Here is a 57494-nt window from a genome sequence, read left to right as displayed (position 1 = left end):
TCGCCCCACTTTGCACCGGTGGGGTCCTTGGTCACGTTGAATTCGCGAGGTTCGTTGCCCGTGTAGGTGGCGTACGGGTAGTCGTACTCGTCTGCCAGGCCGCCGATCGAGTGGCCCAGCTCGTGGATTGCGATCTGCCCGGCCTGTGCGTTGGAGCCTGAGGCGGTGGCCACCGAGCCGCCTGCGCCGCCGTATTTGGTGGTGTTGCCGAGGGCGATTACCTGGTCTGCCTGGGGGGCCAGGGCGGCGAACTCCTTGGCCTTGGTTTCGTTGACGCAGAGGAGGCGTTCTGTGTTCGCGTCTCGGCCCTGGCACCAGAAGCCCATGTCCAGGGCGGTGTCCTTGAGGAGGCCCTTGGTCGGGTCGTGGTCCACACCGGACTCGGTGGAGATGACGTCGACCTGCCACACGTTGAAGTAGTCCTTGTAGGACGCGAAGGGTTCGACTGCGGAGAGTTCGTCCCACTTGCTCTTCACGTTGGTGGTGTAGGTCGCCAGGTCGTCTGTTGTGTAGCCGTCGCCTACGAAGACCAGGTCGAAGGCGTCTGCTGGGTCGCGGTCGCCGTGGATTTTGGTCACGTCGGCGGTGGCGAGGGTGCGTAGGCCGGTGGTTTGGTCGGCGTTGGGCTTGGGGGTCAGGGTTTGGGTGATGGAGCCGTCTTTGTTGAAGACTTCGCGCCATTCCATCGCCGGGGCTGCGCCGCCGGTCGGTACCTGGGCGAACAGGGTCAGCGCGGTCACCGTCAGCGCTGGGAGGAGCAGCCGGGCACGATGCATGTGTTGACGCTAAGCAACCGTGATGTCACCCACAAGGCGGCGATCGTCGGTACTTATGGCGCAGGCGTTGGGCGTTCTAAGTGACACCGGTCGTGGGGTGATCTGGGCAACTACCTACTCTGAGGTGTGTGAACCCCACACTTCTGGCTACTTCCGGGCCGTTGCTGCTGGCCGTCGGGGTTGCTTTGGTGGCTGGCTTCATCTCGTTCGCTTCGCCCTGTGTGGTGCCGTTGGTGCCCGGGTATCTCGCGTACCTCGCTGGGCTTGTGGGGGCTGAGGCGCCTCGGGTTGACGCTGAGGAGCCTGCTCGGCAGGGGCGGTGGCGGGTTGCTGGGGCCTCGCTGTTGTTCGTGCTCGGGTTCACTGTTGTGTTCGCGTTGGCCACGATGTTCGTGCTCGGGGTGTCGGACGCGCTGTTGCTCAACGCTGATCTGTTCATGCGGATCGGTGGGGTTGTCACGATCCTGATGGGGCTCGTGTTCATCGGGCTGGTTCCCGCGCTGCAGAAGGACGTTCGGTTGCACGCCAAGCCGAATGCCGGGGTGTGGGGGGCGCCGGTGCTTGGTGCCGTGTTCGCGCTCGGGTGGACGCCTTGCATGGGGCCGACGCTGGCCGGGGTGATGGCTGTTGCGCGGAGCACTGAGGTCGGGTCGGTTACGGCTCGTGGGGCTCTGTTGGTGTTGGCGTACTGCTTGGGGCTTGGGTTGCCGTTCGTCGTGTTGGCGCTTGGGGCCCGGTGGGCGTTGGGGGTCACCAAGTGGCTGCGGGTGCACGCGCGGCAGGTTCAGGTTTTTGGTGGCGTGTTGTTGATCCTGGTGGGCGTCGCGTTGGTCACCGGGCTCTGGGGTGAGTTCGTCGGGTGGCTGCGCTACTCGTTCGTCGACGTCGTGGAGTTGCCGCTCTAGTGATCGCCTTCCTGCGCAACACGTGGCGCGGCCTCACGTCGATGAGGACCGCGTTGACTCTGCTGTTCTTGTTGGCGCTCGCGGCCATGCCGGGGGCGTTGCTGCCGCAGTTGTCGTTGAACGCGGCCAAAGTTGACGAGTACGTGGCTCAGCGTGGCTGGTGGGGACAGCTGCTGCTGAAGCTCGGGTTCTTCGAGGTTTACGCGACGCCGTGGTTCGCGGCGATCTACCTGTTGTTGTTCACGTCGTTGGTCGGCTGTCTGCTGCCGCGTACGTGGGAGTACTTCAAGCAGATGCGCGCTAAGCCGGTGCTGACGCCGCGCAATCTCTCCCGCATGCCGCATCACGCTGAGTTGGTGCTCGACGTGACGCCGGAGGAGGCGGTCGGGCGGGCCAAGAAGGCGTTGCGCGGCTGGCGGATGGAGACCGGGGACGGCACGGTCAGCGCTGAGCGCGGGTACCTGCGGGAGACCGGGAACCTGGTGTTCCACTTCGCGTTGCTCGGGCTGCTGGTGTCGTTCGCGCTCGGCAAGATGTTCAGCTACGAGGGCCAGGTCATCGTTCAGGCCGACGGCGGGCAGTTCTGCAACGGCGGCATCTTCAACTACGACCAGTTCCGGCCCGGGCTGCAGGTCGACGGCACGGATCTCACGCCGTTCTGCGTCGAGATCGGCAAGTTCTCGGCCGAGTACCTCGACAACGGGCAGCCCGTCGGGTTCCAGGCGGACGTGAAGTACCAGTCGGGCGAGGATCTGGCGGCCAACAACTGGCGGCCGTACACGCTGCAGGTCAACCACCCGTTGCGGACCGCCGGCGACCGGCTCTACCTGCTCGGGCACGGGTACACGCCGACGTTCACGGTGACGTTCCCGAACGGCGAGAAGCGCACGCAGGGGATCCAGTGGTTGCCGACTGACCAGTTGACGCTGGCGTCCGAGGGTGCGACCAAGTTCGACCCGCCCGGGGTGACGGACTCCGAGGCGCGGCGCAAGGGGCAGATCGCGGTGACCGGGCTGCTCGCGCCGACGCCGTTGTTGCACGGCAACATCCTGAACTCGAAGTTCCCCGCGGTGAACAACCCGATGGTCGCGGTCGATGTCTATCGAGGCGATCTCGGTGTGGACGACGGTCGTGGTCAGTCGATCTTCTCGATCGACCAGAAGATGGTCGACCAGGGGCGGCTGCAGAAGGTCGCGCGCAAGAACCTCGCGCTGGGCGAGGAGGTCGTGCTCGACGACGGCACCAAGGTGCGGTTCGACTCCGTGAGCGACTGGGTGTCGTTGCAGGTCTCGCACGACCCCACGCAGGGGTACGTGCTGGTGTTCGCCATCCTGATCATCCTGGGCCTGGGGGTCTCGCTGACCGTCAAGCGCCGGCGGGTGTGGGTGCGTGCGACCCCTCAGGAAGACGGGCGTACGTTGGTCGAGGTCGGCGGGCTTGCCCGCACTGACCAGGCAGGATACGGCGAGGAGTTCACGCGGCTCGCCCGCGCGGTCTTGAACGAGGAGAAGTCCTGATGCCGGTCAACGAGACCCTCGCGACCTACAGCGACTGGCTGTACCGCAGCGCGCTGGGTGTCTACCTCTTCGCGATCTTGCTGTACGCGGTGGAGCAGGCGTTCGCGCACGTTCCGCGCAAGAAGGCGGAAGCACTGGTCGGAGCCGGTGCGCCGGTGCCGGGCATCCTGGTCGACGAGCCGAAGAGCGCGCTGTCGCGCTCGGAGCGCATCGGTCGCATGGGTGCCGCGCTGACGGTGCTCGGTGCGCTGCTGCACCTGGGTTCGCTGGTCATGCGCGGTCTCTCCGCCGGGCGTGCGCCCTGGGGCAACATGTACGAGTACATGTCGCTGCTGTGCCTCGCCGCGGTCGTGACGTGGATCGTGCTGATGGTCAAGTTCCCGATCCGCCGCCTCGGGGCGTTCGTGCTGACGCCGATCCTGATCCTGCTGTTCCTCGGTGGCACGGTCCTCTACGCCGAGTCCGCGCCCGTCCAGCCGGCGCTGCGGTCGTACTGGCTGGTGATCCACGTCTCGGTGATCTCCATCTCATCCGGCGTGCTGCTGATCCCCGGCGTGACGTCGATCCTCTTCCTGCTCAAGGACCGGAAAGTCGACCGGTTCCCGAAGCTGCCGTCGGCCGACGTGCTGGACCGGATGTCGTACCGGACCACCGTGCTGGCGTTCCCGCTGTTCACGGCGGGCATCATCTGCGGCGCGATCTGGGCCGAGGCCGCGTGGGGCCGGTTCTGGGGCTGGGACCCCAAGGAGACGGTGGCGTTCGTCTCGTGGGTGGTCTACGCGGCGTATCTGCACGCGCGCGCGACGGCCGGATGGCGCGGTCGTGGGGCCGCTTGGATCAACATCGTGGGCTTCGCGTTGAACGTCTTCAACCTGTTCTTCATCAACTTGGTCACCAGCGGGTTGCATTCGTACGCGGGTCTCTAACGACTTATCCCCCCAGGTCGATGGAACCCGTGCGAGTTGCGTACCGTCGCAACCTGGGGGTCGGGGAAGTCCTGGTCCCTCTTGCTCAGGGAGGGCCACAGCGGTGACATGGCAACCACCGGGTGAGGAACAGGGCTCCGGCCCGCAGTACGTCGACCCGCAGACGGCCTACCTCGACCCGCAGCAGTCCGGTCCGCAGCACGTCAGCGGCGGCCAATCAGGCCCGTACAACGTGGGCGGCAACCAGTCCGGGCCTTACCAGGTGCCCGGCAACGCGTCTGGCCCTTACTCGGTGCCCGGCAACGCGTCCGGTCCCTACCCCGTGCCCGGCGCGCAGTCCGGCCCGTACCAGGTGGGCGGCGGCCAATCGGGTGCTTATTCGGTCGGCGGTGGTCAGTCCGGACCGCACAACACAGCCCAGTACGGCCAGTTCGCCGGTGGGCAGTTCCCGAACAACTTCCCGCAGCAGGAGTACCGCTCGCAGGCGGAGCAGGTCTCGTCGCAGCAGCTGATCAAGAAGGACAAGCGCCCGCCGTCGTCCGGCTGGCGCAAGTCGCTGCACTCGCTCACCGGTGGTGCCGTCAACCTCGGCGAAAGCCCCGCTGACGTGCGCCGGCGCGAGCTGATCGCGCGGATCAACCAGCCGCTGCGCGGGTGCTACAAGATCGCGATGCTGTCGTTGAAGGGCGGCGTCGGCAAGACCACGACGACCACGACGCTGGGCTCGACGTTCTCGTCGCTGCGGGGTGACCGGGTGATCGCGGTCGACGCGAACCCGGACCGCGGCACGCTGGCGTTGAAGATCCCGCGGGAGACCACGGCGACCGTGCGGCACCTGCTGCGCGACGCCTCGCGGATCACGAAGTACAGCGACGTGCGCGCGTACACCTCGCAGTCGCCGGCGCGCCTTGAGGTGCTGGCGTCCGAGCAGGACCCGGCGGTGTCGGAGGCGTTCAGCGAGGACGACTACCGGCGCACGGTGGCGTTGCTGGAGCACTTCTACAACATCGTTCTGACGGACTGCGGCACCGGTCTGATGCACTCCGCGATGAAGGGCGTGCTGGACGAGGCCGACCAGCTGGTGCTGGTGTCGTCCGGCTCGGTCGACGGCGCGCAGACGTCAGCCGCGACGCTCGACTGGCTGGAGGCGCACGGCTACCGCGACCTGGTCGCGAAGTCCGTGTGCGTGATCAACTCGGTCCGCCCGAAGTCGGGCAAGGTCGACCTGGAGAAGCTCTCCGCGCACTTCCAGCAGCGGTGCCGCGCCGTGGTCCGTCTGCCGTTCGACGAGCACCTCGAAGAAGGCGCCGAGATCGCGCTGGACCAGCTCGCGCCTGAGACCCGGCTCGCGTTGCTGGAACTCGCCGCCGTCGTGGCGGACGACTTCCCGAACACGTAGCCGGTTCGCGTGCGAAAGGGGCCCCGGGGTCGGGGCCCCTTTTCCGTTCACTCGTCGCGCTTGCGCTGCTCGTCGAGCTTGCGCAGGAACTCCGGGTCGTCGTCGGGTGCGATCACCTTGCGGCCCGGCGTGTACTCCGAGTGCTGCGGGGCGAAGGCTCGCCACACCAGCACAGCCACGGTGAGCGCACCGATCACTGCCAACAGGTAGATCATCTGGTCGCCACCTCCCTTTGCCACGAGATTACCCGCGGCACAGGGATTACTACGGTTTCAGTGGCGGACGGGTTCAGTGGCCTCGGTCGTCAGCTCCGACAGCAGAGCCTTCACCTCGGTCTCACGGAACCTGCGATGTCCTCCAGGGGTGCGGATCGAGCCGATGCGACCTGCGGTGGCCCATCGGGTCACGGTCTTCGGGTCGACCCGGAACAGATTGGCGACTTCCCCAGGCGTCAAGAGCCGCTCGGTGGCTGCAGTCACTCGTCCTCCTCAGATCAGACGTTCCGGTCTGATCGTGGCATCTCACCCTTCAGGTACTCGAACGCTTGTTTTTTGGTAAAGAGGTAGTAAGGGACGACCGGGGCGAACCGGACATGTGACCGGGACTACGTGCACGCGTGCGCTGGGCATAAGGTGTCGCGGGTGGATGCTCTTGATCGACAGATCATCGCCGCACTGCGCGCCAACGGCCGGGCCACGTACGCCGATCTCGGCAGGCAGGTCGGCCTGTCCGCCTCCGCCGTGCACGAGCGGGTCGGCAAGCTCGAGTCCAGCGGCGTGATCGTCGGCTATCACGCGGTCGTGGACCCCAGCTCGGTCGGACTGGGTGTCACCGCGTTGATCGGCATCCACTCCACGGACACCGCGGACGACGACGAGGTCGCGGACGCGTTGGGCGAGCTCATCGAGGTCGAGTCCTGCTACCGGGTGGCGGGCGACGAGTCGTTCATCGTGAAGGTCCGGGTGGCGACGGTGGACGACCTGGAGCGCTCTCTCGGGCGGTTGCGGCGCATCCCCGGCGTTGCCCGTACGCGCACGACCGTGGTGCTCTCCACGCGGTTCGAGGGGCGGCCGAACACTGCTGAGTCGGACGACGACGTAACCTGAACGGGTGCTCGCTCGCGATGTGACGCTTTACGTTCTCGCCCGCCTCGGCCTGGTCGCGGTGGTGACGGGCGCGCTCATGTTCTTCAACGTTCCTTTGCTTCCCGCGCTGGCCGTCGGTGTCGTCGTGGCGCTGCCCGCGTCGTTGTTCCTGTTCAAGGGCCTGCGGCAGCGTGTGGCGGTCGGGTTGAACGAGCACCAGGCCGCGCGTCAGGCGGAGCGCGACAAGCTGCGCGCCGAGCTGCGTGGTGACGAAGGTCCTCTTACCCAGGCGTAACTGCGACCTGCGGTTATCGTGCCTGCGTGAGCACTTCTCTTGACCGTTGTTGCAGCAGGACCAGGCACTGGGTGCGCGAGGCCGTCGGGATCATCGAGGCGGACGCGAACCGCAGCGCCGACACCCACCTGCTGCGCTACCCGTTGCCGCTCGACTGGGGCATCGACCTCTACCTGAAGGACGAGTCGACGCACCCCACCGGTTCGTTGAAGCACCGGCTGGCGCGGTCGTTGTTCCTCTACGCGATCTGCAACGGGTGGATCACCGGTGGCACGCCCGTGATCGAGGCGTCGTCCGGGTCGACGGCGGTCTCCGAGGCGTACTTCGCGAGGCTGCTGGGGTTGCCGTTCATCGCGGTGATGCCGCGCTCGACGTCGGCGGAGAAGATCGCGCTCATCGAGCGGCAGGGCGGCAGGTGCCACTTCATCGACGACCCGTCGACGATCTATGACGAGTCGCGGAGGCTGGCCACCGAGCTCGACGGCCACTTCATGGACCAGTTCACGCACGCCGAGCGCGCGACGGACTGGCGTGGCAACAACAACATCGCCGAGTCCATCTTCGACCAGATGAAGCTGGAGCCCTCGCCCGTGCCCGAGTGGGTGGTGGTGGGCGCCGGCACGGGCGGTACGTCGGCCACGGTCGGTCGGTACATCCACTACCAGAAGCTTTCGACGCGGTTGGCCGTCGTGGATCCCGAGTTCTCGGTGTTCTTCGACGCGTGGCGGGACAGCGCGCCGGAGCTGGTGGGCACGCGCGGTTCGCGGATCGAGGGCATCGGCCGGCCGCGGGTGGAGCCGTCGTTCATCGGCCAGGTGATCGATCGCATGATCAAGGTGCCGGACGCGGCGTCCGTGGCGACGATCCGGTACGTCGAGGACCAGCTCGGTCGTCGCGTGGGTGGATCGACCGGAACAAATCTCTGGGGAGCGTTCCAGATCGTTGCCGAGATGCGGCAATCTCGCACGCGCGGGAGCGTGGTGACTCTGTTGTGTGACGGTGGTGAGCGTTACGCAAACACCTACTACGACGACTCATGGGTATCCGCACAAGACATGGATCTCGACCCGTGTCTTGAACGCCTGAACAACTTCCACCGCACGGGGAACTGGTGACGAGAGTTGTGCGTCACAGCGTGACCTGAGCACCACCTGAGTCCGCAGGGGGGACGCTGTGTCGTCGTTGTCCACCGACGCGGCCGAGCTGCGCGCGTACGCCGAGTACCTGCGCACCGAGGCGCAAGAGTTCGACACGATCCGCAAGTACGTGCACTCCACGGCATGCGACAAGAGCGGCTTCACGGGCCTGCTGACGTTGCTGCAGCCGGGCGTGGACATCGTGCGGGGGCTGTTCGACGAGACCCTCGACTTCGGCAAGTCCAAACTCGAGGGCGCCGCAACCGCCGTGGACGCGACGGCCACCGTCTACGAGGCCGTCGACCGCGCTCAGATGTCGATCTTCGAAGGACTCCTGAAGTGACGACCTCGTATCGGGACCCGCGCCCGGTCGCCGCGTCCCTGCAGCAGCCGGAGATCGACAGAGCCTCGCTGAACGACGTCCTGGCCGACCAGGGCTGGGGCGTCCAGGCGGTCAACTGGGTGTTCGAGGCCGTGACCGGCGAGTCGCTGGTCGCCACGATCATCACGCCGATCACCGGCGACTGGTCGAAGATCCGCGCCGACGCCGACGCGTGGCGCATGGTCGGCAACGCGATGAACGACGTCTCGTACAACCTCACCGACGCGGTCGGCAAGGTGCGGGTGCATTGGGACGGCGACGCTGCTCGTGCCCACGAGAAGTACATCGCCCTCGGCTGGAAGGCCGGCCTGCTCGCCGAGATGGGCGTCGCCCAGCTGATCGCCAAGGGCTTCGAGACCGTGGCTTCCGGCGCCGAGGCCCTGGGCAAGCAGGCCGCCAGGTTGCTCGACTACCTCGTCAACAAGCTGCTCGAGGCCGCCGCCACCGTCTGGATCCCGCTGGCCGGCTGGATCAAGGCCGCCGAGATGGTCTGGAACGCCTACCAGATCTACCGCCGCGTCATGGACATCATCGACACGGTCAAGAAGCTGATCACCGACGTCAAGGCCCTGTTCGACGCCGTAGGCCGCGTCTTCTCCGCCATCGGCAAGCTGAAGGATGCCGACACCCTGGCCGAGGCGATGAACGCCACCCAGGAGGTAGCCGAGGCGGGTCGCGACGTCCGCAACGCCGTCAACGACATCCACGACGACTTCTCGTCCATCAAGGACTCGGCCACCGAAATCGCCGACCGCGGCCGCGACATCGGCTCGAAGGTCCGCGAGGTCTACACGCCACCCGGCTCTTCCGACGAGACAAAGCCTGCTGCCGTCTCCGCCGTGGCTCCTGGCGGCGCCCCGGTCTCCGCTCCTCCGACCCTGAACGGCGGCCCCGACGCGCCCGCCACCCACGCCGCAGCCGCAACCGGCCCGGCCGTGTCCGCGCCGCCGTCGCTCGGCTCTGATGGCTCTGGCGCAGGCTCCGGTGGTTCAGGTGCTGGCGGCCCAGGCGGCGTGCCCACCGGCGGCCACGGCGGTGCCGGTGTCCCGACGGGATCCGGTGGCCCGAGCTCTGCGGGCCCGGCTGCTCCACCCCGTCCGGACCTGACCCACACCGCAGGCGCAGGTGCCGCAACGGCCCCACCGTCCCACCACGCGACCCCGATGGGTGGCGCGATGCCGATGGGCGGCGCCATGCCACCCGGTGGTGGTGGCGACACGTCCCGCAGCGGCTCCCGTCCAGGCTCCTCAGCCGGGGGCTTCGGCACCCCCGGCGGTACGCCCACCCCGCGCCCGGCAGGCCCCACCGGGCTGCCCACGCCGCCCACCCCCGGCTCGGGTCTGCCAACGCCTCCCGGTCACACCGGCACGGGCACCGGCTCTGGTCCTGGCACCGGTTCTGGTGCTGGCACCGGGGCGGGTTCCGGCTCGGCCGGTTCTCGGCCCACGCCCGGTGGGCCGGGCGTGCACACCTCGCCTTCGGGCACGGGTGACTCCCACCCGACGCCAGGCGGTACGCACTCCGCGCCGGGCTCCGGTGGCGGTCTCCCGACCCCTCCGCACGCTGGCGGTGGCCTTCCGACCGCGCCTGGTTCGGGCGGTGGACTTCCGACTCCGCCGAGCTCCGGTGGTGGCCTTCCTACCCCGCCCAGCTCGGGCGGCGGCTTGCCGACTCCTCCGCACTCGGGCGGTGGCCTTCCGACGCCGCCGCACTCTGGCGGTCTCCCGACGCCCCCAGGCTCCGGTGGCGGTCTCCCGACTCCGCCGAGTTCCGGTGGCGGGTTGCCGTCGCCTCCTGGCCACGACAGCCCCAGTACCGGTCACCAGGTTCCGTCCAGTGCGGGCGGTGGACTTCCGACCCCGCCGAACTCGGGTGGTGGCTTGCCGACTCCGCCGAGTTCCGGTGGCGGTCTTCCGGCTCCGCCGAGCTCGGGTGGTGGCTTGCCGTCGCCTCCCGGCCACGACAGCCCCAGCACGGGTCACCAGGCCCCGTCTGGTTCAGGCGGTGGACTTCCCTCGCCTCCCGGACACCCCAGCCCGAGTGCAGGCAGCACCCTGCCCTCGCCGCCCAGCCACGAGACCCCGACCACCGGTTCAGGTGCCACGCCACACGACGGTGGCACGCGGCCGCACGACACGACCCCGAACGACCAGTCTGGGACGCGTCCGCACGACACCACCCCCAACGGTTCGACGGACACGCGCCCGCACGAGGCACCGGACGACACGAAGCCGCACGACTCCGACGCGAAGCCTCACGACACCGACGCGAGGCCAAACGACGGCGGCCCGAAGCCGCACGACGCGGACACGAAGCCGCACGACGCGGACACCCGGCCCCGCGACGACGCCGAGCCCCGCGATGACGCGAAGCCCCACGATGACGCGAAGCCGCACGACGCGGACACCAAGCCGCACGACGACACCAAGCCCCACGACGACAAGCCCGACACCGACGACAAGCCCAACGACACCGACACCAGCGGTGCCGAAGACGGCAAGCCGGCCCCAGACCCCCAACCCGACCACACCCCAACCGACACCGACCCCAAGCCCCACACCGACGAAGCGGCACCGGCCACCGAAGGCCAAGCCGACCAGAACGGCGCCGCCCAGACCCCCAGCGGCCCAGACCTCAAGGGCCACTTCGACGCCGCCGCCATGGCCGCGCAAGGTCAGGGCTACCAGCACCAGCTGGAGCAGATGCTGCCCAACCAGGCGGACCGCGACCGGTACGTCGAGCTGAGCCAGAAGCTCTCCACCGAGCTCAGCCCGCAGGAGGCGCAGCACGTCGCCGACATCCGCAACCAGATCCAGGTCGGCACCGGCGACATCGTCACCAAGGCGCTCAACCAGGGCGCGCTCAGCACCTACCTGCCCGACCAGCCGCACGCGCCCGGCACCAAGCAGGCCGACTGGCAGAACCAGATGGGCGGCTCGATCGCCAGGGGCCAGGACGTCGCACCCATCAACACGCCGGCAGGCCTCAGGGACGGCCTGGCGCTGGACGACAAGGGCAAGGGCTGGACCCCGATCCCCGAGAACGCCCAGTCCGCCATGCAGCTCCGCTACCAGGTCACCGACCAGAACATCGGCGCCCACAACGTGCCGTTCGGCGGGCCGAAGAAGGACGTGCCGGACTTCAACACGTTCGGGCCGCGGCAGGAGAGCGAGTACCAGTCGCCGCAGGAGCAGGCGCACTACGAGGCGAGCCAGAAGCAGATGGCGGCGGCGGGTGGTGCGGCCAAGCCGTATGACGGGTACGACCCGTTCACCGGCACCGGCTCCACGATGGGTGGGTTGCCGGAGTGGCGCGTCGACGGTGGCACGCCGTTGCCCGACCGCGCCGAGATCTGGCAGGTGAATGCGGACGGCACCGAGAGCCTGCATGCTGTGTACGACCGCAAGCACGGCTGGACGAAACTCTGATGACCAAGTACTCGCAGGAGATGGCCGAATACCGCGGCGAGGTCTACTTCGCGGGCAGTGAAGGCCCCGGAGAAGTCTGGATCCGCAAGATCCCCGGCACCACCTACGCCAACAACGAGGGCTTCGAGACGTACGGCGACAGACACTTCAAAACCGTGCCGATCAGCGACCTCGACGCCTGGTACCAAGAGACGATGACGGCGACGTGGCGCGGACAGCCGTTCAACGTCATCGCCACCGAAGGCGACACAGCCGAGGCGGGGTACGCCGGTGGCGAGTACGTCTGGGCTGCGCAGAACGGGCTCGAAGGCGACCAGTACAACGGCTACCGTGCCACGCTCGCCACAGACGAGCTGGAGGACGTGCAGGTCGACCGCACCGACTTCTTGGCGCGGTGGAAGGAGAAGAACCCGGGATGAGCACCCCACAGGCCGTGCGCAAGGCGGCCGGCATCGGGCCGGAGACCATCCTGCAGATGATCGTGCACCCCGCGATCGCGCAGCTCTACCTGGGTAACGTCGTGGTGCCGGGCAAGTTCGAGCCGCACCGCGCGGCCGGGTTCGTGACGCGCGGGCAGGACTTCCCGCAGGGCACGTCGGACCAGTTCGCGGAGGCGTTCGGCGTCGACAAGGTCGCGGACTGGCCGAAGGGCACGCAGTACCTGCTGCGGTTCCTGGCGCACACCACGGAGATCTTCGACACCAGCTTCGGCGGGCCCACGATCGAGGGCGCGCAGAAGATGGGCACGAGCCGCGTCTACCCGGTCCCGTTCACCGGCACCGGCTACACCCCGAGCGCGAACCCCATCCCCGAGTACGTCATGGAGCTCGCGGAACTCCCGGCGGGCACGGAGCTGTGGCGGTTCGAGCCGAACGGGGACGGGCGCAGCGTCGGCAAGTACCTCAACCGGCAGACCGGCTGGATTCCCACCGGTGACGTCGGGTTCGGGTCGGGAAGGTACTGGCAGGCCCCGGTTCCGCTGCGGCCGACTGTCCGGCGTGGACTGACGGGCCGGTACCGCGGGCAGGAGTTCGACATCGACTTCGGGCCGGCGCCCGGCGAGGTCACGCTGCACCCGCTGGCCGGGCAGCCCGCACCGCAGGACTTCACCGAGGGCAACGGCGCGCGCTACCTGGAGGTCCCGAACGCGGTCGTCGAGGACCTCGCGATCGTGCGCAAGCTCTGCACGTACCGCGACGAAGCGTTCGAGATCGTCGGCATCATGGGTGACCAGGCCGTGCTGCACTTCCTCGGTGAGAACCACGAAACCGCCCAGCGGCTGGGATTGTCCGAAGTAGACTTCCGGCAGTGGCGCACGCTCGCGTCGCGTGCCGAGCTCAGCGACGTCCGTGACGAGGTCAGGCCGATCCAGCGGGGACTTTTCGCGAGGGAGAACTGATGACCACCCCGAACGACGGCTGGAAGACGCCGGAGCTGCGTGCCGCCGAGGCTCAGGTCGACGCGCGGTTCAAGGAGGCGCAGGACCTCGCGAACCGGCTCAAGGACACGCCGCTGCCGCCGATCCCGCCGATCGACTTCAAGGCGATCGCCCAGCAGGTCGAGCGGGCGGCGCAGGAGAAGGACGCGCCCGAGCAGCTGAAAGCCTTGAAGCGCAAGGTGGACGCGGGCGAGTTCTCGTGGGAGGACGTCGTCTCCGGCAAGGCCGCGAACGACCCGGACGTGCAGGCCATGCAGCAGGAGAACGTCAAGAAGATGAAGCAGGCGTTCCAGATGCTGCAGGAGGGCATGTCCCCGGACGAGATCATGAACGCGCAGGGTCCGCGCAGAGGCCGGGGTGACGACGGCGACGAGAACGACCCCGACATCTTCGCGGAGGACAAGTGGTGATGACGGCCTGGCGCACCTCGGACATCCTTGCCGCGGAAGGCTTCCTGGCCAACGCGGTCGCCGACGTCGATCGCGCGATGCGGGCCGCCCAGCAGAACCTCAGGGGCAAAGAACCGTCCACTGAGGACGTTCGCAGGGTGATGCAGTTCGCCAAGTCGAGCGACGCGTCACCGGCGATGCGCCAGCTCGCCGACCGCATCGCCCGCGGCGCAGGCCTGAGCTGGCGTCAGGTCCTCACGGGCGAGGCGGGCCACGACCCGTTGGTGCGCGCGGCACTCGAAGCCGACCGCGCGAAGCTCGACGAGCTGATCAAGGGTGAGACCGCCCCGCCGCCGCCTCCGCGCAGGCCCGTGCGACGCGACGAAGACGAACCGACTCAGTTCACCGAAGACGCCTGGTAGCGCTCAGTCCAGGAACAACCCGGTGCTGACCAGGATCGCCCAGGCGAGCATCGCGAGCCCGGTGAACTGCAGCACCGGGATCAGCTCACGCCCGCCACGGCCGGACGCAACCCGCCGCACCGCGGGCAGCAACACCGGCGCCGCAAGGAATCCGAGCAACGCGTAGGGCACCCGCACGGTCATCCCGAGCGCGATCAGGAACGGCACGGCCACCAGCGCGAGGTACAGCCGCCGGGTGTCCTTGTCGCCCAGCACCACGGCCATGGTTCGCTTGCCCGACACCGCATCCGTCGGGATGTCCCGCAGGTTGTTCGCCACCAGCACGGCGGCCGAGATCGACCCCATCGCGATGGACGCACCGATGCCGATCCCCGTGATCTCACCGGACTGCACGTACAGCGTGCCCAGCACCGCGGCCGGTCCGAAGAACAGGAACACCGCGATCTCGCCGAGACCCGCGTAGCCGTACGGGCGCTTGCCGCCGGTGTAGAACCACGCTCCCGCAAGGCAAACAGCACCGAACGCCAGCAGCCACCAGTACCCGGACAGCACCACCAGCACGATCCCGGCCAGCGCGCCGATCCCGAGCGAGATGAACGCGGCCAGCCGGACGGAAGACGGTTCTGCGGCACCGGACCCGGTGAGCCGGAACGGTCCCACCCGGTTGTCGTCGGTGCCGCGGATGCCGTCGGAGTAGTCGTTGGCGTAGTTCACGCCGATCTGCAGCGCGATCGAGACGACGAGCGCGAGCGCGGTGTAGAGCGGTTTGAACTCGTCGATGTGGTGTGCCGCCGCGGCGCCCACGATCACCGGGGCGATCGAGTTCGGCAGGGTGCGCGGGCGGGTCCCCTGGACCCACTGGACGACTGAGGCCATGCCTTCATCCTCCGCCATGGGTGCTGAGGACCCGCCAAAGGGGGTGATCAGCAGGCAGGTGCGCCGCTGACACCCGCCACGTACGCCTTCGCGACGTGCTTGCCCGATGCGATGCGGTACCAGACGTTCGACGTGCCTTGAGTGCCGGAAACCGACTCGCCCGTCAGCTGGCACGTGACCCTGACCTGCGCGTAGTTCGCCGCCAGACCCACCTGCGCGGTCGAGGAGTTCGCGCCGCTGCGCACGTTCACGGTCCCGTTGGCCGCCGCGGTGCGCACCGTCCCAACCGGACCGGAGCCGGTCCACAGGTACGTCACGGTGACCCATGAGTTCGTGGTCAGCTTGAGGCCGTCCCAGAACGTGCCGTCGGCCAGGTCGATGCCCGCCGGGTTCAGGACCTCGCGTCCGAACTGGTCCTTACCGCCGTTGTAGTTGTCCTGGTAGGCGGCCTGTGCCTGGGGCTTGCCCTGCGGCAGGTTCTTCCACATCTCGCGCGTCGCGGACGGGTTCCAGTAGTCGTCCTTCGTGTTCCACGGGCCGACGTCCCACACCGGCGCCCACTCGCAACGCCCGTTCGACGCGCACACCTGCACGCTGTAGTTGCCGGAGTTCCTGCCCGCCAACCCACGCCGCGACGGCAACGCCACGAAGTGGTCGCGCGAACGGATCGTGTGCCCGTTCGCCGTCGTGCCACCGACCAGACCCTCACGCGTCGCGTAGACCCGGTACGAACGCCCAGCCGCCATCGCGGAAACCTCGTCCGCGGCAGGAGTCCGAGAAGCGGTCAGTTTGACTCGCGATGCCTTGCCACTGCTCAAAACCACGCGCGTCTGGACGGTGGACGTGGTCACCGGCAACGTGGCCGGCGCCTCCAGCCACTCGGTCCACTGTCCGTCCGGACGCAGACCGCGCACGTCGACGACACCATCGCCGGTCACCGCCGCCGTGACCGTGTTGGCGGGCTGCGCGAGTCTGTGCGACCCGAGCTCGATCAGGCCCATCCGCGGGGAACCACCCCACGAGACGGTGTGGCCGCCGACGTCCGCGGACCACTCGTTCGTGGCTGCCTGGGCAGGGGCCGCCAGCCCGACTGTCAGGGTGGCCCCGACGACCAGCGGTAACAGGTAGCGCATGAGAAAACCCCCATCGCTGCTGCGCGCGGTGGGGTCCGCGCGCTTCGCGGGGAGAGTTGTCCTCAGCGGTAAAGGTTCACCTAAAGGAGTCAGCCACCGCTGACCTGTCGACCTTGCCCGGTCCGCGCAACGGCAGCTCCGACACGAACCGCACCAGCTTCGGCGCCGCAGCCCGCCCCACGGACTCCGCCACCGCGGCCTTCAGGTCATCGAGAGACGGCTCGACCCCGCGCGCAACGACAACAGCGGCCACGACCTGGCCCCACTCCTCGTCCGGCAAGCCGACGACACACGCCTCCAGCACGCCGTCGACGGTCGCCAGAGCTCGTTCCACCAGCACCGGAGGCACCTTCTCGCCGCCCGTGACGATCACGTCGTCCGCGCGCCCGAGCACCTCCAGCCGCCCGTCCCGCAGCCGCCCGAGGTCGCCGGTGCGGAACCACTCGCCGAACGGCTCAGCAACGCCCCGATAACCCAGCGCCAGCACGGGCCCACTGATCTCGATCACGTCGTCGGTGCGCAGCCGGACGTCCCGCAACGGCACCCCGTCGTACACACACCCACCGGCTGTCTCGCTCATGCCGTACGTCGTGACGACCTGCACACCCAGAGCGCGCGCCTGCTGCAGGAGCTTTGGCGGGGTGGCGGCCCCGCCGATCAGCACGCCGTCGAACTGCCGCAGCGCCGCGAGCCCCGGTCCCTCGCCCACGACGAGCCGGGACAGCTGTGTCGGCACCAGGGCCGTGTAGTGCCGGCCGGGCTGGGCCAGCACCGGCCGGGCGGCCTGTGCGAACCCCATCGCCCGGAAGCCCTTGGACATGTCGAGCACGCCGGGCGTGGTGCCGGCGACGACCGACCTGACCAGCACCTGGACCCCGGCGATGTGGCTGGTGGGCAACGCCAGCAGCCACGTCCCGGGCCCGCCGAGCCGCTCGTGGGTGGCCTCGGCCGATGTGGTGAGGGCCTGAGCGTCGAGCAGCACGGTCTTCGGCTCGCCCGTCGACCCGGAGGTGGGCACGCCGAGCACGGCCCGCTTCTCCCAGCCGTCGAGCGGGCCGTCCACCAGCGGCTCGCCACCCGTGAGCGCCGCGCGCAGTTCGTCGAACATGATCATTTTGGCGATCAGAAGTAGTACGGGTAGTTCGACCAGTCGGGGGCGCGCTTCTCCAGGAAGGCGTCACGGCCCTCGACGGCCTCGTCGGTCATGTACGCGAGCCGGGTCGTCTCGCCGGCGAAGATCTGCTGTCCCACCAGACCGTCATCGATCAGATTGAACGCGTACTTGAGCATCCGCTGGGCCGTGGGCGACTTCCCGTTGATCTCGCGCGCCCACTCCAGCGCCGTGGTCTCCAGCTCGGCGTGCGGCACGACGGCGTTGACCGCGCCCATCTTGTGCATGTCCTCGGCGGAGTACTCGCGGCCGAGGAAGAAGATCTCGCGCGCGAACTTCTGCCCGACCTGCCGCGCCAGGTACGCCGATCCGTAGCCGCCGTCGAACGAGCCGACGTCCGCGTCGGTCTGCTTGAACTTCGCGTGCTCCTCGCTCGCGATCGTGAGGTCGCACACGACGTGCAGGCTGTGCCCGCCACCGGCCGCCCACCCCGGCACGACCGCGATGACGACCTTCGGCATGAACCTGATCAGCCGCTGGCACTCCAGGATGTGCAGCCGCCCCGCCCGCGCCGGGTCCACCGTCTCGGCGGTCTCGCCGGACGCGTACTGGTACCCGCTGCGCCCGCGAATCCGCTGGTCACCGCCACTGCAGAAGGCCCAGCCGCCGTCCCGCGGCGACGGCCCGTTGCCGGTCAGCAACACGCACCCGACATCGGACGACATGCGCGCGTGGTCCAGCGCCCGGTACAGCTCGTCCACGGTGTGCGGCCGGAACGCGTTGCGCACCTCGGGCCGGTTGAACGCGATGCGGACCGTGCCCTGGTCGATCGCGCGGTGGTAGGTGATGTCGGTGAAGTCGAAGCCCTCCACGGACTTCCACAACGACGGGTCGAAGAGCTCCTGATCTGCCACGAGTCGAGACTCTAGGCGCCCTCGGCTGAGACCTTCGCCCGGACGCTCCCGGCGAGCATCAGCATCGCGATGACCCCGCACGCCGGCAGCCACAGCGAGACGATCGACGCCCCCTCGTCGGCGTCCCGCGGGTAGATCAGCAGCAGGGCCCCGCTCACCACGAGTTTGGCGGTGAGGCAGAACGCCCAGCTCCGCAGCACCCGCGCCGCACCACGTGCCTGCTCGGTCAGCACCGCGTACACCGGAATCACGATGATCGCGAGCATCACCCACGTCCCGACGAGCCCCACCGCGGGCGTCGGGTCGGCCCGCTCGCTCCAGAGCACGGTCAGTTCCGGCGCGTACCAGGTCACGGCCGCGATGGCCCCGGCGAGAACTGCTGCGCCCCAGCGCGGCTGCAGCGACTGCGGACCTTGCACCAGCGCCATCACCGACGACATCGTGGCCAGGGCGAACACCACCAGCCAGACTGCGGGCGCCTCCAGCGCCACGTAGATCGGGATGAACGAGAGCCAGAGCGCGACCTGAGCCGTCTGCCGTTCCCGCTGACGCGCCTGCGTGTGCCGGTTGACGAGGTCCACTCCCGACCACACGAGCCAGATCCCGAACCAGATCGCCGTGATCGTGGTGGACTCCCGCATGTCCGAGCCGATGAACCACCTCCGCTCCAGCATCAGGCCCACGCCGACCGGCGGCGGCAGCTTCTCGTCGGTGCCGAAGAGCGTGATGATCACGGTGATGCCGGCCGCGAGCGCGATCACACCGGCGGCGACGAGCCACGGGTCGAGCCGTTGTTCTGGCTGTGGCGGCGCGACGTAGTAGTTGTTGATGTTCTCGACGTGGTTGACCACGTTGCCTTGGATCTCGTCCGCCTGCATCGCGTTGCCGGTGACCTCACCGGGCTCGTTGGTCACGGTTTGTCCTTGACGTGTCCGGCGAGCACGAGCATGCCGATCACACCGAGCAGCGGCGCCCACCCGATGACCGGCCCGGAGTTGTCCCCGCTGAGGAATCTCGTGGCCGTCGACGCGACGAAGAGGCAGAACGCCCAGCTCCGCAGCACTCTTGCCGCCCGTTCGCCGGGAGCCGTCAGCACGGCGTGCACCGGCAGCACGATCACCACCAGCAGCACGATCGCGCCGAAGATCTTCAACAGCACCGATGCGTCGATGCGGTCGCCCCACAGCAACGCCAACTGCGGCCCGTACCAACACGCGCAGGCAACGACCCCGGTCAGCACAGCGACGACCGGTCGACGCCGCAGCGTCATCGGACTGCACAGCAGGCAGATCAACGCCGAGCCGGCCGCTGCCAGGTACAACCCGTGCGTCACCAGCGATACGCCGACCGCCGCGTTGAACGGAATCAACGAGACGTACAGCGCGAACTGCGCCGAGTTCCTCGCTGCCTGCCGTGCCTGGCGCTTGCGGATCCACAGGTCCGAGGCCGACCACACGAGCCAGAGCGCCAAGAAGATCCCGACGAACTCCCACTGGTTTTCGGTGGTGCCCGCCACCCAGACCATGCCGGCGGCGGCGAGGACCGCGAGCACGCCCGCGTGGACGAGCCACGGATTCAGTTGGGGCAACGCCATCGGCGCGACGGAGTTCTGGTGGACGTTGTTGATGTTCTTCACCGTGTTGGTGATGTCACCGCGGACCTGACCGGCTTGCACCACGTTGCCGTGGACCGCGCCGCTGACCTCGTTGTGCACCTGCGGTTCCCCGGTCATGCCTCGGCGCCGTTCACCCGCACGTTCCGCGCGATCACGAGCATGCCGGCGACCCCGCAGGCCACCAGGATCAGCGTGTTCCCCGGCACCCTGACCAGCGGCACCGCGTCCAGCATGATCACCAGCGTCACGGCGATCTTGACGGCGAGGCAGAACGACCAGCCGCGCAGCACGCGGGCGGCGTGGTCGGCGGACGCGGTCAGCACCGCGTACACCGGCACCGCGACGATCGGGAGCAGCAGTGCGGTGCCGAGCACCTGCCACACCACCGAGGTGTTGTCCTGGGACCAGAGCAGCCCGAACTCCGGCCAGAACCAGCCGAGCGACGCGACGGCGACCACAGCCGCGGCCGTGAACCAGCGCGGGTGCAGCTGCCGCGGACCGTGCAGCAGCGAAATGAGCGCGATGGCGGCCGCGACGAGGAACAAGACCACCCACACCGCCGGCACGCCGACCGCGACGTACACCGGGACGAGCGACAACCACAGCGCGACCTGGGCGACGTGCCGGTCCCTGCCGTGCCACTGCCACCTGCGGTTGAGCAGGTCCCAGCCCGTCCACACCTGCCAGAACGCGAACCACAGCCCCGCTCCCAGACCCGAGTTGAACGACGCGTCGGCCGAGGCGCCGATGCCGAGCAACGGCGGCCAGCTGCCGCCCGCACGGCCCGTCAGCACGAGGAAGACGAGGACTCCGAGCCCGATCGCCAGCCCACCCGCGGTGGCCAGCCAGCGGTCCAGCGGGCCGAGTACAGGCGCAGGGCTCGTCGGCTGGACGACGTGGTTGTTGGTGGTGTGCACCGAGGTGTACACGTCACCGTTGATCTGGCCCGCCTGCACGACGTTGCCGTAGTTGGTGCCGCTGAGGTCGTTGAGCAGCTCGGGTTTCGCGCGTAACTCAGGCTCGTCTGTCATCCACCCCACCCCCGTTCTCAGCAGGGTAGCGAGGCACACCTGGGACAATCGACGGATGAACGGGTCAACTGTGCAGGCGAGGGTGATCGTCGACGAGCTGGTGCGCAACGGCGTCCGGCACGTCGTGTTGTGCCCCGGCTCGCGCAACGCCCCGTTGTCGTTCGCCCTCCACCAGGCCGAGCGAAAGGGCCTGCTCACGGTGCACGTGCGGATCGACGAGCGCAGTGCCGGATTCCTCGCGCTGGGCCTCGCCAAGACGGGCACGCCGGCCGTCGTCACCTGCACGAGCGGCACCGCCGTGGCGAACCTGCACCCCGCCGTGATCGAGGCGAGCCACACGAACGTCCCGTTGATCGCGCTGACCGCCGACCGCCCGGTCGACCTCTACCGGACCGGCTCCAGCCAGACGATCAACCAGCACGATCTGCTGGGCATCCCGACGCTGCACATGCCCGAGGCGGCCGACGAGCCGACCACCCGGTCGTTGATCTGCCGGGCCATCGCGACGGACGGGCCCTCGCACGTCAACGTTCCGTTCCGGCCGCCGCTCACGCCGGACGACGACGCGTGGCCGTCCTCGGAGCGCACCGGACCGTGGACCACGACGGACCGCACGTTCACGGTCGAGACCAGGCCGTCCGCCCTGCCCGCACGCACGCTGGTGCTGCTCGGCGACGACCGGCCCGAGCGGTTGCGACGCGCATCCGAGCTGGGCTGGCCGGTGATCGCCGAGCCGACCGCGCCGCACGGCCTGCGTCATGGTTCGTTGCTGCTCAACGCCGGACTGCCCGAGCACCTCCAGCCGGACGCGGTGCTGGTCGTCGGCAGGGTGACGCTGTCGCGGGGGCAGCAGTCGTTGCTGAAGAACACCGAGATCGTGCACGCCGTCGGTGACCAGTCCGAGTGGCCGGACGTGCAGTTCACCGCCACCCGCGCGTCGACCTGGCTGCCCGTGCCGGCGGCTCCTGACCAGGACTGGGTGCAGGCCTGGCAGTCGGCGGTCAAGAACGTCAGCGTGGCCGTCGACGAGCTGCTGGACGCCGAGCCGTGGCCGACCGGTCTGCACGTCGCGCGTGACCTCACGCAGGCGCTGCCCTCCGGCGCGATGCTGTTCGTGGGGTCCTCGAACCCGATCCGCGACGTCGACTTCGCAGGTGAGCGCCGGGCGGACGTCGTGATCCACGCCAACCGCGGTGTCGCGGGCATCGACGGCAGCGTGTCCACGGCGATCGGGCTGGCGGTGACCCACGGCGCACCCGCATACGCGCTGATGGGCGACCTGACGTTCCTGCACGACAGCAACGGTCTGCTGGCCGACCACCGGCCCGACCTGACCATCGTCGTGCTCAACGACGACGGCGGTGGCATCTTTTCGTTGCTGGAACAGGGTGCGCCGGAGTTCGACCGAAGTTTCGAAAGGATTTTCGGCACGCCGCACGGCACGGATCTGACCGCTTTGTGCGCGGGCTACCGAATTACACACTCCAAAGTGGACAACGCGGAGGAGTTCCGTAGCGCACTTGCGTCGCCAAAGGGCATCCAAGTGGTCGAAGTGCAGGCAAAAAGAGACGAACTGCGCGCGCTGCACCAACGTCTCAAGTCGACTGTGTCAACCATTTTCGGCAGGTAGGAACCTACGTAAGTCGGTGTTCACGCCTCAATCGGTGTGGTTACCGTCCCGCGCATGTCGATCAGATCCAAGGCGACGGCCGCGGTGGCGTCCGCGGCCGCGATGACGCTTTTCGCGGGGACGGCGCTGGCGGCGTCTCCGGGTGCACCCGGCGTTGACGACCCGTACTTCCCCCTGTACGGCAACGGCGGATACGACGTTTCCCACTACGACATCAGGCTCAACTACAACCCCAACGGCGACCAGCTGTCGGGCACGACGACGATCCTGGCCAAGGCAACCGAGAACCTCACGCAGTTCAACCTGGACTTCCTGCTCAAGGTGAAGTCGGTCCGGGTCAACAACGCGCCGGCCTCGTTCGTGTCGGACGAGGGCGAGCTGACCCTCACCCCGCGCGGAGGCGTGCGCAAGGGCCAGGACCTGACGATCGTCGTCACCTACGCCGACGTGCCGTCGCAGGTCAAGGACCGCAACGGTTTCACCGCGTGGACCAAGACCACCGACGGTGCCCTCGCCATCGGTGAGCCGGAGATCTCCGCGTGGTGGTACCCGTCCAACGACCACCCGACCGACAAGGCCACCTTCGACGTCAACGTGGCCGTGCCCAACGGCGTCGAGGCGATCTCCAACGGCACGTTCGTCGGCACCACCCGCCAGATCAACGGCTACACCCGCTGGAACTGGCGCAGCACCAAGCCGCAGGCGACCTACCTGACGTTCCTGACGATCGGCCAGTTCGAGATCCGCCAGTCGACGACCCCGTCCGGTCAGCCGTCGCTCAACGCGTACTCCGAGCGCCTCGGCGAGAGCGCCGACGCCGCCAAGGCCAGCATCGAACGCACCCCCGAGATCACCGAGTTCCTGGCGGAGAACCTGGGCCCCTACCCGTTCGAAGCACAGGGCGGCGTGGTCACCCCGGACCTGGGCTACGCACTGGAGAACCAGACCCGCCCGACCTACGACACGGCGTTCTTCCGCCGCGGCGCCAACACCTACGTCGTGGCGCACGAGATCGGCCACCAGTGGTTCGGCGACTCGGTGTCCGTGCACCACTGGCGCGACATCTGGCTGAACGAGGGCTTCGCCTCCTACATGGAGTTCCTCTGGTCCGAGCACATCGGTGAGGGCACGGCCCAGGAGAACGCCGACTTCGTCTACGACAGCTACCCGGCCGACAGCCCGTTCTGGGACGTCCTGCCCGGCGAGCCCGGTGCCGGCAACATCTTCAACGGCGCCGTCTACGACCGCGGTGCGCTGACCGTGCACGCGCTGCGTGTGGCCGTGGGTGACGAGAAGTTCTTCCAGATCCTGCGCACGTGGGTGGCGGAGAAGAAGTACTCCGACGCGACCGTCGAGGAGTTCATCGCGGTGGCGGAGCGGGTGTCGGGGCAGCAGCTGGACGAGCTGTTCCAGACGTGGCTCTTCACCAAGGGCAAGCCGGCCGAGGCGCCTGGCCGCTCAGTGGACGTCGCCGCCAAGTCGCTGTCGGTGAAGGCCGAGCCGAAGTCGCGCGCCAAGATCCAGCTGACGCACGAGCTGCTGGACGCGCACAAGTAAAACTGTCAGACCAGCTGCGTACGTTATGACGCAGGGGTTCCCAGTTCGAGGGGACCCCTGCGTCAGCGTTTCTACAGCCCTTCCAACGCCTCGCGCATCGGCCGCATCTTGGCGTGCGCCTCCTGAACCTCACTGTCCGGATCCGAGTCGGCAACCAGCCCACACCCGGCGAACAACCGAGCGGTCGACCCGCTGATCTGCGCACACCGCAACGCGATCCCGAGCTCCCCGTCCCCGTTCCCGTCGATCCACCCGACCGGCCCGGCGTACCGCCCGCGATCCATCCCCTCCAACTGCGAGATCAACGTCGTGGCGTCCAACCGAGGCGTCCCGCCAACCGCAGCAGTCGGATGCACAGCCTCCCCGAGATGCAGCAACGACGTGGACGACGACAACGTCCCGATCACGTCGGAAGACAGGTGCGACACGTTCGGCAGCCGCAGAACAGACGGCCCTTCGACCGACATGGTCGTGCAAAAGGGCCGCAAGGTCTCCGCGAGCGAAGTGATCGCGTAGTCGTGCTCCTCGAGGTTCTTCTCCGAGGACATCAACGCCGAAGCCAGCTCTTCGTCCGAAACCCCGTCGTGCGGCCACGTCGTACCGGCCAGCACTCGCGAATCCACCACAGACCCGGTCCGCCGCAGCAGCAACTCCGGCGTGGCGCCGACGAGCCCGTCCACGGCGTAGGCCCAGCACTCGGGATATCGGCGAGCCAGCCCCTGCAGCACGAACCGCTGGTCGAGCCGCTTGTCCGTGACGGCGACCAGATCGTGCGCCAGCACGACCTTGTCCAGCTCGCCGCCGCGCATGCGTGCGACGGCCTCGCGCACCACCTCGCGGTACTGCGTGACCGGCAGCTGGCCGTTGGCGTAGCGCACGGTCGAGGGCCGGGAGAGCGGCGGGACGTGCGGCGCGGTGTCCGCGGCGCCGATCGTGGTGATCCACTGCTCGCCGTTGCGGCGGCCGACGACGACCTCGGGGACGATCAGCACCGAGTTGCCGGGGGAGTCGGCGAAAGCCATCGAGATGAACGCCACGGGGCCGCTGCCGGGTAGCCCCAGCTCGTCGTCCACGTCCAGGTGGGAGACGAACTCGCGCCACCACTTGTCGGCCTGGGCGAACCGGTCCGGGCCGCTGACCTCCAGCCGCGCTGCCTCGCCCCAGCCGACCAGGCCGGACCCGTCGCGCACCCAGGCCAGCGCGTGCTCCGGGTCTGGCAGCAATCCGAGCAGGTCACCGGCGGTGTCCCGCCTCGACCGGACGCGGATTCGCTGCCGTGCTCGCGATGTGGGTGCTGAGGTCACGTCCCGACTGTATGGACCTCAACCTGAAAGTGCGGCACCCGCCCGGCTCTAGACTTCTCAGTTGTGGTGGAGGACGCAGTGACCAAGCCGCCGCGCGGCGTACGCGTCCGCCGAGCGGTCTGTCGCGCATTGCTGGTGGTCGGCGGGGTGGTCACGCTCATCTGCGTGCTGTTGCCCCTCGCTTGCTGGCGCGATGACATGGCCATCGAGCGGAACATGGGCCAGGCGGTCGCGCAGGTCGAGGCGGTGACCTTCAACCGGACGGTTGTGCGCTACGCCACACCGGACGGCCGCGTGATCATCCCGCAGCAGGGTGTCCTGTACCCGTCGGGCCTCAACGCCGGGGACAACGTGCGGGTCGAGTACGACCGGGCGAACCCCGAACTGACGCGCGTCGCGGGCCGGACCGCCGTGCTCAGCCTGCTTCCCGTCGGAACGTTCCTCGTGGTCGTCTGGATCGTCATCGCAGGGGTTGTGACAGTTCTACGCAGATTCGGCACTCAGGTGTAACATCGGGGCATGGCGGATGACCTGGAGCTGCGCTTCGAGCGCACGGTGCAGGCTGAATCGCGCATCGAGCCGCGCGACTGGATGCCCGACGGCTACCGCAAGACCCTGATCAGGCAGATCGCCCAGCACGCGCACTCCGAGATCATCGGGATGCAGCCGGAGGGCAACTGGATCAGTCGCGCGCCCTCGCTGCGGCGCAAGGCGATCCTGCTGGCCAAGGTGCAGGACGAGGCCGGGCACGGCCTGTACCTGTACTCGGCGACCGAGACGCTCGGCGCCGACCGCGAGGACCTGACGACCAAGCTCATCGAGGGCCGCCAGAAGTACTCCTCGATCTTCAACTACCCGACGCTGACCTACGCCGACGTCGGCACCATCGGCTGGCTCGTCGACGGCGCCGCGATCTGCAACCAGGTGCCGCTGTGCCGCACGTCGTACGGGCCGTACGCGCGCGCCATGATCCGCATTTGCAAGGAAGAGTCGTTCCACCAGCGCCAGGGCTACGAGCTGCTCATGACGATGATGAGCGGCACCCAGCAGCAGCGCGACATGGTGCAGGACTCGGTGAACCGCTGGTGGTGGCCGGCGCTGATGATGTTCGGCCCGCCGGACGCGGAGTCCACGAACACCGAGCAGTCGATGGCGTGGCGGATCAAGCGCGACACGAACGACGAGCTGCGGCAGAAGTTCGTGAACATGAGCGTGCCGCAGGCCGAGGCGCTCGGCGTGACGTTCCCCGACCCCGAGCTCAAGTGGAACGAAGAGCGCGGGCAGTACGACTTCGGCGCGCCGGACTGGGACGAGTTCTGGCAGGTCGTCAAGGGTGGCGGCGTCTGCAACGAGCAGCGCATCGCCCACCGCCGCAAGGCCCACGAGGACGGCGCCTGGGTCCGTGAGGCCGCCCAGGAGCACGCCCAGAAGCAGGCTGTGAAGGAAGGTGCCGCGTGAGCACGTCTTGGCCGCTGTGGGAAGTGTTCGTGCGGGGCAAGCGCGGCCTGAACCACGTGCACGTCGGTTCGCTGCATGCGCCGGACGCGGAGATGGCGCTGCGCAACGCCCGTGACGTCTACACGCGCCGCAACGAGGGCGTGTCGATCTGGGTCGTGCCCGCGACGCAGATCACGGCCTCCTCGCCGGACGAGAAGGACCCGTTCTTCGCGCCCTCGGGCGACAAGGTCTACCGGCACCCGACGTTCTACTCGATTCCCGAGGACGTGCCGCACCTATGAAACTCGGGTGCGGGTGTCCCGCAAAACACAGTGACAACGCGTCCCCCATGAACGGGCAGCGCTATGAGCTTTGACAACGCCTACGAGTCGCTCCTCGGCCACGAGGACGCGCACTGGGCCTTCGGCACCGGATTTTCGGAGGCTCTCTCCGGCGTGAACCGGGAGTTCCCGGCTGGCGTCGACAAGGACGCGCTCGCCGCCTACTGCCTGATGCTCGGCGACGACGCGTTGATCTTCTCGCAGCGGCTCTCGGAGTGGTGCTCGCGCGCCCCGGAGCTGGAAGAGGACATCGCGCTCGCCAACATCGCCCTGGACCTGCTCGGCCAGGCCCGCATGCTGCTGACCCGCGCCGGCGAGATCCTGGACCGCGACGAGGACTCGCTGGCCTACCTGCGCGACGAACGCGAGTTCCGCAACGTCCACCTCGCCGAGATCGACTGCGGACCCGGCCCCGGCGGCGACTTCGGCACGACCATCGCGCGCCTGCTGGTGTTCTCGTCGTGGCGGCTGGCGTTGTTCTCGCGCCTGCGTGGCTCGGCGGACCCGGTGCTGGCCGCCGTGGCCGAGAAGGGTCTCAAAGAGCTGGCCTACCACCGCGACCACGCGGCGCAGTGGACCGTCCGGCTCGGTGACGGCACCGACGAGTCGCACCGCCGCATGCAGGCCGGTCTGGAGCGCGTGTGGCCGTTCGTCGACGAGCTGTTCGCCACGCACGCCGTGGAAGCCTCGTTGACGGGTGTCGCGGTCGACCCGGCGTCACTGCGGTCCGAAGTGGACGGTGTGCTGGAGGCTGTTCTCCACGCCTCCGGTCTCACGCGTCCAGCCGACACGAAGGCCGCGCGCGTCGCGGGCATGGCGGGCCGCGACGGCGTGCACACCGAGGCCATGGGTTACCTGATCGCCGAGATGCAGCACCTGCACCGCTCGCTGCCCGGAGCCGTCTGGTGACCACCGCGCTGGAGATCGCGTCGGCCGTGCGGGACCCGGAGCTCCCGGTCCTCACCCTGGCGGACCTCGGCGTGCTCCGCGAGGTGTCCGAAGAGGACGGTCGCGTCGTCGTCACCATCACCCCGACCTACTCGGGCTGCCCCGCGATCGACGAGATGGGCGCCGACCTGCGCCGTTCGTTGCTGCAGGCCGGTTTCGAAGCCGTCGAGGTGCGCCTGTCGCTCTCACCGGCCTGGACCACGGACTGGATCAGCGCCGAAGGCCGTTCGAAACTGGCTGCCGCGGGCATCGCACCGCCGTCGCGCCTCGGCCCGTCGGTGGCGGGCCCGGTGCCGCTGAACCTGGTGCCGCCGTCGCGTCAGGTCGCCTGCCCGCAGTGCGGTTCGCTCAACACGTCGGAGATTTCCCGGTTCGGCTCCACGGCCTGCAAGGCCCTCCGCCGCTGCAACGCCTGCTCCGAGCCCTTCGAGCACGTCAAGGAGATCTGAGTTGTCGCGCCGCGCCGCCTTCCACAAGCTCACGGTCGCCAGCGTCGACCGCCTCTGCGACGACGCCGTGGCCGTCACGTTCGACGTGCCCTCCGACATCGCCGACGACTTCGCCTTCACCGCGGGCCAGTACCTGACCCTGCGCCAGGGCGACGAACGCCGCTCGTACTCGATCTGCGCCCCCGCCGGCGCCGCGCCGCGCATCGGCGTGCGCCGCGTCGACGACGGCCTGTTCTCCACCTGGCTCGTCGACCGCGTTTCCCCCGGCGACGTGGTGGAGGTCCTGCCTCCGCTGGGCAAGTTCACCCCGACCGGCAAGGGCACCCATCACGGCTTCGTCGTCGCGGGCTCAGGCATCACCCCGGCGTTGTCGATCGCCGCGACCGTGCTGGCCACCGGCGCCCGCGTGACCCTCCTGTACGGCAACCGCAGCACGAACACGGTGATGTTCGCCGACGAGCTGGCCGACCTGAAGGACCGCTACCCGGCCACGTTCCAGCTGGTCCACGTCCTGTCCAGGGAACCGCGCGACGTCGAGCTCTTCACCGGCCGCCTGAACGCCGAGAAGCTCACGGCCCTGTTCGGCACCATCGTCCCGTTCGACGCCATCGACGAGTGGTGGCTCTGCGGCCCGTACGAGATGGTCCAGGACGCCACGGCCGTCCTGCGCGAACGCGGCGTTGCCACAGACCGCGTGCACCACGAGCTCTTCTACGTCGACGAGCCCCCGCCGCCTCCGCGCCGTAAGGAGGCCGTGGTGGACGCCGCCGCGACCGTGACGGTGATCCTGGACGGCAAGTCGACCACCCTGCCGTTGCCCGCCGACGAACCGATCCTGGACGCCGCCCAGCGGGTCCGCGCCGACCTGCCGTTCGCGTGCAAGGGCGGTGTCTGCGGCACGTGCCGGGCGTTGGTCACCGACGGCTCGGTCGAGATGCGCCGCAACTACGCGCTCGACCAGTCCGAGGTCGACGCCGGGTTCGTGCTGACCTGCCAGGCGTTGCCGACCAGCGAGTGCGTGACGGTCGACTTCGACGCCTGAGCGGAGTAGCTCGTTACTCCTTTGAGACCATATGGTCCATGTGGCACGGATTTCTCGACGAGTCGCGCTGAGGCACGACCTACCTCGTTGTCGCAGTTGTTGTTCGGCCGCGCGAGCTGGACAGAATCCGCTCTGGGCTGCGTCGGCTCGTGAAGCCTGGTCAGCGTCGCGTGCATTTCAAGAAGGAAGGCGATCCGCGACGGCGGGAGGTCGTCTCGCGGCTGCGTGAGATGGGTGTGCGAGCGGGCGTCTGGACGGTTCGCGATTCCGACGACGTCCGTGCCCGGCAACTCTGCCTGTCCGCAGCGGCGACCTGGCTCCAGGAACTTGGTGTTACCCGACTGGCGATCGAAAGTTGTGCGCACCAGGACGTACGCGACCGGCAGACCTTGGCTTTGGCGCTGGAGAAGGTGGATGAGCCGTTCACCTACGAACACCTCCGGCCTGCGGAGGACCCGTAGCTCTGGGCGAGCGACGCCCTGGCGTGGTGTTTCGGGGCCGGTGGTGACTGGCGTCAGCGGGTGCAGCCCATGTTCGACGCGGTAGTACGGCTCGATCAATGCCTAGATAGCGCGAAACCCGGCAACCGACCGTCCGGACGGTGAACCGGGTTCACTTGCAGCTCCTACTGGAACCGACAACAAAACTATAGCAGAGCTGCGGCGCGATCCGTGATTTCAGATGAGCCGCGAATGGGCGTGGAACGTGGCACGATCACAGGCCATGGGGGTTGTCGCACGATCAGCACTCACCGGCCTGGCCACCGGCGTCTTGATCGTCGGTGCGCTCACGACCTTCGTCCAGCTGACGAGCACGACCAACGACAAGTACTCGTTCGCCACGCTCGTGCTGTCCACCGTCTTCTTCACCGCGGTGGTCGGCGGCGTCTCCGGCACGATCGTCGGCACCGGCATCGGCTTCATCCGCCGATCGCTGAGGCCCAAGCAACCGAAGCAGCCCAAGCCAGTCCACGTGCCGTTCCCGCAGCAGCCCTACGACATGTGGTCCGAGCAGGTCGAACGCTGCGCGGAGTCCACGCGCAGGGTCGCGGCAGCGGTGCAGGCCGTGCCGAAGTCACCGGCGAAGGACTGGCTGCAGAGGATCAGCGAGCAGCTGACCAAGGAGCTCGACGACGTCCGCGGTATCGCGCAGCTGGGCAGGGCGTTGGGCGCGGTCGACCGGCAGCACCCGGTCTACCAGCGGTTGCTGAAGGCGGCGCACGACTACAAGCAGTTCGAGAACGAGGTCGGCCGGGTCGCGTTGCAGATGTTCGACCACCCGGAGCTGGACGCGGCGCGCACCCACCTCGAAGTGCTCGAGAAGCAGCTGCCGCAGCTCAGCTGACCTCGACCTGCAGTGCCGACTGCCACCATCCCAGCACCTCCTCGGCGGCATCAGGCGCAGCCACCAAGAGGCCGTCCACGGGCAGTTGGGCGCCCGCGCCGCGTCTGTCCAGAACGACCGCACCGGACTCCACGGCCAACGACACCGCACCGGCGACGTCCCACTCGTGATAGCCGTGCAGCACGGCAGCGGCGACGTGGCCCAGCGCCACCTGTGCGACGGCCAGGCACTTCGAGCCCAGCACGCGCACGCCCGTGCCCGCTATCGCAGCCGTGGAGATGAACTCACCCATTCCAGGCCACGGACCCGTCCGGGTCATCTCGGTGCACACCACCAACGAGTCGCCCTGACGCTCGGTGAGCCTCACCGGGGTGCCGTTGGCCCGCATGCCACGGCCTCGCGCCGCGGCGTAGATCTGGGAGCGGTACGGGTCGGCCACGACGCCGACGACCGGGCCCCAGCGGTCCACCAGGGCGAGGCTGTAGGCGCACCAGGGCATGCCCGCGGTGTAGTTCGCGGTGCCGTCGACGGGATCGACCACCCAGCGGAACTCGGAGTCGCCGGGCACGTCCACATCGGAGTTCTCGCAGAACACGGGGATCGAGGGGAACTCGGCGGTGAGCACGCGGCGGGTGTGGCGTTCGAGAGTGCGGTCGGTGTCGGTCACCCAGTCGAAGGGCGACTCGTCGGAGTCGGGACGCACGCCGCGGCCGGCGGTGGCCATGATGACGTCCGAGGCGTCGTTCGCCAGACGGCCGGCGACTTCCAGCGCGATGGACACCAGGCCCGGGTCGACTGGGTGCGCGGGACGGGACGACAAGACGGTCATGCTGGCCTAGTTTCACCGCGTCGGGTGACCGGGAACCGACGCGAAGATGACAACTCGACGATCACCTGGCCACGACGTGAGGTGTTCTGACCGCGTCAAATCAGCGGTCACTCGGACTTCACACGGGCACTACATGGTGTGCCCTGTGCGTGTAGCGATCGTGACCGAGAGCTTCCTGCCCCAGGTGAACGGGGTCACCAACTCCGTGCTCCGAGTCCTGGAGCACCTGCGCCGCAACGGACATCAGGCGATGGTCGTTGCACCGGGCGCGGGTGCGGACGAGCACCACGGCACGCCCGTCCTGAGAGTCTCGGCGGTCGACGTGCCCATGGTGACGAGCCTGCCGATCGGTGTCCCGAGCCCGAGAGTCCTGCACGCGCTGGCCGAGTTCCAGCCCGACGTCGTGCACCTCGCGTCGCCGTTCGTGCTGGGTGCGTACGGCCTCAGAGCCGCCCGCAAACTCGACGTGCCGGCCGTGGCGGTCTACCAGACCGACGTCGCCGGGTTCGCCGGCAACTACGGCCTCGGACTCACCAAGCGCGCCGCGTGGCGGTGGACCAAGCGCCTGCACACGCTGGCGGACCGGACGCTGGCGCCGTCCAGCTCGGCGGTCGAGGCGCTGGAACAGCACGGGGTGCCGCGCGTGCACCGGTGGGGGCGCGGCGTCGACATCGACCTGTTCCACCCGCGCCCGAAGCACAACGACGAGCTCACGGTGGGCTACGTCGGACGGCTCGCGCCCGAGAAGCAGGTGCACCGGCTTCGCGAGCTCCACGACCTGCCCGGCGTGAAGCTGCGGATCGTCGGCGACGGCCCTGATCGCGAGCAGCTGGAGCGTGACCTGCCCAACGCGGAGTTCCTCGGGTTCCGCACCGGGAAGGAGCTCGCTGAGGCTTACGCGTCGTTGGACGTCTTCATCCACACCGGCCCGCACGAGACGTTCTGCCAGGCCGTGCAGGAGGCGCTGGCGAGCGGTCTGCCGGTGCTCGCGCCGAACGCCGGCGGCCCGCGCGACCTGGTCGCGCACGGCCGGACCGGGTACCTGTTCGACGAAGACATCGCGCAGTACGTCGAACTGCTGCGCGACCCGCTGCGGCGCAAGCGGTTCGGTCTCGCCGCCCGCAAGTCGGTGCTCTCCCGCACCTGGCCCGCGGTCTGCGACGAGCTGATGGGTCATTACGCCGCGGTGATCGGACTCACTCACCAGGCGGCGGCTTGAGGATCGTTCAGCTGGCCAACTTCTACGGACCGAAGTCGGGCGGCCTCCGCACGGCACTGCACCACCTGGGCACCGGCTACGTCTCCGCCGGCCACGAGGTCGTGCTGGTGGTCCCGGGCGACCGCCACGCCGACGAGGTCCTGCCCGGCGGGGTCCGCCGCATCACGCTGCCGGCGGTGAAGATCCCGTACACCGGCGGCTACCGCGTCGTGGACCCGTGGCGGGTGAAGTCCCTGATGGAGCACCTGAAGCCGGACCGGCTGGAGGTCTCCGACCGGCTGACGTTGCGCGGCATGGGCGCGTGGGCGAGCGAACGCGACATCCCGAACATCGTGATCTCGCACGAACGCCTCGACCGACTGCTCCAGTTCGTGCTGCCTCCCGCCCCTGCCGAACGCGGTGCCGACTGGGCGAACCGCCGCATGGCCGCGTCCTACGACACCGTCGTGTGCACGACCGGTTTCGCGCGCGAGGAGTTCGACCGCATCGGCGCGTTGAACGTGACCCAGGTGCCTCTGGGAGTCGACCTCACCACGTTCACCCCGCGCCGCCACTCCGTCGATCTTCGCCGGGACCTCCTGCAGGGCGAGGAGAACCTGCTCATCCACTGTGGACGGTTGTCGCCGGAGAAGCACGTCGAACGCTCCGTCGACACGCTCGCCGAACTCCACGAGCAGGGCCACTCCGCACGTCTGGTGATCGCCGGCGACGGCCCGCGCCGCTCATTCTTGGAGAAGCGCGCCTCCGGCCTGCCGGTGACATTCCTGGGCTTCGTGAAGTCCCGCCTGGACGTAGCCGCACTGCTCGCCTCCGCCGACCTCTCGCTGGCTCCCGGCCCGCACGAGACGTTCGGCCTGGCCGCCCTGGAGGCACTCGCCAGCGGCACCCCGGTCGTGGTCTCACAGTCCAGCGCGCTGAAGGAGATCGTCCAACCGGCGTGCGGCGCGGCCGTCGACGACCACGCGTTCGCCTTCGCTTCCGCAGCTCAGCGGCTCCTGGCCTCCGGCTCGCGGGAGGCCGCCCGAGCCCGCGCAGAGGAGTACCCGTGGACGGCCGCGGTGACCGGCATGCTGACAGCTCTGAAGGTGCCCTGAAGATGATCTCAGCCGGCCTGACTTAGTCTCTAGACCATGTCGCGAGCCGGCTTGGACAAGAACCCGCGCGAGGTCGCAGAGATGTTCGACGGCGTGGCCAAGGGCTACGACCGCACGAACTCGGTCATGACGCTGGGCTTCGACCGCCGCTGGCGGGAGTGGAGCAGGCGCGTCCTCGACGCCCGCCCCGGCGAGAAGGTCCTCGACCTCGCGGCCGGCACCGCCGTGTCCACGGTCCAGTACGCCGAGTCCGGCGCCTGGTGCGTAGCCGCCGACTTCTCAGTGGGCATGCTCGCCGGCGGAGCCCACCGCCGAGTCCCCAAGGTGGCCGCCGACGCCCTGCGCCTGCCCTTCCGCGACAACTCCTTCGACGCCGTCACGGTGTCCTTCGGCATCCGCAACTTCAACGACACCGTCCTCGCCCTGCAGGAGATGGCCCGCGTCACCAAGCCGGGCGGCCGCATGGTGATCTGCGAGGTCTCCACCCCGGTCTGGAAGCCGTTCCGCATCGTCTACATGCGCTACCTGCTCAAACTCCTGCCGCTCATCGCCAAGTTCGTCTCCTCGAACCCGGTCGCCTACTCCTACCTGGCCGAGTCGATGGCGACCTGGCCGAACCAGCGCTCCCTCGCCGAGCTGATCTCCAAGGCCGGCTGGGAGGACGTCGCCTGGTTCAACCTGACCGGCGGCATGGTGGCCCTGCACCGCGCGACCAAGCCGAAGCCGAAGGCCGAGGCCAAGCCCGGGGTCGAGCCCGAGGCCATGTCCGAGGCCGACAAGCCGACCTCCTGACCCGAGCCGCCTGCCGCCCTCTCGTACGGCAGGTGACCCCTCCGCTGGAACCGGCGCTCGCCCACGCAAGCTGACCCGCCCACCCGCCAAAGGTGACCGCCAGCACACCAACCGACCCAGAAGCCGACCCCCGAACCCTCAGCAACCTCCGGTTAGAGTCGCGAACAGAGCTGTGAGCCATCGACAGCGAGCTGTGAGCTGTGACCGGTACACGTTAGGGAGTCTGGATGAGCAGGCGCGGGATCAACGAGGACGCCGACGTCATCGTGGTGGGGGCGGGACCGGCGGGCTCGACCGCGGCGACCTACCTGGCCAGGGCGGGCCTCGACGTCCTCCTCCTGGAGAAGAGCTCCTTCCCCAGGGAGAAGGTCTGCGGCGACGGCCTGACCCCGCGCGGCGTCAAGCAGCTGATCGACCTCGGCATCGACACCCGTGAGAGCAACGGCTGGCTCCACAACAAGGGGCTGCGGGTCGTCGGCGGCGGCGTCACGATGGAGCTGGACTGGCCGGAGCTGGCCACGTTCCCCAACTACGGCGTCGTCCGGCCGCGCATGGACTTCGACGAGATGCTCGCGAACACGGCCAAGCAAGTCGGCGCGCGCATGCACGAGAACACCACGGTCACCAAGGCCATCATCGAGAACGGCCGGGTCGTCGGCGTCGAGGCCAAGCAGGGACCGGAAAAGAACCCGGTCACGTACCGCGCCCCGATCACGGTCGCGTGTGACGGTGTGTCAGCACGACTCGCGCTGTCAGTCGGTCTCCAGAAGAACGACGCCAAGCCGATGGGCGTCGCGGTCCGCCGCTACTACGCGAGCCCGCGCACCAAGGACGACTACCTCGAGTCGCACCTGGAGCTGTGGGCCCCGGACGGCCAGCTGCTGCCCGGCTACGGCTGGATCTTCGGCATGGGCGACGGCTCAGTCAACGTCGGCCTCGGCATTCTCAGCACGTCAAAGGCTTACGGCACCACGGACTACCGCGCCCTCCTGCGCAGCTGGCTCGACGCCACCCCCGAGGAGTGGGGCTTCCGGGAAGAGAACGCGACGAGCCGCATCGGCGGCGCCGCGCTCCCCATGGGCCTCAACCGCAAGCCGCACTACCGGGCCGGGCTCGTCCTGGTCGGCGACGCCGGCGGCATGGTCAACCCGTTCAACGGCGAGGGCATCGGCTACGCCATGGAGTCGGCCAAGATCGCGTCCGAAAGTGTCGTCCAGGCGCTCGCGCGGACCGGCGTCAACCGTGAACACGCGCTGCACGGCTACCCGGTCCGGATCGAACAGGCGCTCGGCAGTTACTACGCGCTCGGGAACGTGTTCTCGAAGCTCATCGGCAACCCGGCGATCATGCGGACCGCAACGAAGTACGGAATGCCGCGGAAACGCCTGATGAAACTCGTGCTCAAGCTACTCGCGGGCCTCTACGACCCGAAGGACGGCGACGCAATGGACCGCCTGATCGTGGCCGCTACGAAGCTCGCTCCCAGCGCGTAAATTACTCCGAATAGGTGACGGCACCGGCTCAATACGAGCCGGTGCCGTTTCGTATGTTCCAGCCATGTTAAACCCCCAGGTCAGACCCTGTGACCTAGGTCATTTACAGGCGTTCTACACTGGCGATCGACCTTGTGAATCACTTCACAACAGTCTGAACTAGCTTGTGAACTGTTTCACAAGCGTTTGTTAGGGCCGCCTAACAAACGCGCTGCAGAACAACACCCTTAGGGTGCGCCTCGACCGCGAGGAAAGGACGACGGAGCGTGCTTGACCCTTACCTCCCCCTCGTATTGATGTTCGCGCTCGCCGGGGCGTTCGCCCTGTTCTCGGTGACTGCAGCGCCCTACATCGGACCCCGCCGCTACAACCGGGCCAAGCTCGACGCGTACGAGTGCGGCATCGAGCCGAGCCCGCAGCCGGTCGTGGGTGGTGGGCGCATGCCCGTCGCCTACTACCTGACGGCGATGCTCTTCATCTTGTTCGACATCGAAATGGTCTTCCTCTACCCGTTCGCCGTCGCTGCCGACAAGCTCGGCCTGTTCGGGCTGGTGGAGATCGTCCTGTTCGTCGCCACGGTCGGCTTCGCGTACGTCTACGTGTGGCGTCGCGGCGGCCTCGACTGGAACTGAGGAAGTCATGGGTCTCGAGGAGAAGCTCCCGAACGGCATCCTGCTGGTCAGCGTCGAGAAGCTGGTCAACTGGACCCGCAAGTCCTCGCTGTGGCCTGCCACCTTCGGCCTGGCCTGCTGCGCCATCGAGATGATGACGACGGGTGGTCCGCGCTACGACCTCGCCCGCTTCGGCATGGAGGTCTTCCGGGCCTCACCGCGCCAGGCGGACCTGATGATCGTCGCGGGCCGCGTCACCAACAAGATGGCGCCGGTGCTGCGGCAGATCTACGACCAGATGCCCGAACCGCGCTGGGTGCTGGCCATGGGCGTGTGCGCCAGCACTGGCGGCATGTTCAACAACTACGCGGTGGTGCAGGGCGTCGACCACGTCGTGCCCGTCGACATGTACCTGCCGGGCTGCCCGCCGCGGCCGGAGATGCTGATGGACGCGATCCTCAAGATCCACGCCAAGATCATGGACGAGCCGCTCAACGCCGTGCGCGCCAAGGCACTCGCCGACTCGGGCTACCGCACCGATCTCATCCCGTCCTCCGAGCGTTTTGCGAGGAAGAAGTGACCGAGCCAGGGGGAGAGCACTCCAGCGCCGAGCGCGCTGTCGAGGGCCTCGAAACCAACGGAGCCGAGGCCAAGGCCCCGATCTTCGCCGGCAAGGAGCGCAAGGGCCTCTTCGGCGTCAGCGGCTCCGGCGACACGTCGGGCTTCGGTGGCCTCAGGCTGCCCGCGCACGTCGCGGCGCCCGCCGAGCGGCCTTACGGGGGCTGGTTCGACGAGGTCGCGGACGAGCTGTTCGCCGCGATCAGCGACAAGGGCCTGCCCGCCGACACGGTGCAGCAGGTGACCGTCGACCGCGGTGAGATCACCTTCTACCTCAAGCCGGAGACGTTGCTGGAGGTCGCGCGGATCCTGCGCGACACCCCGTCGCTGCGCTTCGAGCTCTGCAGCTCGGTGTCCGGTGTGGACTACGGCGCCGACGTGCCGCAGCGCCTGCACTCGGTCGCGCACCTCACGTCGATGACGTACCGCCGCCGCATCCGGCTGGAGGTCGCGGTCGACGTCGACAACCCGCACGTGCCGAGCCTCATCGACGTCTACCCGACGGCGGACTGGCAGGAGCGCGAGACCTGGGACATGTTCGGGATCATCTACGACGGTCACCCCGGACTGACCCGCATCCTCATGCCGGACGACTGGGACGGACACCCCCAGCGCAAGGACTACCCGCTGGGCGGCATCCCGGTGGAGTACAAGGGCGCGGAGATTCCTCCGCCGGACCAGAGGCGGTCGTACTCATGACCGAGCGACTTTCCGACGTGACCACCGGAACCGACACCAGCGCCCCCGGCCGCGACAGCGTCGAGGCACCCGAGGTCGCCGAGTCCCGCAAGACCACCGAGGGCACCGTCTACACGGTGACCGGCGGTGACTGGGACGAGGTGCTCGCGGACGCGGTCCACGACGAGCGCATCGTCATGAACCTCGGCCCGCAGCACCCGTCGACGCACGGCGTGCTCCGCCTGGTCCTGGAGCTCGAGGGCGAGACGGTCACCCACGCCCGCAGCGTCATCGGTTACCTGCACACGGGCATCGAGAAGAACCTCGAGTACCGGAACTGGGTCCAGGGCGTCACGTTCATCACGCGCACGGACTACCTGGCGCCGCTGCACCACGAGGCCGCGTACTGCATGGCCGTCGAGAAGCTGCTCGGCGTCACGGTTCCGGACAAGGCGCAGGCGATCCGCGTGCTGCTGATGGAGATCAACCGCATCAGCTCGCACCTCGTCGCGCTCGCCACCGGCGGCATGGAGCTCGGTGCCCTCACGGGTATGACCTCCGGCTTCCGCGAGCGCGAAGAGGCCCTGCACCTGCTGGAGCACCTCACCGGTCTGCGCATGAACCACGCGTTCATCCGGCCCGGCGGCCTCGCGCAGGACCTGCCGGACGACGCGGTCGAGAAGATCACCGCGTTCGTCAAGATCATGGAAAAGCGGCTGCCGGACTACGACAAGCTGCTCACCGGCCAGCCGATCTGGCGCAACCGCCTCGCGGGCGTGGGCTACCTGCCCGTCGACGCGTGCCTCGCGCTCGGCATCACCGGCCCGATCCTGCGCTCCGCGGGCCTCGCCTGGGACCTGCGCAAGATCGAGCCGTACTGCGGCTACGAGAACTACACCTTCGACGTGCCGACCTCGAACGCGGCGGACTGCTTCGCGCGGTACCTGCTGCGGCTCGAGGAGATGCACCAGTCGCTGAAGATCATCAAGCAGGTCGTGAAGAGCCTGCCGACGGGTCCGGTGATGGTCGAGGACGCCAAGATCGCGTGGCCCGCGCAGCTCACGATCGGCAGCGACGGCATGGGCAACTCGCTCGAGCACGTCCGCAAGATCATGGGTCAGTCCATGGAGTCCCTGATCCACCACTTCAAGCTGGTGACCGAGGGCTTCAAGGTGCCGTCCGGCCAGGTCTACGTGCCGGTCGAGTCGCCGCGCGGCGAGCTGGGCTACCACGTCGTCTCCGACGGTGGCACGAGGCCGATGCGCGTGCACCTGCGCGAACCCAGTTTCGTGAACCTCCAGTCGATGCCCGCGATGTGCGAGGGCGGCATGGTCGCCGACGTCATCGCGTCCGTCGCCTCGATCGACCCGGTGATGGGTGGTTGCGACCGATGACTCAAGCGCCAGAACAGACCTTTGACCAGTCCACTGTGGACAGGGCGCAGGCGATCATCGCCCGCTACCCGCAGTCCCGCAGTGCGCTGCTACCGATGCTGCACCTCGTGCAGTCGGTCGAGGGCTACGTCTCCCAGGAGGGCATCCGGTTCTGCGCCGGGCAGCTCGACCTGAGCGAGGCCGAGGTCAGCGCGGTCGCGACGTTCTACACGATGTACAAGCGCCGTCCGTGCGGTGAGCACCTGGTCAGCGTGTGCACGAACACGCTGTGCGCGGCGCTCGGCGGCGACGACATCTACGCGACCCTCAAGAGCCACCTCGGTGTCGGCCACGAGGAGACCGCGGGCGAGCCGGGCACGCCGGGCTCGATCACCCTGGAGCACGCCGAGTGCCTCGCCGCGTGCGACCTCGGCCCGGTTCTCCAGGTGAACTACGAGTTCTACGACAACCAGACGCCGGACAAGGCGCTGGGACTCGTGAAGGCGTTGCAGTCAGGGGAAAAGCCCGCCCCGACGCGCGGCGCCCCGCTCACCGATTTCAAGCAGGCGGAACTGCAGCTCGCCGGCTTCTTCGAGGGTCGTGACGCGGACCTCGACGGACCGTCGGCGGCGCCGGAGACGTTGCGGGGGGCCCAGATCGCGAAGGACCGCGGCTGGGACGCACCGACGATGCCGGCCAACGCCGAGTTCCCCGCCCTGCCGGAAAAGAAGTAGGGGGCACACATGGTCAACCCGCTGACTCCCGTTCTCACCACGCGCTGGACCGAGCCCAAGTCCTGGACCATCGAGACCTACGAGCGCACCGGCGGCTACACCGCCCTGCCCAAGGCGCTCAAGGCCCACCCGGACCAGCTCATCCAGCAGTGCAAGGACTCCGGACTGCGCGGCCGCGGCGGCGCGGGCTTCCCCACCGGCATGAAGTGGGGCTTCATCCCGCAGGGCGACGGCAAGCCGCACTACCTCGTCATCAACGCCGACGAGGGTGAGCCCGGCACCTGCAAGGACATCCCGCTGATGATGGCGGACCCGCACTCGCTGATCGAGGGCGTGATCATCACGTCGTACGCGATCCGCGCGAACTTCGCGGCGATCTACGTCCGCGGCGAGGTCCTGCACTGCATCCGCCGCCTCAACGCGGCGGTCCGGGAGGCCTACGCCAAGGGCTACCTGGGCAAGGACATCCTCGGCAGCGGCTTCGACCTCGACGTGGTGATCCACGCCGGCGCCGGCGCGTACATCTGCGGTGAGGAGACCGCGCTGCTCGACTCGCTGGAGGGCCGTCGCGGCCAGCCGCGACTCAAGCCGCCGTTCCCCGCGACCTCGGGCCTCTACGCGTCGCCCACTGTCGTGAACAACGTCGAGACGATCGCGTCGGTTCCCTTCATCGTCAACGGTGGCGCGGACTGGTTCCGCGAGATGGGTCGCGACCGGTCGCCCGGTCCGAAGATCTACTCGCTGTCGGGCCACGTCACGAACCCCGGCCAGTACGAGGCGCCGATGGGCACCACGCTCCGGCAGCTGCTGGACATGGCCGGTGGCATGAAGGACGGCATCCCGATCAAGTTCTGGACGCCGGGTGGTTCGTCCACACCGCTGTTCACCGCAGAGCACCTCGACGTGCCGCTGGACTTCGAGGGTGCCGCCGAGGCCGGTTCGATGCTCGGCACGACGGCGCTGCAGATCTTCAACGAGACCGTGTCCGTGCCGTGGGCCGTCATGAAGTGGACGGAGTTCTACAAGCACGAGTCGTGCGGCAAGTGCACGCCGTGCCGCGAGGGCACGTACTGGCTCGTGCAGATCCTGCAACGGATGGTGCGGGGCGAGGGCACGGCGAGCGACATCGACACGTTGCTCGACGTCTGCGACAACATCCTCGGCCGCTCGTTCTGCGCGCTCGGTGACGGTGCCGTCAGCCCGATCACCAGTGGCATCAAGTACTTCAAGGACGAGTTCCTGGCTCTCTGCGACCAGAACTCCAAGGTCCTGGCTGGAGCGAACGCATGACCATCGCCCCTGACAAGAGCACCGCGACCGAGGTCGTCGTACCCGAGGGTCACGTCAAGCTGATCATCGACGGCGTGGAGGTCATCGCGCCCAAGGGTGAGCTGCTGATCCGCACGGCAGAGCGCCTCGGCACGGTCATCCCGCGCTTCTGCGACCACCCGCTGCTGGAGCCCGCGGGCGCCTGCCGCCAGTGTCTCGTCGAGGTCGAGATGGGCGGCCGGCCGATGCCGAAGCCGCAGGCCTCCTGCACGATGACGGTCGCGGACGGCATGGTCGTGAAGACCCAGCTGACCTCGCCGGTCGCGGACAAGGCCCAGCAGGGTGTGATGGAGCTGCTGCTCATCAACCACCCGCTGGACTGCCCGATCTGCGACAAGGGCGGTGAGTGCCCGCTGCAGAACCAGGCGATCGCCCACGGCCGCAGCGACTCCCGCTTCCACGAGCACAAGCGGACGTTCCCGAAGCCGATCAGCATCTCGACGCAGGTGTTGCTCGACCGCGAGCGGTGCGTGCTCTGCCAGCGCTGCACCCGGTTCTCCGCGCAGATCGCCGGCGACCCGTTCATCGAGCTGCTGGAGCGCGGTGCGCAGCAGCAGATCGGTGTGGCGCAGGACAAGCCGTTCCAGAGCTACTTCTCCGGCAACACCATCCAGATCTGCCCGGTCGGCGCTCTCACGAGTGCCGCCTACCGCTTCCGCGCCCGGCCGTTCGACCTCGTGTCGACGCCGAGCGTCTGCGAGCACTGCTCCTCCGGCTGTGCCGAGCGCACCGACTGGCGGCGCGGCAAGGTGCAGCGCAAGCTCGCCGGCGACGACCCGCAGGTCAACGAGGAGTGGATCTGCGACAAGGGCCGGTTCGCCTTCCGCTACGCCACGGCCGACGACCGCATCACGCGGCCGCTCGTGCGTGACGAGGAGACCGGTGAGCTGCGCGAGTCCTCGTGGACCGAGGCTCTGCAGGTCGCCGCGAAGGGTCTCGCGGAAGCCCGCGACGCAGGCGGTGTCGGTGTGCTCACCGGTGGCCGGCTGACCGTCGAGGACGCCTACGCGTACTCGAAGTTCGCCCGGATCGCGTTGCGCACCAACGACATCGACTTCCGCGCCCGGCCGCACAGCGCCGAGGAGCTGGAGTTCCTGTCGAGCACCACGGTGTTCACGAACCCGGACAACGGCGTGACGTTCCAGGGCATCGAGAAGGCACCGGCCGCGTTGCTGGTCGCGTTCGAGCCCGAGGAAGAGGCGCCGATCGTCTTCCTGCGCCTGCGCAAGGCCGCTCGCACCGGCAAGACGAAGGTCTTCCACCTCGGCCAGTTCACCACCCCGGCCGTGGAGAAGACGTTCGGCACGCTGCTCGCGTGCGTGCCGGGTGCCGAGGCGAACGCGCTGAACGCGTTGCCGGAGCACGCTTCCGACGTCGTCGAGCTGCTGGGCAAGCCCGGTGCCGTGATCCTCGTCGGCGAGCGCGCCGCCGAGATCCCCGGCGCGTTCACCGCGGTCGCGAAGCTGGCCGAGCGCACCGGCGCCAAGGTCGCGTGGATTCCCCGCCGGGCCGGTGAGCGCGGTGCGCTCGCGGTCGGCGCCACGCCGAACCTGCTGCCCGGTGGCCGCCACGTCACGAACGCGGCGGCGCGCACCGAGGTCGAGCGGACCTGGGGCGTCGAGGAGGGCACGATCCCCGCGACGCCGGGCCGTGACACCAACGGCATCCTCGACGCGCTCGTGAACGGCGAGCTGTCCGGCCTGGTGGTCGGCGGCGTCGACCCGCTCGACCTGCCGGACCCGGCGCTGGCCGAGAAGGCGTTGGCGGAGGCCGAGTTCATCGTGAGCCTGGAGCTGCGGCCGAGTGCCGTGACCGAGCGGGCGAACGTCGTGCTCCCGATCGCCCCGTCGGTCGAGAAGTCCGGCAGCTACCTCAACTGGGAGGGCCGCCGCCGCGAGTTCGGCACGACGCTGGAAGGCACCGGTGCCCTGCCGGACTGCCGCGTGCTCGACACCCTCGCGGTGGAGATGGACGCGGACCTGTTCACGCAGACGCCCGCCGCCTCCGCCTCCGACCTGGCCCGCCTCGGCGAGGGCGCACCGAGCGGTTCCTCGCTCAACGTCGCCGCGCCGCTGCAGTCCCCGGCCGGTGCGGGCAAGGCCGTGCTCGCCACGTGGCACCGGCTGATCGGCAACGGCTCGCTGCAGGTGGACGAGCCGCACCTGGCCGGCACCGCACGCCCGGTCGTCGCGAAGATCTCCGAGGCCACCGCGCAGCAGTTCGGCCTGGAGACCGGCGGCTTCGTGACGGTCTCCACCGACCGCGGCGCGATCACGCTCCCGGTCGAGACCGACGACCTGCCCGAGGGCGTCATCTGGCTGCCCACCAACTCGGGTGACGTGTCCGTCCGCCGCACGCTCGGCGCCGGCCACGGCTCGATCGTCTCCGTCAGCGGAGGGAACTGATGACGAAGTACCTCGCAGCGGAGATCGGCGACACCGCCGAACTGCTCGCGGACGACCCGATCTGGCTGGTCCTGATCAAGGTCGTCGCGATCTTCGCCTTCCTCGTGGTCATGACCCTGTTCATGATCAATTGGGAACGCAAGGTCGTCGCGCGGATGCAGCACCGCCCCGGCCCCAACCGCGTGGGCCCCAACGGCTGGTTGCAGTCGCTGGCGGACGGCTTGAAGCTCGCCTTCAAGGAGGACATCCGCCCGGTCCTCGCGGACAAGTGGGTGTTCTTCCTCGCCCCGGTGATCTCCTGCATCCCCGCGTTCCTCGCGTTCTCGGTGATCCCGCTCGCGGGCGAGGTCAACCTGTTCGGCGAGCAGACCGCGCTGCAGCTCGTCGACCTCCCGGTCGGCGTGCTCGTGGTGCTGGCCTGCTCCTCGCTCGGCGTCTACGGCATCGTGCTGTCCGGCTGGGCCTCCGGCTCGCCGTACCCGCTGCTGGGTGCACTGCGAAGCGCCGCACAGGTGATCTCCTACGAGATCGCGATGGGCCTGTCGATCGTCGCGGTGATCATGTTCACCGGCTCGATGTCGACCGGTGACATCGTGGGAGCCCAGGCCAGCGTCGTGCTCGGGGCGTTGCCCGGCTGGTTCGGCATCCTGCTGTTCCCCAGCTTCGTGATCTACGTGGTGTCGATGGTCGGCGAGACCAACCGCGCGCCGTTCGACCTCCCCGAGGCCGAGTCGGAGCTGGTCGGTGGTTTCCACACGGAGTACAGCTCGCTGAAGTTCGCGCTGTTCTTCCTCGCCGAGTACGTCAACATGGTCACCGTCTCGGCGCTCGCGACCACGCTCTTCCTCGGCGGCTACCACGCCCCGTGGAGCGGCGAGTTCATGAACACCGGCTGGTGGGGCCTGCTCTGGTTCATCATCAAGACGCTGGGCTTCCTGTTCCTCTTCATCTGGCTGCGCGGCACGCTTCCCCGCCTGCGCTACGACCAGTTCATGAAGCTGGGCTGGAAGGTGCTGGTCCCGACCAGCCTCGTCTGGATCATGGCCGTCGCGGTCATCCGCACCGGTGCCATCCAGCAGCTCTCCACGGCGCAGCGCCTCATCGCGCTCGGCGTGATCGTCGGCCTCGTACTGCTGGTCTCGTTCCTGCTGCCGGACAAGAAGGTGCAGGACACGAAGGGCGTGCCGCTCGCCGGTGGCGGGTTCCCGGTGCCGCCGCTCGACCTCGCCGTTCCCAAGTCAGCGCCCAAGCGCAAGGTCAAGGTCGCCAACATCCCCAAGGACACGGCAGCCGTCACCACCGGTAAGGAGGCTGAGTAGGGATGTTCGAGTCCCTGAAAGGCTTCGGCGTCACCTTCGGCACCATGTTCAAGAAGGTGGTGACGGAGGAGTACCCCGAGGTCAAGAAGGTGACCGCGCCGCGGTTCCACGGACGTCACCAGCTGAACCGGCACCCGGACGGGCTGGAGAAGTGCGTCGGCTGCGAGCTGTGCGCGTGGGCCTGCCCGGCGGACGCGATCTTCGTCGAGGGTGGCGACAACACCGAAGAGGCGCGCTACTCGCCCGGTGAGCGCTACGGCATGGACTACCAGATCAACTACCTGCGCTGCATCGGCTGCGGCCTGTGCATCGAGGCGTGCCCGACCCGTTCGCTCACGATGACGAACGAGTACGAGCTCGCCGACGACAACCGCCAGGACCTGATCTTCACCAAGGAGGACCTGCTCGCCCCGCTGCTGCCCGGCATGGAGCAGCCGCCGCACCCGATGCGGCTCGGCGAGAACGAGCAGGACTACTACGTGAACGGCCCGCAGCTCGCGAAGGTGGCCCAAGAAGGTAAGGGGACCCAGCAGTGAGCCTCCTGACCTTCCTCGCTCAGCAGCCGGAACCCGTGCAGCGCGTGGCCGACGTCGTGACGACCGGCGAGGCGATCACCTTCTGGGTGCTCGGCCCGCTCGCGCTGGCCGGCGCGCTCGGCATGCTCTTCGCGCGCAACGCGGTGCACTCCGCGCTGTGGCTCGTGGTGACGATGCTCAGCCTCGGTGTGCTGTACATGGTCCAGCAGGCGCCGTTCCTCGGCTTCGTGCAGATCATCGTCTACACCGGCGCGATCATGATGCTGTTCCTGTTCGTGTTGATGATGGTCGGCAGGGACAGTTCGGACTCGGTGGTCGAAGTGATTCGCGGCCAGCGACTTGCCGCGGCGTTGCTCGGCATCGGGTTCGCCGTGCTGATGGTCGGTTCCGTCGCCCGCGCGCTGACCTCGGTCGAGTCGCGCGGCCTGGCCGAGGCGAACACCACGAACGGCGGCAACGTCGGCAACATCGGCCAGAAGCTCTTCACGGACTACCTGTTCCCGTTCGAGCTCACCTCGGCGCTGCTGATCACCGCCGCCCTCGGCGCGATGATCCTGGCCTTCGTCGGCCGCGACGGGAAGCCCTCCAAGAAGACGCAGAAGGAACTCGTCGAGGAGCGCTTCCAGGACGGCAAGCGGGTCGGGTCCATCCCCGGCCCCGGCGTCTTCGCCACCGCGAACTCGGTGGCCACCCCCGCGCTGCTGCCCGACGGCAGCGTGTCGGAGGAGTCGCTGTTCGAGGTCATCGAGGCGACCGACAAGGCAACGCTCTCGGACGACGTCGCCGAGGTGGCCGGTACCGGGCACGAGGCCGACGCGCACGCGCTCAAGGGAAGTGAGTCGTGACTCCCACCTACTACCTGCTGCTGTCGGCACTGCTGTTCAGCATCGGCGCCGTCGGTGTCCTGGTGCGCCGCAACGCCATCGTGGTCTTCATGTGCGTCGAGCTCATGCTCAACGCGGTCAACCTGAGCCTCGTGACGTTCTCGCGGATCAACGGCTCGCTCGACGGTCAGGTGATGGCGTTCTTCGTGATGGTCGTCGCCGCGGCGGAGGTCGTCGTCGGCCTCGCGATCATCATGTCCATCTTCCGGACGCGTCGCTCGGCCTCGGTCGACGACTCGAACCTGCTGAAGTACTGAGGGGTCACCGGTGACGGAACCAGTTGCCGCCAGCGGGATCGCTTCTCTCGCCTGGCTTTTGTTGGCGCTGCCCGCCTTCGGCGCGGCCGTGCTGCTCGTCGGTGGCAAGCGCGCCGACAAGTGGGGCCACCTGCTCGGCTGCGCCACGATCCTCGGCGCGTTCGGCTACGGACTCGCGCTGTTCTTCTCGACGCTCGGCCTGTCCCCGGAAGAGCGCACGCAGAACGTGCACCTCTTCAACTGGGTGGACATCAACGCGCTGACCGTCGAGTTCGGACTGCGGATCGACCCGCTGTCGCTGACGTTCGTGCTGCTGATCACCGGTGTGGGTTCGCTGATCCACATCTACTCGATCGGCTACATGGCGCACGAGGAAGGCAGGCGGAAGTTCTTCGCCTACCTGAACCTCTTCGTGTCGGCGATGCTCCTGCTGGTGCTGGGCAACGGTTTCGTGACCCTGTACTTCGGCTGGGAGGGCGTCGGTCTCGCCTCGTACCTGCTGATCGGCTGGTACCAGTACAAGCCGGAAGCGGCGTCGGCGGCCAAGAAGGCCTTCCTGATGAACCGCGTCGGTGACCTGGGCCTGGCCATCGCGATCTTCCTGATGTTCAACCGCCTCGGGACCACGCAGTACACCGAGGTCTTCAACCGGGTGCAGGAGTTCAGCGGCGCGGAGGTCCTCGCGATCACGCTCCTGCTGCTCCTCGGCGCCTGCGGCAAGTCGGGTCAGTTCCCGCTGCAGGCCTGGTTGCCGGACGCCATGGCCGGTCCGACCCCGGTGTCCGCACTGATCCACGCGGCAACGATGGTCACCGCGGGCGTGTACCTCATCGCCCGCGCGAACCCGCTCTACAACCTGAGCGCGGACGGCCGTCTGGTCGTGATGATCATCGGTGGCGTCACGCTGCTGATCGGCTGCATCATCGGTTGCGCCTACGACGACTTCAAGAAGGTCCTGGCGTACTCGACGGTCTCGCAGATCGGTTACATGATCCTCGCGGTGGGCCTCGGCCCGGTGGGTTACGCGCTCGGCATCATGCACCTGCTGACCCACGGTTTCTTCAAGGCCGGGCTCTTCCTCGGTGCCGGTTCGGTCATGCACGGCATGAACGACGAGGGCAACATCCGGCGGATGGGCGGCCTGGCGAAGTACCTGCCGGTCACGTTCGTCACCTGGACGCTCGGCTACCTCGCGCTGATCGGCATCCCGCCGTTCGCCGGTTACTTCTCGAAGGACGCCATCATCGCGGCGGCGTTCACGGGGGAGGGCTGGCGTCCGTACGTCTTCGGCGGGGTGGCGCTGCTCGGTGCCGCGCTGACCGCGTTCTACATGACGCGCCTGCTGATCCTCGTCTTCCTGGGCAAGCCCCGATGGAAGGAGCTGAAGTCCGAGGACGGCCGCGAGTACCACCCGCACGAGTCCCCGCTGTCGATGACCATCCCGATGATCATCCTCGCGGTCGGCTCCATCGGCGGTGGCTGGTTCCTCTCCTCCGGCGGACGGCTGGCCGGCTGGCTCGAGCCCACGCTCGGCGAGCTCAAGGAGGAGCACGGCGTCATCTCGCACGGGATGGTCGGGATTCTGACCGTCGCGCTCGCGGTGCTCGGTGCCGGACTCGCGTTCCTGCTCTTCGCCCGCGGCAAGCAGCCGGTCGAGCGCCCGTTGCGGGTGTCCTTCCCGGTCCGCGCCGCTCGTGCGGACCTGTACGGCAACGCTCTGAACGAGGCCCTCTTCGCGCGGCCGGGCACCTGGCTCACCCGCGCGCTGGTGTACCTCGACCTGAAGGGCGTCGACGGTGTCGTCAACGGCACCGCGGCGCTGCTCGGCGGTAGCTCCGGCCGGTTGCGCAGGCTGCAGACCGGGTTCGTCCGCTCCTACGCACTGTCCATGCTGCTGGGCTCGATCTTCGTGCTCGGGGCGCTCCTGGTGGTGAGGTTCTCGTGAGCTGGGTTCTGATCGCACTGCTGGTCGTGCCGCTGGTCGGCGCGTTGGTGGTGGCGTTCCTGCGCAACGACGACCTGAAGGCGAAGTACGTCGCACTCGGGTTCTCGGCCATCGAGCTGGTGCTCGCCGGACTGCTGTGGTTCGCCTACGACCCGGACGGCGACCGCATCCAGCTCGCCTCCGGCGTGGACTGGATCTCGGCGTTCGGCGTGCGGCTGTCGTTCGGCATCGACGGCATCGCGCTGGTGATGATCGCGGTGATCGCACTGCTGATCCCGCTGGTGATCGGTGCTGGCTGGACGGAGAAGCTGCCGGCCGGGCGTTCGCAGGGCGGGTACCTCGCGCTGATCCTGGTGCAGGAGGCCGTGACGGTCGCGGTGTTCGCCGCCACCGACGTCTTCCTGTTCTACGTGCTGTTCGAGGTCATGCTGATCCCGATGTACTTCCTGATCGGCGGCTACGGCGGCGCGCGCAGGCAGTACGCGGCGGTCAAGTTCTTCCTGTACTCGTTCCTCGGCGGCCTGATCATGCTGGCCTCCGCGATCGGCGCCTACGCGATGGCGTCGGACGAGCTGGGCAAGGGCACGTTCGACTGGGCGACCCTGGTGACGGTGGTCCGCGACGCCGACTCGACGACGCAGACGTGGCTGTTCCTCGGCTTCTTCCTGGCGTTCGCGATCAAGGCGCCGCTCGTGCCGTTCCACACCTGGCTGCCGGACGCGGCCGCCGAGGCGCCGATCGGCGTCACGGTGATCGTCGTCGGCATCCTGGACAAGGTCGGCACGTTCGGCATGCTGCGCTACCTGCTGCCGATGTTCCCGGAGGCGTCGAAGAACCTGGCGCCGTTCGTGATCGTGCTGGCGGTCGCGGGTGTCCTTTATGGATCGTTGCTCGCCACGGGCCAGCGGGACATGAAGCGGTTCCTCGCGTACGTCTCGATCGCGCACTTCGGCTTCATCGCGCTCGGCATCTTCTCGTTCACGTCGCAGGCCGGCGTGGGCTCGGTGTCGTACATGCTCAACCACTCGATCTCGACCGGCATGCTGATCCTGGTGGTCGGCATGGTGATCGCCCGCGGTGGTTCGTCGCTGATCTCCGACTACGGCGGCATGTCCAAGGTCGCGCCGGTGCTCGCGGGCATGCTGCTGCTCTCCGGTCTGACCACGCTGTCGCTGCCGGGCACGAACTCGTTCGTCTCCGAGTTCCTGGTGCTGATCGGCTCGTTCCCGACGCAGCCGGTCGCCACGATCATCGCGACGGTCGGCATGGTGCTCGCGGCGCTCTACGTGCTGTGGCTCTACCAGCGGATCATGACCGGCCCGCTGCGCGGCGACGCGCTCGTGGGTGCGGCCGCAGGTCCGGGCGCTGTCGGCGACCCGGAGACGAAGACCACGATCGGCGACCTGAACAAGCGCGAGATCGCGGTGCTCGCACCGCTCGTAGTCATCGTGCTGGCACTCGGGTTCTACCCGCAGCCGGTGCTCGACGTCATCACCCCGACTGTCGGGGCGACGCTGACCGAGGTCGGCGTGACCGACCCGGTCTCCGTGCAGGAAGGCAAGTGACGTGAACCTTCTCGTCGCTCAGGCGCAGCAGATCCAGGCGCCCGAGATCGATTACTTCGCCATCGCGCCGGTGCTGATCGTGCTCGGCGCGGCCTGCCTCAGCGTGCTGCTGGAAGCGTTGCTGCCCAAGCACCAGCGGTGGGCCGTGCAGCTCGTGCTGTCGCTCGTGACGCTGGTCGCGGCCACCGGCACGTTGGTCCTCTACGCGACCTCCGACCGGGGTAACGGAGTGCTGACGCTGGCGGGCACGGTCGCGGTCGACTCGCCGTCGCTGTTCCTGTGGGCCACGTTGCTGGTGCTGGCGTTCGGGTCGATCCTGCTGATCGCCGACCGCTCGGTGGAGCCGGGTGGCGCGTTCGTGGCCCAGGCCGCGATCCGTCCCGGCACCATCCAGGACCGCGCGCAGGCGACGAAGACCGGCATGCAGACCGAGGTCTTCCCGCTCACGCTGTTCGCGCTCGGCGGCATGATGACGTTCGTCGCGTCGAACGACCTGCTGACCATGTTCATCGCGCTGGAAGTCCTGTCGCTGCCGCTGTACCTGCTGTGCGGCCTGGCTCGCCGTCGCCGCCTGCTCTCGCAGGAAGCGGCTGTGAAGTACTTCCTGCTCGGTGCGTTCGCCTCCGCGTTCTTCCTGTACGGCGTGGCTCTGCTGTACGGCTACGCGGGTTCGGTGAAGCTCTCGGCCATCGCATCGGCCGCGGCCGGCACGGACCGCTCGGACACGCTGCTGTTCGCGGGCTTCGGCCTGCTGGTGGTGGGTCTGCTGTTCAAGGCGGCGGTCGGCCCGTTCCACGCCTGGACCCCGGACGTGTACCAGGGCGCGCCGACGCCGGTGACGGCGTTCATGGCCGCGTGCACCAAGGTCGCCGCGTTCGGTGGCATCCTGCGCGTGCTCACGGTGGCGTTCGAGAACACGCAGTGGGAGTGGCGCGGCGTCCTGTGGGGCGTGGCGATCGTGTCGATGGTGATCGGCGCGGTGCTGGGTCTCACGCAGACCGACGTGAAGCGCATGATCGCGTACTCGTCGGTGGCGCACGCGGGCTTCCTGCTGATCGGCACGATCGCGCTGACGCCCGAGGGCACCACGCCCGGTGTGAGCGCGACCATGTTCTACCTGCTGGCGTACGGCTTCACCACGATCGCCGCGTTCGGCATCGTGTCGCTGGTCCGCAACTCGGACGGCGAGGCGACGCACCTGTCGCAGTGGGCGGGTCTCGCGAAGCGGTCGCCGATCATCGCGGCCGTCTTCACGTTCCTGCTGCTGGCACTGGCCGGAATTCCGCTGACGTCCGGGTTCATCGGCAAGTTCGTCGTGTTCAGCGCGGCGATCGACGCCGGTCTGACCCCGCTCGTGGTGATCGCGCTGGTGGCCTCGGCCGTCGCGGCGTTCTTCTACCTGCGAGTGATCGTGCTGATGTACTTCAGCGACCCGGCGCCGGACGGCCCGACCGTGAGCCTGCCCGGTGCGTTCACCACGGTCGCGATCACTCTCGGTGCGGTCGTGACCCTGGTGTTGGGTTTGTGGCCCACGTTGGTGCTCGAATGGGCGGGTACCGGCACCTTCCTCAGCTAGGTGTACGTAGTCTGCTGGTGTGACCAGTAGCGAGCATGAGGGACCGGGGTTCGCGTTGGTGGACCCCGTGCTCACCGAGGTAGTCCAGGACGGCCTGGCCGAGGTGGAGCGCATCCTGCACGACGTCGTGCAGAGCGAGTTCCACCCGGTGACGGAAACCTCGCTTCACCTTGTGGAGGCGGGCGGAAAGCGGATCCGCCCGCTCTTCACACTGCTGGCTTCCCAGTTCGGCAGCGAGTGGGACCGCGAGAAGGTCATCAAGGCCGCTGCTGTGGTCGAGCTCACACACCTCGCCACGCTCTACCACGACGACGTCATGGACGAGGCGACCATGCGGCGTGGCGCGGTGTCCGCGAACGCCAAGTGGGACAACAGCATCGCGATCCTGACCGGCGACTTCCTGTTCGCCCACGCCTCCCGCCTGACCGCCGATCTGGGGACGACGGCGGCGCGGATCATCGCGGAGACCTTCTCGGTCCTGGTGACCGGCCAGATGCGCGAGACCGTCGGCCCGCAGCCCGGCGAGGACCCGATCTCCCACTACCTGAGGGTGATCGAGGAGAAGACCGGTGTGCTGATCGCCACCGCTGCCCGGTTCGGCGGGATGTTCTCCGACGCCACCGAGGACCAGACGGACTCGTTGCGCCGGTACGCCGAGGTGATCGGTGCGGCGTTCCAGATCTCCGACGACGTCATCGACATCGCCTCGCCGTCGGTCGAGTCCGGCAAGACGCCGGGCACCGACCTGCGCGAGGGCGTGAAGACGCTGCCGATGCTCTACGCGCTCGCGGACCCGTCCGAACAGCGGCTCGCCGAGCTGCTGGCGGGGCCGATCGTCGAGGACGAGCTGGTGGACGAGGCGTTGACCTTGCTGCGCAAGTCGTCCGGCATGGACAAGGCGCGCGAGACCCTCGACGAGTACGCGGACCGGGCCCGCACGGAGCTGGGCAAGCTCCCGCCGTGCGCCGCACGCGACGCTCTCGAAGAGCTCGCGACTTACGTCGTGGCCCGTACCCGATAGGTGTTATTCGACCGGCGCGAGCAGGTGCTTGCGCCGGTTTCGCACCGCGTCGAACGTGAAGATCGACAGGGCCAGCCACACCAGGGCGAACCCGATCCACCGGCTGGGCGGCATGGGCTCGTTCACGACGAACACGCCCCAGATGAACTGCAGGATCGGGGCGAGGTATTGCAGCATGCCCATGGTGATCAGCGGAATCCGTTGCGCGCCCGCACCGAACAGCACCAGCGGGACCGCTGTGACGATGCCGGTGCTCAGGATCAGCAACGTGTGGCCGGCGCCCTCGGTCGTGAACGTGTTGGCGCTGCCGAGGATCAGCAGGTAGCCCAGCGCGAGCGGGGCGATCACGGCGCTCTCCGCGGTGAGGCTGGAGATCGCGTCCAGCGGCACCTTCTTCTTCAGCAGGCCGTAGATGCCGAACGAGCAGGCGAGGATCAGCGAGATCACCGGCAGCCTGCCGTAGTCGACGGTGAGCACGATCACAGCCGCGATGACGACGCCGATGGCGACGGTCTGCGGCAGCCGCACGCGTTCCTTCAGGAAGATCATTCCGAGGGCCACGCTGACCAGCGGCGTGATGAAGTAGCCGAGTGCCGCCTCGACGACGTGCTTGGCGTTGACGGCGTAGATGTACGTGCCCCAGTTCACCGTGATCAAAACGGCCGCGGCGGTAACGATGAGCCAGCCTTTTCCCGACAGTTCAAGGAAAGGACGCCACCGCCGGAGGATCGCGACGACGATGGCGAGCGTGACGAACGACCAGACGATCCGGTGAGCGAGCACCTCGACCGGCTGTGCGGGCACGAGGAGTGGCCAGTACGCCGGGAACAGGCCCCAAAGGATGTAGGCGAGTGCGCCGTAGGTGACACCTCGCCCCTGGGTGTGAACTTCTGGCGAAGTGATGGTCGAAGTAGTCAGCGGCGGCACAAAATCCCACTCTACGCTGGGGTTTCGGCTGGTTATTTGCGCTGAACGGCGTAGTGACGGAGCATCATCAAAGGCACTGTAGTTTGGCCATGCTCACCCTTCCGAGTGAGTGGGGTCGGAGTGTGGTCGTAGAAGGGGCTTACCCGTGAATGTCTTCGGGCAGGTCTGGCTGTGGAGTCTGCTCGCGTTCGTCGCGGGAGTGCTGCTCACCTGGCTGGTCATGGTGCGACCCGCGCGCCAGCGGATCGCCGATCTCGAAGATCAACTTCTCGACGCGCGCCGGCCGGTTCCGCCGATCGCGACGCAGACGCGCGACGACGACTTCGAGGTCGACGAGTGGGACGACGTCCCGCCGCGTTCGCTGAGCGACGAGGTCCTGACCCCGCCGCCACCGTCGCTGCCGGTGCCGCCGCCCGCTCCCGCGCCGTACGTGGAGCCGCCCGCCTACTTCGGTGAGCCCGTCCCGGCCCCGTCCGGTGAGCCGGCCCCGATGCCGTTCGGCGAGCCCGCCCCGCTGCCGGTGGTCGAGGAGCCTGTCACCGCCGCCGTCCCCGTCGCCGAGCCTGAGCCGGTGGAGGAGCCCTCCGCGCCGGTCCGCCAGTACCTGGAGCCGGACGAGGCCCAGCGCCGCTTCGAGGAGCAGCTGGCCGAGCAGAAGGCGTTGACCGACGCCGACGACGACCGCCCGCGTTCGCTGTTCGAGCGTCTCTCCCCGGAGAACGCGCCAGAAGAGTCTCCTGCCGAGATGACGACGGTCCTGCCGCGCTCCGGCCTGGAGGCCGCGGACTTCGAGGACTTCGAGCCGGAACTCCCGGCCGAGCAGACGTCGTTCGTGCCCACCGTGGAGCCGACCGCCGAGGTCGCCCCGCCTGCCCACGAGCCGACCGCCGGGCCTGAGGTCGACGAGGTCGCCGACGACTTCTTCTACCAGCCGCGCGAGGTCTGGGCGGAGCAGGAGCAGGAGGTCTTCCTCGACGAGGCCGCCGAGCAGGAGGACGAGCCCGCTCAGGCCACCCAGTCCGAGCAGACGACGTTCATCGCGGTCGAGGAGAGTTCCTGGCCCGCGAACGACCTCACCGGCGAGTACCCCGGCCTGCGCGACGAGATCTCCGGCCAGCTGGACGGGTTCGTCGAGCCGGAGTCGCCCGCCGAGCAGACCCAGCTCGTCGAGCCGGTCGACCTGGACGCTCCGCACGTGCGCAACGGCGTGTTCGAGTCCACGCTGGCCGAGGAGCCCGGCTTCACCGAGCCGGAGCCCGAGGCCGAGCCTGGTCCCGCGCACGCCCGTCGTGAGCCGCTGGAGCCCGAGGCGTTCGAGCCCGAGGTCTCCGAGCCCGAGGTTTCCGAGCCCGAACCGGCCGCGTACGACGAACCTGAGCCCGAGCCCGAGCGCGTCGGCTACGTCGCGCCCTTCAGCGCTCCCGGTGCCCCGGCGCCTGCGCCGTTCTCCGCGTTCGGTGCCCCTCCGGAGACGGAGCTGGAGACCACCGGCCGCCAGCCCCGCGCCGTCGCGGCCGCCTTCGACCACGCGGTGGAGGCGCCCGCCGCCCCGGCCGCGCCCGAACCGGTCGCCGACCGCCCGCGCTCGCTGTTCGAACCACTGCTCGACGCCGACGAGCCGCTGCCCGCCCTCGGGCAGACCCGCCAGCTCCCGGACACGGCCAACGACCAGCCGTTCGTCCCGACGTTCGTGCCGAGCGACGAGCCCCTGCTCGCCGCGCCGCCGGAGCCAGAACCCGAGCCCGTCGAGACCGACCTGCCGCAGCGGGTGACCGAGGCCGGCCTGCCGATCCGCGAGGCCCGCCGCACCACCCAGCAACGCCAGCAGAGCTTCTCGGCGTTCGCCGCCTTCGAGCAGCCGAAGCCGCAGGAGGCCCAGCCGGCACCGGCCGCCGCCCTGCCGGCCCGCCCGCGCCCGGTCGGCTTCTCGCCGTCCACCGGCGGCCGTCCGGCCAACGGCACTCCCGGCTCGTCGCGGTTCCAGCAGCCGGAGGGCTTCAACCCGCGCTCGCCGTTCGGTCCGGGTTCGGTGCTGCCGAAGTCGGACGGCCACGCGCCGGCCAACGACTTCGCGGTGAAGGCGACCCTGACCGGCCGCCGCTACTACACCGAGGGTTCCGCGAACTTCGTGGAGACCCGCGCCGACGTGTGGTTCCGCACCGAGTCCGATGCCCAGAAGGCAGGGTTCCGACCGGCACCCTGACCGAGGAGTTCGCACAGACCAACGCAAAAGGCCCGCCAGCTGCTCCTGCTTGGGTTCTAGGAGTTGTCGCAACACCCCAGTTCAGGGGGTGCGATGGACTTTCAGATCCGGGTGGAGCGAAAGCCGCAAGGGCCGCGCAAGCTCGTCGCGGAACGGACCGAATACTTGCGGCTCGTGCAGCGAGGGGTGAGCAACAAGGAAGCGTGCCGGTTGGTTGGTGTCAACCTGAAGACCGGCAGGCGCTGGCGTAACGGGCGCACCGCGTCCGGCAAGGACAAGGCGGCAGCACCGATCACCGCGGTGGTGCCGCCTTCGGCGTCTTCTCGCTACCTGCGTGAGGACGACCGCATCCACATCGCGGACCGGCTGCGCGAGAAGGCCACGATCCGTCAGATCGCCTCCGAGCTCGGACGCAGCCCGTCCACGATCAGCCGGGAAATCCGCCGCAACTGCCATCCCGGCAACGGGCAGTACCGGCCCCACGCCGCCCAGGCCCGTGCCGACGCCCGCCGGCCACGGCCCAAGACCCGCAAACTCGCGGCCGATGCCGAGCTTCATCAGGTCGTGCAGGACCATCTGGCGCGTAAACGCAGTCCCGAGCAGATCGCGGCGATCCTGCGACGGGAACACCCCGACCGGCCGGAGTGGCACGTGGTCCACGAGACGATCTACCAAGCCCTCTACGTCCAGGGACGCGGCGAGCTGCGCCGTGAACTGGCTCGCGCGTTGCGCACCGGCCGCACCGTGCGCAAACCCCGCCGCCAACCAGGGCAGCGCCAGTCGCGGTTCATCAGCCCGATGGTCATGATCAGCGAACGACCGGCCGAGGTCGAGGACCGCGCGATCCCAGGACACTGGGAAGGCGACCTGATCATCGGCAAGGACAACGCCTCCGCGATCGGCACCTTGGTCGAACGCGCCACCCGCTACGTGATGCTCGTGCACCTGCCCCACGGCCGTTCCGCCGAGCAGGTCCGCGACGCCCTCATCGACACCATCGCGACGCTGCCCGCGCACCTCACACGATCACTGACCTGGGACCAGGGCGCCGAAATGGCCGGGCACGCCGCGTTCAGCCTGGCCACCGACATCCCCGTCTACTTCTGCGACCCCGCCAGCCCCTGGCAACGCGGCTCCAACGAGAACACCAACGGCCTGCTGCGCCAATACTTCCCCAAAGGCACAGACCTGTCCGTCCACACTCCCGAGCACCTCGCGTTCGTCGCCGCCGAACTCAACGACCGCCCACGCAAAAC

Annotated in this window: 57 protein-coding genes (1 of these 57 running past the window's edge); 44 read left to right on the top strand and 13 right to left on the bottom strand. The window is 68.5% G+C overall.

Annotated elements, in window-relative coordinates; genetic code table 11:
* Window positions 1-776, bottom strand: the 5' portion of a protein-coding gene (locus LFM09_RS12945; protein WP_414096646.1) for a M64 family metallopeptidase. It extends 205 nt beyond the left edge of the window; the window shows 776 of its 981 coding nt (coding positions 1-776); its start codon is at window positions 774-776; its stop codon lies off the left edge, out of view.
* Window positions 777-904: 128 nt separating this feature from the next.
* Here LFM09_RS12945 and LFM09_RS12940 point away from each other — a divergent pair, with 128 nt between their 5' ends.
* The 4 genes from LFM09_RS12940 to LFM09_RS12925 all read left to right on the top strand — a co-directional run bounded on the left by LFM09_RS12940 (window position 905) and on the right by LFM09_RS12925 (window position 5523).
* Window positions 905-1681 (top strand): cytochrome c biogenesis CcdA family protein, encoded by a 777-nt coding sequence (locus LFM09_RS12940; RefSeq protein ID WP_414096645.1) that lies wholly within the window; start codon window positions 905-907, stop codon window positions 1679-1681.
* 41 nt (window positions 1682-1722) lie between these two features.
* Window positions 1723-3198, top strand: a complete 1476-nt coding sequence (locus LFM09_RS12935; RefSeq protein ID WP_414096929.1) for a cytochrome c biogenesis protein ResB — start codon at window positions 1723-1725, stop codon at window positions 3196-3198.
* Window positions 3198-4124 (top strand): c-type cytochrome biogenesis protein CcsB, encoded by a 927-nt coding sequence (gene ccsB / locus LFM09_RS12930; RefSeq protein WP_414096644.1) that lies wholly within the window; start codon window positions 3198-3200, stop codon window positions 4122-4124. The genes LFM09_RS12935 and ccsB overlap by 1 nt, the downstream gene beginning before the upstream one ends.
* Before the next feature lie 103 nt (window positions 4125-4227).
* Window positions 4228-5523, top strand: coding sequence for an AAA family ATPase (locus tag LFM09_RS12925; protein WP_414096643.1), 1296 nt, complete (start codon window positions 4228-4230; stop codon window positions 5521-5523).
* A gap of 47 nt (window positions 5524-5570) precedes the next feature.
* Here the strand turns inward: LFM09_RS12925 and LFM09_RS12920 are convergent, their stop codons facing one another.
* Window positions 5571-5738 (bottom strand): hypothetical protein, encoded by a 168-nt coding sequence (locus LFM09_RS12920; RefSeq protein ID WP_086667950.1) that lies wholly within the window; start codon window positions 5736-5738, stop codon window positions 5571-5573.
* Between the two features lie 57 nt (window positions 5739-5795).
* Window positions 5796-6002, bottom strand: a complete 207-nt coding sequence (locus LFM09_RS12915; RefSeq protein ID WP_030473853.1) for a BldC family transcriptional regulator — start codon at window positions 6000-6002, stop codon at window positions 5796-5798.
* 162 nt (window positions 6003-6164) lie between these two features.
* Between LFM09_RS12915 and LFM09_RS12910 the strand changes: the two genes are divergently transcribed.
* Genes LFM09_RS12910 through LFM09_RS12870 form a run of 9 tightly spaced genes read left to right on the top strand, consistent with a single transcriptional unit; the run spans window position 6165 to window position 14098 of the window.
* The gene (locus LFM09_RS12910; RefSeq protein ID WP_414096642.1) at window positions 6165-6629 is read left to right on the top strand and encodes an Lrp/AsnC family transcriptional regulator; all 465 of its coding nucleotides are present in this window, start codon (window positions 6165-6167) and stop codon (window positions 6627-6629) included.
* 4 nt (window positions 6630-6633) lie between these two features.
* Window positions 6634-6903 (top strand): DUF4229 domain-containing protein, encoded by a 270-nt coding sequence (locus tag LFM09_RS12905; protein ID WP_414096641.1) that lies wholly within the window; start codon window positions 6634-6636, stop codon window positions 6901-6903.
* Window positions 6904-6929: 26 nt separating this feature from the next.
* Entirely contained in the window at window positions 6930-8018 is a 1089-nt protein-coding gene (locus LFM09_RS12900) for a PLP-dependent cysteine synthase family protein (protein WP_414096640.1), read from the top strand.
* 58 nt (window positions 8019-8076) lie between these two features.
* On the top strand, window positions 8077-8382 hold the full coding sequence (locus LFM09_RS12895; protein ID WP_414096639.1) for a hypothetical protein: 306 nt from the start codon (window positions 8077-8079) through the stop codon (window positions 8380-8382).
* Window positions 8379-11849: a hypothetical protein gene (locus LFM09_RS12890; RefSeq protein ID WP_414096638.1), complete on the top strand. Its 3471-nt coding sequence runs from the start codon at window positions 8379-8381 to the stop codon at window positions 11847-11849. The genes LFM09_RS12895 and LFM09_RS12890 overlap by 4 nt, the downstream gene beginning before the upstream one ends.
* Entirely contained in the window at window positions 11849-12268 is a 420-nt protein-coding gene (locus LFM09_RS12885) for a hypothetical protein (protein WP_414096637.1), read from the top strand. Before LFM09_RS12890 ends, LFM09_RS12885 begins: the two co-directional genes overlap by 1 nt.
* Entirely contained in the window at window positions 12265-13248 is a 984-nt protein-coding gene (locus tag LFM09_RS12880) for a hypothetical protein (RefSeq protein WP_414096636.1), read from the top strand. The genes LFM09_RS12885 and LFM09_RS12880 overlap by 4 nt, the downstream gene beginning before the upstream one ends.
* Window positions 13248-13697 (top strand): hypothetical protein, encoded by a 450-nt coding sequence (locus LFM09_RS12875; RefSeq protein ID WP_414096635.1) that lies wholly within the window; start codon window positions 13248-13250, stop codon window positions 13695-13697. The genes LFM09_RS12880 and LFM09_RS12875 overlap by 1 nt, the downstream gene beginning before the upstream one ends.
* Window positions 13697-14098, top strand: a complete 402-nt coding sequence (locus LFM09_RS12870; RefSeq protein ID WP_414096634.1) for a hypothetical protein — start codon at window positions 13697-13699, stop codon at window positions 14096-14098. Before LFM09_RS12875 ends, LFM09_RS12870 begins: the two co-directional genes overlap by 1 nt.
* A 3-nt stretch (window positions 14099-14101) precedes the next feature.
* On the opposite strand, the gene LFM09_RS12865 is transcribed toward LFM09_RS12870, so the two are convergent.
* The 7 genes from LFM09_RS12865 to LFM09_RS12835 form a co-directional block, all read right to left on the bottom strand.
* Window positions 14102-14974: a 1,4-dihydroxy-2-naphthoate polyprenyltransferase gene (locus LFM09_RS12865; protein ID WP_414096633.1), complete on the bottom strand. Its 873-nt coding sequence runs from the start codon at window positions 14972-14974 to the stop codon at window positions 14102-14104.
* A gap of 47 nt (window positions 14975-15021) precedes the next feature.
* Window positions 15022-16107 (bottom strand): hypothetical protein, encoded by a 1086-nt coding sequence (locus tag LFM09_RS12860; protein ID WP_414096632.1) that lies wholly within the window; start codon window positions 16105-16107, stop codon window positions 15022-15024.
* 76 nt (window positions 16108-16183) lie between these two features.
* Window positions 16184-17221, bottom strand: a complete 1038-nt coding sequence (gene menE, locus LFM09_RS12855; protein ID WP_414096631.1) for an o-succinylbenzoate--CoA ligase — start codon at window positions 17219-17221, stop codon at window positions 16184-16186.
* Between the two features lie 8 nt (window positions 17222-17229).
* Complete coding sequence (locus tag LFM09_RS12850) at window positions 17230-18132, bottom strand: 1,4-dihydroxy-2-naphthoyl-CoA synthase (protein WP_414096630.1); 903 nt, start codon at window positions 18130-18132, stop codon at window positions 17230-17232.
* An 11-nt stretch (window positions 18133-18143) separates the two neighbouring features.
* Complete coding sequence (locus LFM09_RS12845) at window positions 18144-19046, bottom strand: hypothetical protein (RefSeq protein ID WP_414096629.1); 903 nt, start codon at window positions 19044-19046, stop codon at window positions 18144-18146.
* Entirely contained in the window at window positions 19043-19864 is an 822-nt protein-coding gene (locus tag LFM09_RS12840) for a hypothetical protein (RefSeq protein ID WP_414096628.1), read from the bottom strand. Before LFM09_RS12840 ends, LFM09_RS12845 begins: the two co-directional genes overlap by 4 nt.
* The gene (locus LFM09_RS12835; protein ID WP_414096627.1) at window positions 19861-20778 is read right to left on the bottom strand and encodes a hypothetical protein; all 918 of its coding nucleotides are present in this window, start codon (window positions 20776-20778) and stop codon (window positions 19861-19863) included. The genes LFM09_RS12840 and LFM09_RS12835 overlap by 4 nt, the downstream gene beginning before the upstream one ends.
* 55 nt (window positions 20779-20833) lie before the next feature.
* Here LFM09_RS12835 and menD point away from each other — a divergent pair, with 55 nt between their 5' ends.
* Together menD and LFM09_RS12825 are read left to right on the top strand one after the other, a co-directional pair.
* Window positions 20834-22408: a 2-succinyl-5-enolpyruvyl-6-hydroxy-3-cyclohexene-1-carboxylic-acid synthase gene (gene menD / locus LFM09_RS12830; protein WP_414096626.1), complete on the top strand. Its 1575-nt coding sequence runs from the start codon at window positions 20834-20836 to the stop codon at window positions 22406-22408.
* Between the two features lie 54 nt (window positions 22409-22462).
* Window positions 22463-23965: a M1 family metallopeptidase gene (locus LFM09_RS12825; RefSeq protein WP_414096625.1), complete on the top strand. Its 1503-nt coding sequence runs from the start codon at window positions 22463-22465 to the stop codon at window positions 23963-23965.
* A 71-nt stretch (window positions 23966-24036) separates the two neighbouring features.
* Here LFM09_RS12825 and LFM09_RS12820 read toward each other — a convergent pair whose 3' ends face one another.
* Window positions 24037-25269 (bottom strand): isochorismate synthase, encoded by a 1233-nt coding sequence (locus LFM09_RS12820; RefSeq protein ID WP_414096624.1) that lies wholly within the window; start codon window positions 25267-25269, stop codon window positions 24037-24039.
* 78 nt (window positions 25270-25347) lie between these two features.
* On the opposite strand from LFM09_RS12820, the gene LFM09_RS12815 reads away from it, so the two are divergent.
* The 8 genes from LFM09_RS12815 (at window position 25348) to LFM09_RS12780 (ending at window position 30830) form a co-directional block, all read left to right on the top strand.
* The gene (locus tag LFM09_RS12815) at window positions 25348-25779 is read left to right on the top strand and encodes a DUF3592 domain-containing protein (protein WP_414096623.1); all 432 of its coding nucleotides are present in this window, start codon (window positions 25348-25350) and stop codon (window positions 25777-25779) included.
* A 9-nt stretch (window positions 25780-25788) separates the two neighbouring features.
* A complete protein-coding gene (gene paaA, locus LFM09_RS12810; protein ID WP_414096622.1) occupies window positions 25789-26727 on the top strand; it encodes a 1,2-phenylacetyl-CoA epoxidase subunit PaaA in 939 nt (312 codons plus the stop codon).
* The gene (paaB, locus tag LFM09_RS12805) at window positions 26724-27008 is read left to right on the top strand and encodes a 1,2-phenylacetyl-CoA epoxidase subunit PaaB (protein WP_414096621.1); all 285 of its coding nucleotides are present in this window, start codon (window positions 26724-26726) and stop codon (window positions 27006-27008) included. The genes paaA and paaB overlap by 4 nt, the downstream gene beginning before the upstream one ends.
* Before the next feature lie 63 nt (window positions 27009-27071).
* Complete coding sequence (gene paaC, locus LFM09_RS12800; RefSeq protein WP_414096620.1) at window positions 27072-27956, top strand: 1,2-phenylacetyl-CoA epoxidase subunit PaaC; 885 nt, start codon at window positions 27072-27074, stop codon at window positions 27954-27956.
* Window positions 27953-28444, top strand: a complete 492-nt coding sequence (gene paaD / locus LFM09_RS12795) for a 1,2-phenylacetyl-CoA epoxidase subunit PaaD (RefSeq protein ID WP_414096619.1) — start codon at window positions 27953-27955, stop codon at window positions 28442-28444. Before paaC ends, paaD begins: the two co-directional genes overlap by 4 nt.
* Window position 28445: 1 nt before the next feature.
* Window positions 28446-29486, top strand: coding sequence for a 1,2-phenylacetyl-CoA epoxidase subunit PaaE (gene paaE / locus LFM09_RS12790; protein WP_414096618.1), 1041 nt, complete (start codon window positions 28446-28448; stop codon window positions 29484-29486).
* A 170-nt stretch (window positions 29487-29656) separates the two neighbouring features.
* A complete protein-coding gene (locus LFM09_RS12785) occupies window positions 29657-29947 on the top strand; it encodes a hypothetical protein (protein WP_414096617.1) in 291 nt (96 codons plus the stop codon).
* A 262-nt stretch (window positions 29948-30209) separates the two neighbouring features.
* Window positions 30210-30830, top strand: a complete 621-nt coding sequence (locus tag LFM09_RS12780; protein WP_414096616.1) for a hypothetical protein — start codon at window positions 30210-30212, stop codon at window positions 30828-30830.
* Here LFM09_RS12780 and LFM09_RS12775 read toward each other — a convergent pair.
* Complete coding sequence (locus LFM09_RS12775; RefSeq protein ID WP_414096615.1) at window positions 30823-31659, bottom strand: inositol monophosphatase family protein; 837 nt, start codon at window positions 31657-31659, stop codon at window positions 30823-30825. The two genes, LFM09_RS12780 and LFM09_RS12775, sit on opposite strands and share 8 nt — an antisense overlap.
* Before the next feature lie 145 nt (window positions 31660-31804).
* Here LFM09_RS12775 and LFM09_RS12770 point away from each other — a divergent pair, with 145 nt between their 5' ends.
* From LFM09_RS12770 to LFM09_RS12680, 19 genes are all read left to right on the top strand, one after another.
* A complete protein-coding gene (locus tag LFM09_RS12770) occupies window positions 31805-32878 on the top strand; it encodes a glycosyltransferase family 4 protein (protein WP_414096614.1) in 1074 nt (357 codons plus the stop codon).
* Window positions 32875-33972 (top strand): glycosyltransferase, encoded by a 1098-nt coding sequence (locus LFM09_RS12765; protein WP_414096613.1) that lies wholly within the window; start codon window positions 32875-32877, stop codon window positions 33970-33972. Before LFM09_RS12770 ends, LFM09_RS12765 begins: the two co-directional genes overlap by 4 nt.
* Window positions 33973-34008: 36 nt before the next feature.
* Window positions 34009-34764 carry a demethylmenaquinone methyltransferase gene (locus LFM09_RS12760; RefSeq protein ID WP_414096612.1) on the top strand — a complete coding sequence of 252 codons (756 nt, stop codon included), beginning with the start codon at window positions 34009-34011 and terminating at the stop codon, window positions 34762-34764.
* Window positions 34765-34991: 227 nt separating this feature from the next.
* Entirely contained in the window at window positions 34992-36257 is a 1266-nt protein-coding gene (locus LFM09_RS12755; protein WP_414096611.1) for a geranylgeranyl reductase family protein, read from the top strand.
* A gap of 266 nt (window positions 36258-36523) precedes the next feature.
* On the top strand, window positions 36524-36889 hold the full coding sequence (locus LFM09_RS12750; RefSeq protein WP_167975087.1) for an NADH-quinone oxidoreductase subunit A: 366 nt from the start codon (window positions 36524-36526) through the stop codon (window positions 36887-36889).
* A 7-nt stretch (window positions 36890-36896) separates the two neighbouring features.
* Window positions 36897-37448: a NuoB/complex I 20 kDa subunit family protein gene (locus LFM09_RS12745; RefSeq protein ID WP_086666372.1), complete on the top strand. Its 552-nt coding sequence runs from the start codon at window positions 36897-36899 to the stop codon at window positions 37446-37448.
* Window positions 37445-38185, top strand: coding sequence for an NADH-quinone oxidoreductase subunit C (locus tag LFM09_RS12740; protein ID WP_414096610.1), 741 nt, complete (start codon window positions 37445-37447; stop codon window positions 38183-38185). The genes LFM09_RS12745 and LFM09_RS12740 overlap by 4 nt, the downstream gene beginning before the upstream one ends.
* Window positions 38182-39558, top strand: a complete 1377-nt coding sequence (locus tag LFM09_RS12735; protein ID WP_414096609.1) for an NADH-quinone oxidoreductase subunit D — start codon at window positions 38182-38184, stop codon at window positions 39556-39558. Before LFM09_RS12740 ends, LFM09_RS12735 begins: the two co-directional genes overlap by 4 nt.
* Window positions 39555-40271 (top strand): NADH-quinone oxidoreductase subunit NuoE, encoded by a 717-nt coding sequence (gene nuoE, locus LFM09_RS12730; RefSeq protein WP_414096608.1) that lies wholly within the window; start codon window positions 39555-39557, stop codon window positions 40269-40271. Before LFM09_RS12735 ends, nuoE begins: the two co-directional genes overlap by 4 nt.
* Window positions 40272-40280: 9 nt before the next feature.
* Entirely contained in the window at window positions 40281-41561 is a 1281-nt protein-coding gene (gene nuoF, locus LFM09_RS12725) for an NADH-quinone oxidoreductase subunit NuoF (protein WP_414096607.1), read from the top strand.
* Window positions 41558-44005 carry an NADH-quinone oxidoreductase subunit G gene (locus LFM09_RS12720; protein ID WP_414096606.1) on the top strand — a complete coding sequence of 816 codons (2448 nt, stop codon included), beginning with the start codon at window positions 41558-41560 and terminating at the stop codon, window positions 44003-44005. Before nuoF ends, LFM09_RS12720 begins: the two co-directional genes overlap by 4 nt.
* A gap of 23 nt (window positions 44006-44028) precedes the next feature.
* Window positions 44029-45324, top strand: a complete 1296-nt coding sequence (nuoH, locus tag LFM09_RS12715; RefSeq protein ID WP_414096928.1) for an NADH-quinone oxidoreductase subunit NuoH — start codon at window positions 44029-44031, stop codon at window positions 45322-45324.
* Between the two features lie 2 nt (window positions 45325-45326).
* Window positions 45327-45860, top strand: a complete 534-nt coding sequence (gene nuoI / locus LFM09_RS12710; protein WP_414096605.1) for an NADH-quinone oxidoreductase subunit NuoI — start codon at window positions 45327-45329, stop codon at window positions 45858-45860.
* A complete protein-coding gene (locus LFM09_RS12705; protein ID WP_414096604.1) occupies window positions 45857-46705 on the top strand; it encodes an NADH-quinone oxidoreductase subunit J in 849 nt (282 codons plus the stop codon). The genes nuoI and LFM09_RS12705 overlap by 4 nt, the downstream gene beginning before the upstream one ends.
* Entirely contained in the window at window positions 46702-47001 is a 300-nt protein-coding gene (nuoK, locus tag LFM09_RS12700; protein ID WP_414096603.1) for an NADH-quinone oxidoreductase subunit NuoK, read from the top strand. The genes LFM09_RS12705 and nuoK overlap by 4 nt, the downstream gene beginning before the upstream one ends.
* Before the next feature lie 10 nt (window positions 47002-47011).
* A complete protein-coding gene (gene nuoL, locus LFM09_RS12695) occupies window positions 47012-48946 on the top strand; it encodes an NADH-quinone oxidoreductase subunit L (protein WP_414096602.1) in 1935 nt (644 codons plus the stop codon).
* The gene (locus tag LFM09_RS12690; RefSeq protein WP_414096601.1) at window positions 48943-50511 is read left to right on the top strand and encodes an NADH-quinone oxidoreductase subunit M; all 1569 of its coding nucleotides are present in this window, start codon (window positions 48943-48945) and stop codon (window positions 50509-50511) included. Before nuoL ends, LFM09_RS12690 begins: the two co-directional genes overlap by 4 nt.
* Before the next feature lies 1 nt (window position 50512).
* Window positions 50513-52087: an NADH-quinone oxidoreductase subunit NuoN gene (nuoN, locus tag LFM09_RS12685; RefSeq protein ID WP_414096600.1), complete on the top strand. Its 1575-nt coding sequence runs from the start codon at window positions 50513-50515 to the stop codon at window positions 52085-52087.
* Between the two features lie 19 nt (window positions 52088-52106).
* Complete coding sequence (locus LFM09_RS12680) at window positions 52107-53108, top strand: polyprenyl synthetase family protein (RefSeq protein WP_414096599.1); 1002 nt, start codon at window positions 52107-52109, stop codon at window positions 53106-53108.
* A 3-nt stretch (window positions 53109-53111) separates the two neighbouring features.
* Here the strand turns inward: LFM09_RS12680 and rarD are convergent, their stop codons facing one another.
* Complete coding sequence (gene rarD, locus LFM09_RS12675) at window positions 53112-54035, bottom strand: EamA family transporter RarD (RefSeq protein ID WP_414096598.1); 924 nt, start codon at window positions 54033-54035, stop codon at window positions 53112-53114.
* Between the two features lie 145 nt (window positions 54036-54180).
* Between rarD and LFM09_RS12670 the strand changes: the two genes are divergently transcribed.
* Entirely contained in the window at window positions 54181-56238 is a 2058-nt protein-coding gene (locus LFM09_RS12670; RefSeq protein ID WP_414096597.1) for a hypothetical protein, read from the top strand.
* A 186-nt stretch (window positions 56239-56424) separates the two neighbouring features.
* Window positions 56425-57494, top strand: a 1070-nt coding sequence (locus LFM09_RS12665) for an IS30 family transposase (RefSeq protein WP_414096927.1), incomplete at its 3' end; no start/stop codon positions are given.

The sequence above is a fragment of the Lentzea alba genome (genome assembly GCF_047445655.1).
Lineage (GTDB): Bacteria > Actinomycetota > Actinomycetes > Mycobacteriales > Pseudonocardiaceae > Lentzea > Lentzea alba_A.
The sequence above is the reverse complement of the archived record's forward strand: the minus strand, read 5'-3'. Positions and strand labels throughout refer to the sequence as shown.

Excerpts from the sequence above, each read along its gene's own strand:
- LFM09_RS12935 (WP_414096929.1), top strand. The coding sequence starts at position 1,723 with ATGAGGACCGCGTTGACTCTGCTGTTCTTGTTGGCGCTCGCGGCCATG.
- ccsB (WP_414096644.1), top strand. The coding sequence starts at position 3,198 with ATGCCGGTCAACGAGACCCTCGCGACCTACAGCGACTGGCTGTACCGC.
- LFM09_RS12920 (WP_086667950.1), bottom strand. The coding sequence starts at position 5,738 with ATGATCTACCTGTTGGCAGTGATCGGTGCGCTCACCGTGGCTGTGCTG.
- LFM09_RS12885 (WP_414096637.1), top strand. The coding sequence starts at position 11,849 with ATGACCAAGTACTCGCAGGAGATGGCCGAATACCGCGGCGAGGTCTAC.
- LFM09_RS12880 (WP_414096636.1), top strand. The coding sequence starts at position 12,265 with ATGAGCACCCCACAGGCCGTGCGCAAGGCGGCCGGCATCGGGCCGGAG.
- LFM09_RS12875 (WP_414096635.1), top strand. The coding sequence starts at position 13,248 with ATGACCACCCCGAACGACGGCTGGAAGACGCCGGAGCTGCGTGCCGCC.
- LFM09_RS12870 (WP_414096634.1), top strand. The coding sequence starts at position 13,697 with ATGACGGCCTGGCGCACCTCGGACATCCTTGCCGCGGAAGGCTTCCTG.
- LFM09_RS12865 (WP_414096633.1), bottom strand. The coding sequence starts at position 14,974 with ATGGCCTCAGTCGTCCAGTGGGTCCAGGGGACCCGCCCGCGCACCCTG.
- LFM09_RS12860 (WP_414096632.1), bottom strand. The coding sequence starts at position 16,107 with ATGCGCTACCTGTTACCGCTGGTCGTCGGGGCCACCCTGACAGTCGGG.
- menE (WP_414096631.1), bottom strand. The coding sequence starts at position 17,221 with ATGATCATGTTCGACGAACTGCGCGCGGCGCTCACGGGTGGCGAGCCG.
- LFM09_RS12840 (WP_414096628.1), bottom strand. The coding sequence starts at position 19,864 with ATGACCGGGGAACCGCAGGTGCACAACGAGGTCAGCGGCGCGGTCCAC.
- LFM09_RS12835 (WP_414096627.1), bottom strand. The coding sequence starts at position 20,778 with ATGACAGACGAGCCTGAGTTACGCGCGAAACCCGAGCTGCTCAACGAC.
- menD (WP_414096626.1), top strand. The coding sequence starts at position 20,834 with ATGAACGGGTCAACTGTGCAGGCGAGGGTGATCGTCGACGAGCTGGTG.
- LFM09_RS12825 (WP_414096625.1), top strand. The coding sequence starts at position 22,463 with ATGTCGATCAGATCCAAGGCGACGGCCGCGGTGGCGTCCGCGGCCGCG.
- paaA (WP_414096622.1), top strand. The coding sequence starts at position 25,789 with ATGGCGGATGACCTGGAGCTGCGCTTCGAGCGCACGGTGCAGGCTGAA.
- paaC (WP_414096620.1), top strand. The coding sequence starts at position 27,072 with ATGAGCTTTGACAACGCCTACGAGTCGCTCCTCGGCCACGAGGACGCG.
- LFM09_RS12780 (WP_414096616.1), top strand. The coding sequence starts at position 30,210 with ATGGGGGTTGTCGCACGATCAGCACTCACCGGCCTGGCCACCGGCGTC.
- LFM09_RS12775 (WP_414096615.1), bottom strand. The coding sequence starts at position 31,659 with ATGACCGTCTTGTCGTCCCGTCCCGCGCACCCAGTCGACCCGGGCCTG.
- LFM09_RS12760 (WP_414096612.1), top strand. The coding sequence starts at position 34,009 with ATGTCGCGAGCCGGCTTGGACAAGAACCCGCGCGAGGTCGCAGAGATG.
- LFM09_RS12755 (WP_414096611.1), top strand. The coding sequence starts at position 34,992 with ATGAGCAGGCGCGGGATCAACGAGGACGCCGACGTCATCGTGGTGGGG.
- LFM09_RS12745 (WP_086666372.1), top strand. The coding sequence starts at position 36,897 with ATGGGTCTCGAGGAGAAGCTCCCGAACGGCATCCTGCTGGTCAGCGTC.
- LFM09_RS12735 (WP_414096609.1), top strand. The coding sequence starts at position 38,182 with ATGACCGAGCGACTTTCCGACGTGACCACCGGAACCGACACCAGCGCC.
- nuoE (WP_414096608.1), top strand. The coding sequence starts at position 39,555 with ATGACTCAAGCGCCAGAACAGACCTTTGACCAGTCCACTGTGGACAGG.
- nuoF (WP_414096607.1), top strand. The coding sequence starts at position 40,281 with ATGGTCAACCCGCTGACTCCCGTTCTCACCACGCGCTGGACCGAGCCC.
- LFM09_RS12720 (WP_414096606.1), top strand. The coding sequence starts at position 41,558 with ATGACCATCGCCCCTGACAAGAGCACCGCGACCGAGGTCGTCGTACCC.
- nuoI (WP_414096605.1), top strand. The coding sequence starts at position 45,327 with ATGTTCGAGTCCCTGAAAGGCTTCGGCGTCACCTTCGGCACCATGTTC.